Source organism: Aquitalea aquatilis (assembly GCF_005155025.1).
GTDB lineage: Bacteria > Pseudomonadota > Gammaproteobacteria > Burkholderiales > Chromobacteriaceae > Aquitalea > Aquitalea aquatilis.
On the sequence record NZ_CP039731.1, the window covers coordinates 2,745,779 to 2,802,589 of the forward strand.

The window sequence follows — 56,811 nt, forward strand, 5'->3', positions numbered from 1 at the left end:
AGCCCCAGTCCCAACGCAAGCAGCAACAGCAAGCCAAGTGTTTTCATCGCCATGGCAACTTTCTGGCGGCAGGGCCAGTGATGTGGGTTGGAACAGGGAAGGGTGGACGGCCGTGGCTACCCGGTCAGCTCAGGCTGATCTCCTGTCATTTTATACGGTAATCCGGTATTGACAGCTTTTATGTTGATCGCATTTGTGCCAGAGCAGACAGCCGGCAATGCAAAACCGCCCGGCAAGCGGGCGGTGTGCGGGCGGCGAAAAGCGCTGATTTACAGCCGTTCGAAAATCACCGCAATACCCTGGCCACCGCCGATACACATGGTGGCGATGGCATAGCGGCCCTTGATGCGCTGCAGTTCGTACAGCGCCTTGGTGGCGATCACGCCGCCGCTGGCACCCACCGGATGCCCCAGCGCAATGGCCCCGCCATTGGGGTTGGTCTTGTCGGCAGGCAGGCCCAGTGCCTTGCTCACCGCCAGCGACTGGGCGGCAAAGGCTTCGTTGGATTCGATCACGTCGATCTGGTCCAGGCTAAGCCCGGCACGCTGCAGTGCTGCCTGGGTGGCCGGAATCGGGCCTTCGCCCATGATGTGATTGGGCACGCCACACACGGCATAAGACACGATACGGGCCAGCGGCTGCTGGCCGGCGGCTGCGGCGGCATCGGCTGCAGCCAGCACCAGGAAGGCTGCGCCGTCATTGATGCCGGAAGCGTTGCCGGCGGTGACCGAGCCATCTTTCTTGAAGGCAGGTTTCATCTTGGCCAGCGCATCCAGCGTGGTGGCGCGCGGATGTTCATCGGTATCGAATACCACTTCGCCCTTGCGGGTCTGGGTGACGATGGGGACGATCTGCGAAACGAAACGGCCATCCGCGATGGCTGCGGCGGCACGCTGCTGCGAGGCAAGGGCGAAGGCATCCTGCTCTTCGCGCGTCAGCTGCCATTTGTCGACCAGGTTTTCCGCCGTGATGCCCATGTGGCCGACGCCGAAGGGGTCGGTCAGTGCGGCGGTCATCATGTCGATGGCGGTGGCATTGCCCATGCGCGCACCGCTGCGCAGTTGCGGCAGCAGATAGCCGCCGCGCGACATGACTTCCACCCCGCCGCCGATGGCGTAATCACAGTCGCCCAGCATGATGGCCTGGGCGCTGGATACCACGGCTTGCAGGCCGGAGCCGCACAGGCGGTTTACCGCCATGGCCACCGATTCCATCGGCAGACCGGCGGCGATGGAGGCCAGCCGTGCTACATAGGCGTAACGGGCTTCGGTGGGAATGCAATTGCCCACGGTGACATGGTGGATGTGTTCGGCAGCCACGCCGGAGCGGGCAATGGCTTCCTTCATGACCAGGCCGCCCAGTTCGGCCGGCTCCAGGTGGCTGAGTGCGCCGCCAAAGGTGCCAATGGCGGAGCGTACCGCGCTCAGTACCACGATCTCGCGTTGTTTCATCTTCTGTTTCTCCCGTTTTGTGCTGCTTGTGCAGTGCATCAAATGTGCCTGCCAACGATACCAGCGTCACCGGGGCTTTGCCAGCCATGCGGCGTGGCCGGCCCCAGCCAGCCTAGCCGTCCGTTGCCATGGCCAGGCGCTGGATTTCCTCACGTGGCGGCAGGCCGAACAGGCGCTTGAACTCGCGGCTGAACTGCGAAGGGCTGGCATAGCCCACGGCATAAGCGGCCTGGCTGATATTGTGGCCATCCTGCAGCAATAAATGGCGTGCCTGATGCAGGCGGGTGTTTTTCAGATACTGGATGGGGGCATAGCCGGTGACGGCCTTGAAGCTTTCATGAAAGGCGCTGCTGCTCATACCGGCCAGTTCGGCCAGCAGGGCCACGCTGAGCGGCAAGGCGTAATGGCGGTGGATGTGTTCGATGCTGCGTTGTATCTGGCGCAGCCGCCCATGGCGGGCAAACAAGGCCCGCAGGGTTTGTCCGGCATCGGCCAGCAGGATGCGGTAGAGGATTTCCCGCACGATGCCCGGCCCCAGCACCCGGCTTTCCTGCTCCTGCTGCAGGCTGTGCAACAAGCGCCGCGCTGCGTCCTGCAGCGCTGGCGTCATGGGACAAAGCAGCATGCCCTGTGGTTTGCCGCTGGTTTTGTGCTGGGGCGGGTCATCCATCAGCCGCAGTAGCTGGTCTACCAGGCTGGGGTCGATGCGGATGACCAGTGCCAGCAGGTGTTCGTCTTGCTGCAGGCTGGTATCGCATTCGAACTGCATGGGGGTGGCGACCACCAGGCAATGCCCGGGATCGACACTCAGCACCTGCTCACCCAGATAGCCGCGCTGGCAGCCCTGAGCCACGATCACCACGCTGGCTTCATGCAATACCGGAGTGGGGGGGCTGTTACTGTCCTGGCGCAGCAGGCTGACGCCATCCAGCCGGCTGGGGTGCCAGCCTGCTTGCGCTGCCTGTTGCAATATATGGGTGGCCAGATCGATTGCCTTGTTCGCAGTCATCATCATTCCCCTTATCTCGGCCAACACGATAGCGGCGCTGCCGGGCAGCCTGCTGCCTGCCCAACTGCCTGTTTTGGTGAGATGCTGTTTGCACGCGGTGCTAAGCGGCAAAATGCATAGGAATAGGCAAGGCTGGCGGAGTTTGCGCACTTGTCCAGCCTTGCGTGATCTCCTACTCTGCCTGAGTGCTACTTTTCATTTACTACAGTTTAAATTGTTTACTAAGTCAATAGCGGTGCGCAGGGCAGGTGGCAAGCCGGCAAAGGACGCAGTCATGAAAAAGATCTTGATGGTGGTAAGCAGTTTTGAAAAATACCCGCAAAGCGCCAGGGCCTGTGGGCTATGGCTGGGGGAGGCCGTCCATTTTGTCAGTCGGGTAGAGGCTGCGCGCTATACCGTGGACATCGTCAGTCCGCGTGGTGGTTACACGCCGATAGATCCGCTCAGCCTGGCATTGGCCGACGAGCTGGATTGGGAGTGGTATCAGAACAAGAGCTTCATGAACCGGCTGGGCAGCACGCTGCAGCCCGCCGCGGTGCGTCCGCAAGACTATGCCGCCATTTATTTCGCCGGCGGCCATGGTGCGGTGTGGGATTTTCCGGACAATGCCGCGCTGCAAGCCATAGCCCGCGAGATCTACCAGCAGGGTGGCGTGGTGTGTGCGGTTTGTCACGGCGTGGCCGGCTTGCTGAATATCCGGCTGGACGATGGCAGCCTGCTGGTTGAAGGCAAGCAGATGAGCTGTTTTTCCAATACCGAGGAACGGCTATCCGGGCTGGCCGGGCAGCTGCCTTTTCTGCCGGAAAACGAGCTGGTCAAACGGGGTGCCCGCTATCACAAGGCACCAGAACCATGGGACCCGTTCGCGCTGGTGGACCAGCGTGTGATCAGCGGTCAGAACCCGGCCTCCACCGCACGGGTGGCCGAATTACTGCTGGAGGCATTGCGCACACACTCATGGCCGTGACTGCACGGCCGGATCACAGCGTAAGATACGCCTGTTCCGGCCCGAGGCCGCAGTCAGCACAAGGAATCGTCATGAGTGTATTCATCTTTGCCACCTTGCAATGCAAGCCGGAGTGTACTGCCGCGGTGGGTGCCGCCATGCGCGACATGCAGCAAGCCAGCCGGCAGGAGGCTGGCTGCCAGCAATACCAGGTATTGCAGCCGGCGGATCAGCCCGATGTGCTGCATGTGTTCGAGGCTTATCAGGATATGGCGGCGGTCGAGGCGCATCGGGCCGCCGCGCATTATCTGGCTTACCGCGAGTGGGTGGCGGACAAGCTGGCCGCACCGGTTGAGGTAAAACTGCTGCAGCCCTTGGACTGATACCCCCTTTTATCGCGAAAGGCTTCTGTCGAAACAAGGCCCGCTGCTCGCGGGCCTTGTCATTGCTGTTGCGACTGCTTCCTCAGCGACTGGCGCGTGCTGCCGGCGGTTCTGCAATGGCTTCGATACGTCCCAGCAGGAAGACAAAGGCCAGCATGCCGATGATCAGCATCACCCCGGCGACCAGAAAGGCATTGGTAAAGGAGTGGGTGCTGCCCACGATATAGCCGGTGACGATGGGGGCTACCGCACCCATCATATTGTTGGCGAAGTTCATGATGCCGCCCACCGTGCCGGTGCCGCCATGCGGTGCAATCAGCGAGGGCAGCGACCAGCCCACCGGTGCGGCAGCCGCCAGCCCGCTGAGCGCGATGGTGATCCAGATGATGGCGATGACCGGGTCGCTGGTGGTGGTGGCACCGAAAACCGCCAGCCCCAGCAGCATGCCGCCCAGCAACACGCCTTTGCGCACGCGGGTTTCATCGTGGCCACGGGCAATCAGGTGGTCGATCAGCCAGCCGCCTACCAGCAGGTCCGACAGGGTGGCGAATATCCACGGAATGGCGGCATAGCTGGCCGATTTCAGAATGCTCATATGCATGGTCTGCACCAGATAGCCGGGCAGCCAGGTGAGAAACAGATAGAACACATAGCCATAGGCGGCAAAGCCGATGGACAGCCCCCATACCTTGCGTTGCCGCAACAGGTAAGCCAGCATGGCCAGCGATCCGCTCTGGCCCACTCCTTCCGCTGTGGCTCCCCCCTCCACGATATGGCGGTATTCGGCGGCCGACAGCTTGCTGTCCTGGCTAGGGTCGCGATAGATCAGGGTAAAGGCGATGAAGTAAGCCACGCTGAGTAGTGCGGTCAGGCCAAAACCCCAGCGCCAGCCCAGATGCACCACGGTCAGCGCCACCAGTGGCACGCCAATCACATTGGAAAACTTGGCCGCAGCATCGAAAACTGCCGTCGCCATGGCGCGCTCACGGCGCGGAAACCAGTAGCCGGTGGCCTTGGCGCTGACCGGAAAGCCTGGTGCCTCGGCCACACCCAGCAGGGCACGCGCCACGAAAATACCGCCAAAGCCGCCGGCACAGGCGGTCAGGGTGGAGGCCACCCCCCACAGCAATGCCCCCCAGCGGCCCACCCGGGTCACGCCAAACCGGTCCAGAATCATGCCGGTCGGAATCTGCAGTAGCGCATAGGTCCAGAAAAAGGCACTGAACAGCAGGCCCAGATCACTGTTGGACAGGTGAAATTCCTGTTGCAGCTGCGGTGCGGCCACCGACAGGCTGATGCGGTCGAAATAATTGACCAGTACGCCAATGCCCAGCAGGCCGCCTATGCGCCAGCGACGTTGCGGCATGGCCATGGTGTGTTGTGTTGTCACCTGAATTCTCCTTGGTAGGGATGTGTTGTTATTGGTCTTGCACCAGCTGTTGCAGCAGCTGCTGTAACAGGCTGTCCACTGGCTGGCTGACATCACAGCGGATAAAGCTTTCATCGCCAGCGGGTTCTTCCAGATCGCGGAACTGGCTGTCCAGCAGGGTGCCGGGCATGAAATGGGCGCTGCGGGCGGCCATGCGTTCGGCAATCAGTGCTTTGCTGCCAGCAAGATGCACAAACAGCAGCTCCGGATCGCCCCGGCGCAGCGTATCGCGGTAGCGACGCTTGAGTGCCGAGCAAGCCAGCACCATGGCTTCGCCCTGGGCCACCCCGCTGGCCAGCCGCTGTGCCAGCAGGTCCAGCCAGCTGGCCCGGTCGGCATCGGTCAGCGGGATGCCGGCCGACATGCGCGCAATATTCTGCGCCGGGTGATAGCTGTCGCCTTCGATGTAGCTGGCATGGAGCGCATTGGCCAGAGCCAGGCCCAGGCTGCTTTTGCCACAGCCGGCCACCCCCATGACCACGATATTGGGAATTTTCATGTTAGCGCTAACATATTGCGGTGAAAGAAAACCGCCGAAGCGGTGAGTGCGAAATGTTAGCGCTAACAAATTTGCGACGGCAATGTCTTTTCATGCTGCATGGCAGCAGAACATGGCCGCTTTGCCAGCGCATGCGTTGCCGGTCAGCGCACGGCTGGCGCGTCACGCAATTGGCTGTTGCTGAAAGCGTATGTGAATCAAGGGTTTGGTTTGCTGGCGTGGATGGTCTGGGGCGGTTTGCCAGCGGGGGCGCTACTGTGGGCAAGCCACCACAGCAGCTGTGCTCAGGTACTGCCGCGCTGTTGTAGCTGGAAGCCCAGATCCAGGCAGCGGCTGCCAGTATCGTCGTGCTGTCCCTGCAGCTGTTGCAGCAGCAGACGGGCAGCGGCTTCGCCGATGGCAAAGCGTGGGGTGGCGATGGTGCTCAGTGCCGGGGTGGTCCAGGCTGCGGCCTGCAAATCGTTGAAGCCGCCAATGGCCAGTTGTGCGGGAACAGCAATGCCGCGCTGCTGGCAACGGGCAATGGCACCGATGGCCAGGTCGTCATTGCAGCAGAATACGGCGTCGCAGTCGGGATGGGCGGCCAGCAGCTGATCGAGCATGTCCGCGCCCAACTGCATGCTGGACGGTGCCGGGTTCAGCCATTCCAGCGCCGGATCATGGCAGCCGGCAGCTGACAGTTCCAGCCGGTAGCCTTGCAGCCGCTTCAGCACCCGCTCGTCCAGCTGGGCAGCCAGATAGGCGATGCGCCGTCTGCCGCGTTGCAGCAGATGGCGGGTCATGGCGGCACCGGCTGCTTCCTGCGACAGCCCGACACAGGGCCTGCCATCGTCACTCAGATCCATCATGTACACCGCTGGTAACTGGCGTTCCTCGACAATGCGGCTGAATGCTTCGGCCTGCTGCAGCCCGGTGACCAGCAAACCGTCCGGGCTGTGTTGCAGATAGGCGCGCAGCAGCGCCAGCTCTTCGCTGTCGCTGTAATGGGTATTGCCGATCAGCATCTGGTAGCCGGCCGGCTGCAGCACCGATTCGATGCCGGCCAGCGCGTCGATGAATACGGTATTGCTCAGCGAGGGGATCAGCACCAGTACGGTGTGCGAGCGGGCTGATGCCAGCTGGCGGGCCGAGCGGTTGGGTACATAGCCCAGTTGTTCGACCACCTGCAGGATTTTTTCACGCAGGGCCGGTGTGACCCGCTCTGGCGAGTGCAAGGCGCGGGAAACGGTAATGGCGCTGACGCCGGCAGCCAGACCGACATCATGCATGGTGACGCCGGTGCCGGAACGAAGGCGCGGTTTTCTCGACATGCTCTACCTGCTGTGAAAGCCGGGCGACGCTGCCCGGTGGCGGAATTGTAACGCAGTCAGGCCCGCCCACGCTGTTTGCCGCTTGCTCTGCCCTGTTTGAAAATGCGGCGGCGGCGGTTATAGTGCCCCTCCCCAAAGTACAGGAGTCGACCCGGCGTGATCGCACGCGGTGGTGGCACGGTAGAAATGCAAAAACTGTTTTATGGCTTGTTGCTGCTGGCATTGTGCGGCTGCGACCGGGACGGTGGCGTCAAGCTGCCGCGTGAGGTGAAGGCGCTGGCCCAGTTGGGCGAAACCGTGATGCGGCAGCTGGAGGGTGCCAGTGGCCAGGCGGCAGGGCCGGTGGGTGGGCAACAGGGCAAGGTGGTGCTGTCTGCGCTGGTGCGGGGTGACAAGGCGGTGGGCCATCGCGATTTTAACGGGGCCAAGCGTGTGCTGCCCAAGGTGTTTGCCGGCATGCAGGAGGATTTTTATTGCGGCTGTGCTTACGAGGGCAAGGCGGTGGACTGGTTGTCCTGCGGTTATGTGCCGCGCAAGAACCCGGAACGCGCCCGTCGCATCGAGTGGGAACACGTGGTGCCGGCCTGGGTGCTGGGCCACCAGCGCCAGTGTTGGCAGCAGGGCGGCCGCAAGAATTGCTCGAGCAATGATGAGGTTTACCGGCTGGCGGAAGGTGACCTGAACAATCTGGTGCCGGCAGTGGGCGAGGTGAATGCCGATCGCAGCAATCTGTCCTATGGTGCCTGGGCCAAACAACCGACCCGCATCTACGGCCAGTGCGGCACCGTAGTCGATTTTGCCGGCAAGCGGGTTCAGCCGCGTGAAGAGGTGCGTGGGCGTGCGGCCCGCATCACCTTGTACATGCATCAGCGTTACGGGCTGAACATGAGCCGGCAGGACCGACAGCTGATGTGTGCCTGGGCCAGGCAATATCCGGTGGATGGCTGGGAGACACGGCGCAATGCCCGCATCGTCAGCCTGCAGGGCGAGGGTAACTTCCTGGTCAGCCAGCCGGCGCGGCTGGCTGATGTCTGCGGCTAAGACTCGCTAACGATAGCCGCCCTGCTGCTGGGGTGCGCCTCCTTGCCGTACGACTTGTCGTGTCGGCGTCGGCACGCCCTGGCCGGGGGCATCTGCGAGATTGTTTGCAGCTTTAGTCCTGTGCTACTCAGGCAGCGGGGCTGTTCTTGCGCCGGCTGCGCGCGGGTTTGGCGGCGACGGCTTCGCTGGCGGCCGGCTGTTCTGCCTCTGGTGCGGCGATCTCGGCGGCCGGTTTGTCTGTACTGGCTGCGGCCGGGGTGCTGCTGTCATCCACACGCAGGTCGGGGGCGATTTCGGTGAGCAGTTGTTCCAGCAGTTTGCTGCGGGCGGCAATATGGTGATCGAAGCGCCAGTCTTTCAGCAGATCCAATGCCACTTCGAAATAGCGCATATCGATCTGGTATAGCGTACCCAAGTCAAAGGGCCGGCCCATTTCCAGTGCGGCGGCCAGGTCCTTCAATACCTGGACTTGCTCATGATCCTTGTTTTCTTCGATAAAACGGCGGATTTTCTTGGCGGCGTTCATGATGGCATTCCTCGGTGTCACAGCGCTGACTTAATCATGTCAAGTAACAACAGCTGAACTTAAGTGTTGTAAAAACCGGGGTACAGTCTGCCACAGGCTTTGTTTGAAAATGATGACCAATTTATGACAGTGAGCGAAATTGTCATCTGCGCTCAGCGTAAAGAATGCCAGCGGGGTGTGCGCAGCCGCCCAGACCAGCCGGGCGGCTTGTGGACTGGCTACCGAGTGACTAGCCGCCGTGATTGGCGTCGAAGCGCATGTTCAGTACGCCTTCCTGCACATCCAGGCAGTACTGTGACCAGCGCATGTCTGGCCACAGCAGTTCGGCGGTCAGGGTTTGCGGATGGTAGGCCGCGGTGTAGAGCGTGCCATAACCACGGCCATAGGCGGTCTGGAACAGTGGCGGCCGCAGCAGGGTACGCAGTACGTCATCGGCGCTTTCCGCCTTGCGCACGCCCTGGCTCAGCATCCATTCCCGCTCTTCCGACAAGGTGGCACGGGCATGGGCCTGCCATTCCACCCCGTGTTGATGGTTGGCTACTGCGGTGCGGCTGACTACTTCGGTGGGCCGGTCCGGGGCGACGAATACCGTTGCCCAGTGGCTGTGCTTGTCCAGCAGGCTGATGTTGTAGGTCATGTGCACCGGCAGGCGCTGCAGGATGGCCACGGCTTCTGCGGTGGTGCTGGCGGTTTCCAGCAGATAGCGCATCACCAGCGGAATACCGAAGCCCTCGCCAACGGCGGTGCGGCCACCAAAGGACAGCGAGGCCGCCAGCCCGTCCTCGTTGATGCCATCCAGCGCACCCCACAGGCAGTCGCTCATTGCCAGCACCTGGCGGCCCAGCCAGCGTGTGGACAACCAGCTGCCTTCCAGCAGGGCCGGAGCGTAGTCGTAATTGCGTGCCAGCAAGGGGCCTGCTACGCCGTAGGGATCGATCCATACCGCTTGCGAGCAGCCGGAAATATACGATGGCGGACACCATTGCGACAGAAAACGCGCTTCCAGATCGCCGCCACCGGCCAGTTCGCATAGTTGTTGATACAGCCCGGCCAGCTCGGGCATGTGCTGGCGCAGCGCCCGCCGGCCAGCCAGATACGAGGGCCGGGCACGATGGCCATCGCGCAAAAACCATTGCTGATAAGCCGGCCAGCGCAGCTGAAACAGCCCTTGCCAGCGCGCTCCCGGCGTGTCTTCCCGGATTGCTTCGAATGTACAGCGCATGTGTCTCACTAGGTTGATGGCCGCCACCCTCTTGCCGACGGCGGCCAGGGTGGCGCTGAGCGGATTATAGGATCTTGAAGGCACCAGGGGCGGGGACTTGCTCTTCGTGCACGGCCATGATGGGCTTGGCGGCATAGTATTTCTTGATGCCGGTGATCCAGTTTCGTGCGCGCTCGTTGAGGGCGAAGTCGTCTGTCATGGAGCGGCCACGGGTGATCAGGATGCCCAGGTCGGCACCTTCATAACGGTAGTCACCCGGCCCGCTGATGCGCAGGAAGAAAGCCTCGTTTTCCGATTCGATGTCCTGACGCTTGTAGTCGAAGCGGTGGTAGGACACCGAGCCATCGTCTGCCATGCGATAGATGCCGGTGGCTGGAGCATGGGTGATGATGTCCACATTGTTGGCCGTATGCTTGATCACCAGCTGGCTCCAGCTGTCGATGAAGGCCGGATTGGCCCAGCGCGCGTTGAGTTCCTCCACGTCCAGTTCGAACTCGATGCCGGAAAATTCCAGCAGATGGAACAGGAAGAGCGGGACATCGGCATAGGCGAAGGCGGCGTGGTTGGTCATCGGGCTGGCACCGCAGATACGCGGATTCAGTTCGCCCAGATAGACCTCGTCGGTGTCCTTGTCGATGAGGAAGTCCAGGTCAAAGTAGCCGCGATAGCCCTCGGCCATCAGTTGGTTACCGAAGCGGTAAGCCATGTCGCGTGCCTTGGCACGGACTTCCTCGCTGAAGGCACCGGGGAAGATTTCATTGCCGCACCAGCCGCCGCGATAGGGGGTCAGTTCTGCCTCGCCGACGACCTCGGTCAGCAAGGGGCCGACCAGCGTGCCGCTGCGGGTGGCACAGGCTTCCAGCGTGGCGCCCCGGCAGTTGATGCGCTTCATGATCTTGACTTCCGGGTCCTGGATGATTTCCTCGGCATGCCGGTCGAAGTCGCTTTCGCTGGAGATGAAGAAGGTGGTATGGCCGGAATCGCCAAAGGCAGTCTGCACCACCAGCTGTTCGCCCAGACCATGTGCTGCGGCAATCTCACGCAGATGGGCATAGCTGTCCACCTTGCACAGGGCATTGGGGACCGATGGCACACCGGCCTTGTTGCCGATGCGCACGGTTTCCATCTTGTTGTCACAGCGTTCACGCAAGGCGGCGCTGGGGAACCACACTTCAATGCCCAGCTCCTCGCACAGCCGTTCGGTTTCGGCATCGAACATCAGAAACACCGCCACCGGGCGGCCGCCGGCGCGCTCGACGTAATCCACCACATCCTTGTGCTGCAGCAGATAGTTGTTGATGTCCTCGATGGACTGGAATTCTTCATGCGGGAGTTGCGGCGGCACGAAGACATTGGGATGGCGGCCGTCGAAGCAGTCGATGTAGTTGATGTATTTGAAGCGGTTGACCCACTGGTCTATGCCCAGCAGGTTGAAGTTGGTGGCGCTGATGAAGTAGATCGGCCGTTCATTGCGGTGAAACAGCAGACGCAGATCGGAAATATTGCTGACTTTTTGCATGGGGTGCTCTCCCTGAGCGGCTCGCGGTGGGGGTTTCGGTGTCTGCTGCTGAGCTGCTTGCAGCCAGGCCAGCAGCCATTGGCGGCAGTAGCGCAGCCAGCCTGATACCAGGGTGTGATCTTTCATTCCTGGCTCTGGCTGGCGGCCAGTGCGTCGCTGTCGGCCTTGATTTCCGCCATCGGGCCGCCCGGGCCGGACAATTCACCCTGATGGTGGTCTTCCGGTTTGGTCAGTGGGCCCAGCTGGTATAGATAGCTGTCCAGGCCGCTGTCGCGCTGGTACACCGGGAAGTCGCAGCGCCGGTCGCGGAAGCTCTTGAGCGGCTGGCCCAGGCCACGCAGGCCGCGTTCGCGTTCACGTCTGACCTTGTCGAAGTCGATTTCCACCGGGATGATTTCCGGGCCATTGCCCGCCTGATGCAGCACGTAGCCGGCAGGATCCACCAGGATGGAGCGGCCGACACCGCCATCACCCACCCCGTTGATGTCGAGGAAATACACCTGGTTGGTGACGGCGGAGGCACGGGCGATGGCCAGTTCCACCTCGCGGTCTATGGTGTCGGTCATGGTGGGGTGCAGGATCACCTCTGCGCCCATGGCGGCCAGCGTGCGGGTGGTTTCCGGGAACCACATGTCGTAGCAGATGGAGATGCCGATACGCCCGGCATCGGGCACGTCGAACACCACGAACTGGTCGCCGGCGGTAATGCCTTTTTCGTAGGGCAGGAAGGGAAACAGCTTGCTGAAGCGGGCGATGACCTCGCCTTGCGGATTGATCACCGGGCTGGTGTTGAAAACATGGCCATTGCGCAGTTCGAACAAGGAACCCGGAATCAGCCAGATGCCGTGCTGGGCCGCGATCTCGCACAGCCGCTGCTCGGCATCGCCCGGCATGGCCTCCGCTTTCAGCGGGCTGGGGCCGTAAGCGGCCAGCTCGGAAAACAGCACCATGTCGACCCAGGGAAAGCGGTGTTTGACATGGGCGACGTAATGCCCCATGCGCGTGATGTTTTCTTCGAAGGCGGAAACCGACATCTGGATGCCGGCAATGGCGAAGCGTTTCAAGGTCTCTCCCGTATGGATGCACGCGCTGCCGTGTGGCCAGGCGTGAAGCACAGGCCAGGCGTGCTGATGCAGCGCTTGGCGATGTTGGTGGGAGAGCAGTCTACAAATGTGGGAAGGCGGCCAGAAATAGCCGATTTCTGATTCACTAGCCGGGAAATGGACTATCCATTTGGCTGGAAATTTCCAGGCTATGCCGGATGGGAGAGTGGGGTCGTCGTAAAATGCATTTTGCGGCGCGCAGCCTTGGTTTTGGCGTGCTGTCTGCCGGTCATGTGCGGTGGCCGCAGCCGCCCGCAGGGCGGATCATCCGCCTGCGGCTTCAGCTTTCCAGCAGGCGGTAGCCGACGCCGGTTTCGGTCAGGATGTGCTGCGGCATGGCCGGATTGTCTTCCAGTTTTTGCCGTAGATGACCCATGTAGACGCGCAGGTACTGGTTGTGTTCGGAGAAGGATGGCCCCCATACCGCCAGCAGCAGCTCGCGGTGGGTGATGACCTTGCCGGCATTGCGGATCAGCGTGGTCAGCAGGCGATATTCGATGGGCGTGAGGTGCACCATGGCTTCGCCCTTGTGCACGGTGCGCGCCACCAGATCAACCTTGATATCGCCAAAGGCAAAAGTCTGGGCCGGGGCTGCGCTGCCATTGCCACGCCGCCGCAGCAATACGCGGATGCGCGCCATGCATTCGGCCACGCCAAAGGGCTTGGTCAGGTAGTCGTCGGCGCCGGCGTCCAGGGCCAGCACTTTTTCGGCTTCCTGGGTGCGGGCAGACAGCACCAGGATGGGCAGGTCGGTCCATTCGCGCAGTTGACGGATGACATCGATGCCGTTCATGTCCGGCAGGCCCAGGTCCAGTATCACCATGTCCGGTTTGCGGGTGGCCACTTCGATCAGGCCCTGCTTGCCGTTTTCCGCCTGGTGCACCACCCAGTTGTCGCCATCCAGCGCCGAGGCCAGAAAGCGGCGGATCGGTTTTTCGTCCTCGATGACCACCAGTTTGACTGGGTTGTCGCTCATGGTTTGATCTCCTCTTCGCCGGGCAGGGCCGGCATGGCGCGCACCGGCAGGGTGAAGCTGAAAGCTGCACCATGTGGCCGGAGATTGGCCGCCTGGATGGTGCCGCCGTGGGCTTCGACAATGCTGCGACAGATGGCCAGCCCCAGTCCCACGCCCGGCGTGGTGGATTCGCTGTTGCCACGGCTGAATTTGTCGAACAGTTTTTGTTCCTGGCCAGGTGGTAGGCCCGGCCCGTCGTCCTGCACGCAAACACGCATTGTAGCGCCCTCACAGCTGGCACTGAGCGTGATATGACTGCCGGGCAGAGTATATTTGGCGGCATTTTCCAGCAAGTTCACCAATACCCGTTCGATCAGCACCGCGTCGTATTCCAGTACCGGCAGCCCGCTGGGCAGTTCGATCTGTAGTTGGTGCTGCTGCAGGCTGCGCTGGCAGGCGCGCACCGCGCTGCCCACCACGTCGTCCAGCAGCTGCCATTCCCGGTTCAGCTGTACGCCGGACTGCAGCTTGGCCATGTCCAGCAGATTGGTGACCAGATGGTTCATGCGCAGCGATTCTTCCTGGATCGACTGGGCGATGTCGGCCTGCTTGGCGGCATCGACCTGGCCAGTGGCCAGGATGCTGGACAAGCCCACCAGGGTGGTGAGCGGGGTGCGCAGATCGTGCGAAATCACCGCCAGCACGCTATTGCGCAGGCGTTCGGACTCCATGGCGACGATGGCATCCTGGGCCACTTCGACATAATGCACGCGCTCCAGCGCCAGGGCGATCTGGGCGGCGCAGGTTTCCAGCAGGCGTTGCTGTTCGGGCAGGAAAACCTGATCGAGCTGCTCGGGCAGTACGGCCAGCACGCCGCGATTGCGCATGGGTGCTTTCAGCGGCAGATACAGCATGGTATTGGCCGGCAGGGTCTGGGTGCCGAGGCCGGCAGGCTGCTGCTTGTCATACACCCACTGCGCCACGCCCGGATCGGCCTGGGCATGGCTGTCGTTTTCAGCGCGCAGTTCTTCGTTGCTATTGGGGGTGAACAGCACGATGCTGGCATTGAATAGTGGCTGAAGGCGGCTGACTGCAGTATCGATGATCTGGTTGGCCGTCAGCGCACCGGCCAGCTCGCGCCCCAGATCATACAGGGCTCGGGTGCGGCGCTCGCGATAGGTGGCAATGGTGGCCTCGAAGCGCAGCCGTGCGGCCAGCTGGCTGATGATGAGGGCGACGGCAAACATCACGGCAAAGGTCAGCAGGTATTGGGTATCCGATACCGAAAACGACATGCGCGGCGGCACGAAAAAGAAATCGAAGGTGGCCACCGCCAGCAAGGACGCCAGTACCCCGGGGCCACGGCCAAAGCGCACGGCCACCAGCACCACCCCCAGCAGATACACCATCACCACATTGGATGGTTCGAAATACGGCGTGAGCAGGCTGGCGAGGCCGGTGGTCAGCAAGCAGGCCAGCAGGGCTGCCAGATAGCCGTGACGCTGTTGCTGGCGGCTGGCCTCGCCAAACAGCAGGCTGTTGAAGCCGTCGCGTGTCTGTGGCTGTTCATCTTCCAGTTCGTGGGCCACCACATAGACATCGACATCATTGGCCTGTAACGACAGCTGCTCCAGCAATGGCCGTCGCCACAGTCGTTGCAGCTTGCTGCCGGCGGATTTGCCCACCACCAGCTTGGACACATTGCGGCTGCGGGCATAGGCCAGCAGGGTGGCGGCCAGATCGCTGCCACCCAGCACAGTGGTTTCCGCGCCCAGCTCCTGCGCCAGCTTCAGGCCTTTCATGATGCGGCTGCGCTTGGTTTCCGACAGGCCTTGCAGTTCGGGTGTTTCCACGAAGACGGCAATCCAGTCGGCATCCAGGCTGGCGGCCAGCCGTTTGCCGCTGCGCACCAGCTTTTCGGTACCGGGACCATGCCCGACGCAGATCAGCAGCCGTTCGCGGGCATGCCACACCGGCTTGATCGACTGGTCGGCGCGGTAGGCGCGCATTTGCGCATCCACGCGGTCGGCGGTGCGGCGCAAGGCCAGTTCGCGCAAGGCCAGCAGATTGCCCTTGCGGAAGAAGTTTTTCACCGCACGCTCGGCCTGATGGGCCATATACACCTTGCCGGCAGCCAGGCGGGCCAGCAGCTCGTCCGGTGGCAGGTCGACCAGCGATACTTCTTCTGCCTGATCAAAGACGTGATCGGGCAGGGTTTCGCGCACCACGATGCCGGTGATCTGGCCCACCACATCATTGAGACTTTCCAGGTGCTGCACATTCAGCGTGGTATAGACATCGATGCCGGCGGCCAGCAGTTCTTCCACGTCCTGCCAGCGCTTGCTGTGGCGCGAACCGGGGACATTGGAGTGGGCGAATTCATCCATCAGGATCAGTTGCGGCTGGCGTGCCAGCGCGCTGTCCAGATCAAACTCGGCCAGGCTGCGGCCCTTGTATGCGATCTGGGTGGGTGGCAGTACTTTCAGCTCTTGCAGCTGGGCTTCGGTTTCCTTGCGGCCATGGGTTTCCACCACGCCCACCAGCACCTTGCAGCCTTCTTGCTGGCGCACGCGGGCGGCGCTGAGCATGGCATAGGTCTTGCCTACGCCGGCACAGGCACCAAAGAAAATTTTCAGGCGGCCGCGCTGTGCAGCCAGTTCTCCCTGCTTCAGTTCATCCAGCAGGGCATCGGGGTCCGGGCGGATATCCGTCATGTTCAGTCCGTCTATGGCGGTACAGCATCATGCCCTGCCGGTGAAGGGCAGGGCGTCAGGGCGTCATGGGGGGCGCATCCGGCCGGGGCCGGATGCGCAGATCAAACGGCTGGCGGGTTTACTTGACCGCATCCAGCGCCAGATTCAGTTCCAGCACATTGACCCGGGGTTCACCCAACAGGCCAAAGGTTTCGCCAATGATGTGATCATCCACCAGTTGGTGCAGGCGAGCCAGCGGCATGCTGCGTGCGCGGGCGACACGGTCCAGCTGGTAATAGGCGGCAGCGACCGATATGTCCGGGTCCAGGCCACTGGCCGAGGCAGTCACCAGATCAACCGGTACGGTGGCCGTTTGCGTGGGGTGAGCCTGGCGCAGGTGGTCGAGATTAGCCTTTACCGCATCCAGCTGGGCCTTGTTGGTGGGGCCGAGGTTGGAGCCGCCGGAGCTGCCGGCATTGTAGGCCATGGGGCTGGTGGCTGATGGCCGGCCCCAGAAATACTTGTCAGCGCTAAAGTTCTGACCGATCAGGCGGGAGCCGATGATCTGGCCATTTTTTTCGATCAGGCTGCCATTGGCCTGCTGCGGAAACAGCGCCTGGGCCAGGGCCGTGGTCAGCAGTGGATAGGCCAGGCCGGTCAGCAAGGACAGGGTGGCAAACAGCAGCAGTGCGGGTCGCAAAGTCTTGAGCATGATGAGTTCCTTGTTCGGGCGGGTCGGCTTACACCAGGCCCAGGCTGCCCAGCAGCATGTCGATCAGCTTGATGCCGGCAAAGGGCAGCAGCAGGCCGCCCAGGCCGTAGATCAGCAAATTGCCGCGCAGCAGTTCGGCTGCGCTTTTGGCGTGGTATTTCACCCCTTTGAGGGCCAGCGGAATCAGCACCACGATGATCAGCGCATTGAACACCACTGCCGACATGATGGCCGAGGCCGGGCTGTTCAGGCCCATCACGTTCAGCGCATTGAGCTGCGGATAGGTGCTGGCAAAGGCTGCCGGGATGATGGCGAAATACTTGGCCACATCGTTGGCGATGGAGAAGGTGGTGAGCGAGCCACGGGTCATCAGCATCTGTTTGCCGATTTCCACGATTTCGATCAGCTTGGTGGGGTTGGAGTCCAGATCCACCATATTGCCGGCCTCTTTTGCCGCCTGGGTGCCGGTGTTCATGGCCACGGCCACGTCGGCCTGGGCCAGCGCCGGTGCATCGTTGGTGCCGTCGCCGGTCATGGCGACCAGCTTGCCTTCGGCCTGATGGCTACGGATCAGCTTGAGTTTGGCTTCCGGCGTGGCTTCGGCCAGGAAGTCGTCCACGCCGGCTTCGGCGGCAATGGCGGCGGCGGTCAGCGGGTTGTCGCCGGTGATCATGATGGTCTTGATGCCCATCTGGCGCAGCTCGGCAAAGCGCTCCTTGATGCCGCCCTTGACGATGTCCTTCAGCTCGATCACCCCCAGTGCGCGATTGCCTTCGGCCACCAGCAGTGGAGTCGAGCCACGGCGGGCCACTTCATCGGCGCTCTTGCCCAGCGCGTCGGGGAAGACACCGCCTTGCTCGGCGATATGACGGCGAATGGCGTCGGTGGCGCCCTTGCGGATCTGCCGGCCATCGTAGTCGATGCCGCTCATGCGGGTTTGCGCGGTAAACGGGATGAAGGTGGCTTCGTGGCTGGCCAGTGCACGTTCGCGCAGGGCGAATTTCTGCTTGGCCAGTACCACGATGCTGCGGCCTTCCGGCGTTTCGTCGGCCAGCGAGGCCAGCTGTGCGGCATCGGCCAGTTGCTGTTCGCTGACGCCCGGAGCCGGGATGAACAGCGCAGCCTGACGGTTGCCCAGGGTGATGGTGCCGGTCTTGTCCAGCAGCAGCACGTCCACGTCGCCTGCCGCTTCCACGGCGCGGCCGGAAGTGGCGATGACATTGGCCCCCATCATGCGGCTCATGCCAGCCACGCCAATGGCGGACAGCAAGCCACCGATGGTGGTGGGAATCAGGCAGACCAGCAGTGCCACCAGGGTGGTGATGCTGATGGGCAAGCCAGCCTTGGCCGCATCCACGCTGAACAGCGAGTAGGGTAGCAGGGTGACGGTGACGATCAGGAACACGATGGTCAGTGCCACCAGCAAGATGGTCAGGGCGATTTCATTCGGGGTTTTCTGGCGTTTGGCGCCTTCCACCATGGCAATCATGCGGTCGAGGAAGGTTTCCCCCGGATTGGTGGTGATTTTCACCACGATCCAGTCCGACAGCACGCGGGTGCCGCCGGTGACCGAGGAAAAGTCACCGCCGGATTCGCGAATCACCGGGGCCGATTCGCCAGTGATGGCCGATTCGTCCACCGAGGCCACGCCATCGATGACTTCGCCGTCCACCGGGATGACATCGCCGGCTTCCACCAGCACGATGTCGCCCTTTTTCAGGCTGTGGCCATCCACGATGGTGATACCGGCTTCGCGGCGCGGGCCGGACAGCTTCTTGGCCACCACGTTTTTCTTGGCCGAGCGCAGGCTGGCGGCCTGGGCCTTGCTGCGGCCCTCGGCCAGTGCTTCGGCAAAGTTGGCAAACAGCACGGTAAACCATAGCCACAGCGCGATGGCCAGAATGAAGCCGGGTGCGGCCTCGCCCTTGCCGGCCAGCGCCTGCAGCCACAGCGCGGTGGTGAGGATGCTGCCTACATACACCACAAACATCACCGGATTGCGCCATTGGGTACGTGGCGACAGTTTCCTGAAAGAGTCGATGATGGCCGGTTTGATCAGGGCCGGGTCAAACATGCCCTTGCCCGGTTTGCTGTGCTGGCTGGCAGCGCTGTTGGCGGCAGCCGACACAGTGGAATGATTGCGATCGTTCATATTGTTTTCCTTGATCCTGTTGCGTATCCACGCTCAGGATTAATGTCCGCTCACCATTTGCAGATGCTCTACCACTGGTCCCAGCGCCAGCGCCGGGACGTAGTTGAGCGCTCCCACCAGCAACACCGTGCCGATCAGCAACACCACGAACAGTGGGCCGCGGGTGGGCAGGGTGCCGCTGTTGACAGCCAGGCGTTTCTTGGCAGACAGCGAACCGGCAATGGCCAGGATGGGCACAATCATCAGGAAGCGGCCAAAGAACATGGCGATGGCGGTCATGATGTTGTAGAAGGGGGTGTTGGCGGACAGGCCGGCAAAGGCGCTGCCGTTATTGTTGGCGGCCGAGGTAAAGGCGTAGAGGATTTCGCTGAAACCATGCGCACCGGGGTTGGCAATGCCAGCCTTGCCGGCATCCACACTCACCGCAATGGCGGTCAGCACCAGCACCAGGATCGGCGTCACCAGAATGGTGATGGCGGTCATTTTCATTTCGTAGGTTTCAATCTTCTTGCCCAGATACTCCGGTGTGCGCCCCACCATCAGGCCGGCAATAAACACCGCCAGAATGGCAAACACCAGCATGCCGTACAGGCCGGAGCCCACACCGCCGAATACCACTTCACCCAGCTGCATCAGGAAGGTTGGCACCATGCCGCCAATCGGGGTGAGCGAGTCATGCATGGCGTTCACCGCACCGCAGGAAGCCGAGGTGGTGACCACGGTAAACAGCGCAGTGTCGATGATGCCGAAGCGGCTTTCCTTGCCTTCCATATTGCCGCCGGCTTGCAGGCTGCTGGCCTGCTGGTCGACGCCCATGGCGCTCAGTTGCGGCACACCGGTTTGTTCGGCGCGGGTTTCCACCACCACGGCGGTGGCAAACATCACCAGCATGGCGGCCAGAATGGCCCAGCCCTGACGGCGATCGCCCACCATGCGGCCAAAGACAAAGCACAAGGCCGCCGGAATCAGGAAGATGGCCAGGTCTTGCAGGAAGTTGGCCAGTGGCGTGGGGTTTTCATAAGGGTGGGCCGAGTTGGCATTGAAGAAACCACCACCGTTGGTGCCCAGCATCTTGATGGCTTCCTGCGAGGCGACCGGGCCCATCGGCAGGGTCTGCTGCTGGGTTTGGCTATCAACCATGACGGGTTTGCCATCCTTGCCGTTGACCGGATTACCCTTGGCATCGACCTTGGCCTGCTGGAAGTGGCTGACTTCCACGGTATGGGCTGTCTGGTAAGGCAGCAGGTTCTGAATGACGCCCTGCTGGGTCAGACCCAGTGCCAGCAGCAGTGACAAGGGGGCGAGGACATACAGGGTGAAGCGGGTCACATCGACCCAGAAATTACCTATCCTAGCCGAGCTGTGACGGGCAAAGCTACGAATCAAGGCAATCACCACGGCTGCGCCAGTCGCCGCCGACAGGAAATTCTGTACCGTCAGGCCCAGCATCTGGGTCAGATAGCTCATGGTGGTTTCGCCGCCATAGCCTTGCCAGTTGGTATTGGTGACAAAGGAAATGGCGGTGTTGAAGGAGGAATCAGGCGTAACCGCCGCCATGGCTTGCGGATTGAAAGGCAGCGCGCCTTGCAGACGCTGTAGCCCATATACGGCGAGTACCCCCAGCAGATTGAAAACCAGCAGGGAAATGGCGTAGGACTTCCAGCCCATTTCCTCTTCCTGGCGAATGCCTGCCAGGCGGTAGAGCAGTTTTTCCAATGGCGCGACCAAGCGCAGCGGACCGGGGTTTTCACCCCGCATGATGCGGGTAATCCAGCTGGACAATGGCCAGGCCAGTGCCAGCAAAACCAGCAGGAACAAACCGAGTTGGAGAATGGCAGGTGTGCTCATGTCAGAAATTCTCCGGTTTGAACAGGGCGTACAGCAGGTAGGCCAGCAGCCCCAGGGCCAGCAGGGCGCTGATGAAGTAGAACAGGTTCATGGCTATTTGCCCTCCGCGTGCTGGCAGAGCCGCACGAAAGCAAGCGTCAGCGCAGTGAATCCCAGAGTCAGGCCCAGATAGACCAAATCCATTTTGCATTTCCTTTACGAGGCGATATGTGCCAGTGAAAGGTACGCAATCGGATGTCAAAAACCTGATAAAAAGCCAAGAGGGGGGGTAAAGAAACTATAAAGACGCTGCAAATGCTGCTGCAAAAGGGCAGCAGCCAGCAGAAAACGAGGAATTTTGACGACAGAAAAGGTAGTAAGCGCCAAGAGAGTGGCGCTTTGACAGAGGTCGGTGAGACTGCGTGGCCGCGCTAGAACAGATCGTCTTCGCTGCGCTCCGCCATGAAGCGGGCGTCGTCACGGTCATGGGCGCGCTGGCGGACTTTCTGTTGCCGGCAGCGTTCGGTGTCGCTCAACTGCGGCTTTGCCACCGCGTAAAGAAAACTTTCATGCTGGTCGCGTGCCTGCTTGCGGCGGACACTGAGAGGAATACGGGAAATCATCCTTGCACCTCCAGATTGGGTACATCACATGCGGTCGGTTGTGCCAACCATTAAAACTTGACTGTATTTCAAACATTTGTAAAGTCTGAAACGTCGCGCAATACGCAAAATGTTGTGTGTTTGCCGCGACAGTCTTCACTAGCTATGGTTATTTTTAGCAGATTTGCTGCTGAATTGCCGGCCAGTACTGGCTATGACACATCATAGATTTATATCGAATATTGATTAAATCAAACAATCTAGTTGGTTATATGTTGTGTGCAGTAGGATAGCGCCAGAACTTAGTCTGGAGCTGTCATGGAGTTGGGATACGCAGTAGCTGGTCTGGTGGTGGGCTTTATCGTCGGGCTGACCGGGGTAGGGGGTGGTTCCCTGATGACCCCAATCCTGCTGTGGTTTGGCATTTCGCCAGCAACAGCCGTCGGTACCGATCTGCTGTACGCCGCCCTGACCAAGGCCGGTGGCGTGTTCGTCCATCACAAGCAAAAGCATGTCGACTGGAAGCTGACAGCCTGGCTGGCTGCTGGCAGTGTGCCCGCTTCGCTGCTGACGCTGGGCCTGCTGTCCTGGCTGCACCTGTCCAGCCATGCGCTGGACTCGGTGTTCAAGCTGGTGCTGGGTGTGGCTCTGCTGCTGACGGCTGCTTCCATCCTGCTCAAGCCCCGCCTGATCAAGCTGATCAATCCGCAGGGACACCCGCCGGCCGAATTTGTACTGAAGCCGCTGCCTACCGTCCTGATCGGCGTTGGTCTGGGTGTGCTGGTTACCCTCAGCTCCATCGGTGCTGGCGCGCTGGGCACGCTGGCCTTGTTCCTGCTTTATCCGGCCCTGCCCACCACCCGCCTGGTCGGCACGGAAATCGCCCATGCGGTACCGCTGACCCTGGTCGCCGGCCTGGGTCATGCCAGCATGGGTAACCTGAACTACATGCTGCTGCTGAATCTGCTGATGGGCTCGCTGCCGGGTATCTGGCTGGGTAGCAAGCTCACCCGTCGCCTGACCGATGCCTGGCTGCGACCGGCGCTGGCGGTGATGCTGGCGGTAGTGGGTGCGAAACTGGTGATGTGATGCCCTGCTTGCTGCAATAAAAAAGAGCCGCTGCTGCGGCTCTTTTTTTATTATCTGTCAGCCCGACTCAGTCCGGCTTTGCTGGTGGCCGTGGTTTGCGCCCGCGTTTGCTGCTGGGGGGACTCTGGTGGGCGAGATACCAGGCTTCCAGCGCTTCTTCGGCATGCATGATGTGCTGCTTGAGAAAGGCGGCGGCGCTGATAGCGTCTTTCTGGCGGCACAATTCCAGCAGGTGGTTGTGCTCCAGATGCGCGCGGTCGTTGAAGCCGGTCAGCAGAATCTGCATGCGGGTGTAGCGGTCGGTGCGGTTATGCAATTGCGCGATCAATGCCAGTGTTTGAGGCCGCCCTGCTGCCTGATACAGCGCCAGGTGAAAGCTGGCATTCAACAGGCCCCAGGTGGCGACATCCTGATTTTTCAGCGCGACATCAAAGCGCGCCAGCAGCACTTCGGCCGCTGCGATGTCCGCTGTGGTTTGGCGCGGTATGGCTTCCAGCAGCATGTCGCATTCCAGCAGCACGCGCACGCGCAGCAGTTCGACGATTTCCGGCAGGGACAACTGGCTGACCACGGCTCCACGCCGTTCGATGATGCGCACCAGTCCTTCCGCTTCCAGCTGGCGCAAGGCTTCGCGTACCGGCACCCGGCTGACGCCCAGCTCGCGAGACAGCGCTTCCTGACGCAACTGGGTGCCATCCGGCCATTCGCCAGACAGAATGCGCTGGCGCAGTGTGTCAGTTGCGGTGGCGGTGAGGGTTTGTTGTGGGGATTCTGTTGTTCTGGCTGGCATGTTGTGGCTCCCGTCTGGCGCTACAGTAGCACAAGCGGCAAGCTCACCACAAAAACGCCGTGGGCGGGCTTTGCCCTATCGGGTTGGCGACATAAAAAATGAGCCCCGGCCTTGGGGGGCGGGGCTCCAGCTTGCACCTTCGCTCAGGTGACTGGCAGCCAGGCAGCGTCGGGGGTTATCCACCAGCGCGGGCTGACAGTCATGCTGCCCTTGTATCAGAACAATACGCAGGCAGCAGTGGCAGTATGTCGGCTTCTGCTGGCTCGCTTTGACGTGATTGCATGGTTTTTTTGTGACGGACTTTGACGGCAGCGTTATGATGCAATACAACATGACGTTAACGTAAGGAGCGCTGTCTTGGAAAAGTCCTATCCCATCATCGACCGCCAGACCATCACCATGCGCTGGGGCGATATGGATGCAGTCGGTCATCTCAACAATACCTATTACTTCCGCTATCTGGAGCAGATTCGCCTGAACTGGCTGGAAGCGCTGGGGCATGGTATCGATCCGCAAAGCACCGGCCCGGTACTGGCCAGTACTTCCTGCACTTTTCGCAAGCAGCTGACTTATCCGGCGGTGGTGGAAATCACCATCGAGCTGGAAAAACTGGGCCGCAGCAGCCTGCAGCTACGCCACCATTTCTATCGCCAGGGCGATCCGGACACCGTATATGCCTATGCCGACGTGACGCTGGTGTGGGTGGATTACCAGGCTGGCGTGCCGGTGGCCATTCCGGATGACATCCGTCAGGCCATCGCGCGCGCCATCGCGGCTTGAGCAGGGCTATCAGCCCTGCTTGCGGATCAGCTTGCGCAGCAGGAAACGGCTGGGATGCACCGCCTGCATCAGCGCCTGCGGCAGCGGTGCCGCTTCATTGTCCAGATAGGCCGCCAGGATTTCGCCAGATAGCGGGGCGGTAATCATGCCGCGCGAACCATGGGCGGTATTGACATACAGGCCGCTGATCCAGGGTGAGGCAGTATCCAGCTTGAGCGTGGCGTCGTTGGCCAGCTCGCGATAGCACTCGACAAACTGGCGGCGATCGGCCACCGGGCCGATCAGCGGCAGGTAATCCGGGCTGGTGCAGCGGTAGGCGGCGCGGCCGCCTATGGCTTGCAGCTTGAGCTCTGCCGCACCCACCGCCTGATGCATGGCCGGGGCCAGCCCTGCCAGCATGTCCAGGTTTTCCTGGTGCTCCGCTTCGTTGGGTAGCAGATTGTCTGCTTCGAACTTGAAGGTGGCACCCAGGCAGTGCTGTTGCTGTCGTGCTGGCGAAATATAGCCTTCACCACACAATACGGTTTGCAACAGGCTGCTGGCTGCGGTGGCTGCCACCGTGCTGACCTGGCCGCGAATTGCCTTCAGTGGCAGGTGGCTGGTGCTGTCGAAGCGTGCCGTGTCAGCCGCCGCCGCCAGGATGACGGCACTGCCCATGGCCAGTGGGCCGTCTTCATTGCTGGCCAGCCAGCATTGTTCCAGCGGGTTCCAGTCCAGTTCCAGCACCGTGCTGGAGGTTCGCAGCTGGATATTGGGATGGCTGCACTGCGCATGGACCAGGCTGGGCGGATTCAGCCAGCCGCCCTGCGGGAAGAACAGCCCGCCAGCTGGCAGTGGCAAGCCGGCAATGGCGCTGGCTTCCTGCTGGCTGACCTGACGCAGCAGGCCATCGGGTAATCCGGCCGTTGCCAGCTGTGCCTGCCGTGCGGCTTCCTTGTCATCCTGCGCCAGTTGCAGCACGCCACAGGCGCACCAGCTGTCGTCGCCCTGTTCCAGCAACTGATGCAGCAGGCGCAGCGAATAGGCATAGCCAGACAATACCAGCCGGGTCAGCGGGGTGAAGTGAGGGGAGAGCTTGGTATACAGCACGCCCTGTGGATTGCCCGAGGCGGCCTGCGCCAGTTGTGGCAGCCGTTCCACCAGTGTGACCTGCCAGCCGCGCTGGGCCAGGCTGTAGGCGGTGGAGGCACCGGCAATGCCGCCACCCACCACGATGGCTGAGCGCTCCTGTCCCGGCTGTGCTGCCGGGCGGGCATACCAGGGGGGCGACCATGGCTGGGCAGGTGCTGCGGCCAGCTGGCCGCAGCTCATCTCGCGCTTTTGGCCATGGCCTGCCACCTTGCGGACGCTGAAGCCCGCCTCTTTCAGGCCGCGCCGGACAAAACCGGCACAGGTGAAGGTGGCGAAGGTGGCCTCTGCTGCCGACAAGCTGGCCATGGTCTGAAACAGCTGCGGCTGCCACATGTCCGGGTTTTTCGAAGGGGCGAAGCCATCCAGAAACCAGGCATCGATGCGTGCATCCAGCTGTGGCAGCACTTCGAGCACATCGCCCACCAGCAGGGTGAGGATGATGCGCCCTCCCTCCAGTACAAAGCGGTGCCAGCCGCTGCTCAGCACATCGTATTGTCTTAGCAGCTGCTGCGCCTGGCTGGCCAGCTCCGGCCACAAGGCCAGCGCCTGGCCGAGATCTTGCGCGGTCAGCGGGTATTTTTCAGCGCTGATGAAGTGCAGCCGGGCCGTGGCAGGGGCATATTGCAGGAAGTGTTGCCAGGCACAGAGAAAGTTGAGGCCGGTGCCGAAACCGGTTTCACCAATGCTGAACTGACTATCGGGCGGCAGGGCGGCAAAACGCTCGGCCAGCTGATTGTGCCGGAGAAAGACATGGCGGGTTTCTTCCAGCCCGCTGCTGCGGGAGAAGTAGACATCGCCAAAGGCGACCGAGACGGGCTGGCCGTCCAGCCAATCGAGTTGTGCGTATGAGCTCATGCCAGCTGCGAGATGGATGCGGTAAGGAAGGCTGTCATTCTACTCTGTCTGCGGCGGTGCTAGCGCCGGATTGCATGGGAAAGATTGCAGCTGTTGCTGGTAAAACTTGTAAGGAGCGCTCCTGGAAGGTGCACGCTCTAGTGAACGAAGGGTCAGACAAGGCGCAAGGGCGTAAAAAAGCGCAATGGACATGAGGTCCATGAGCATTTTGAACGTCCTTTCAACGCTGGATCACCCGAGTATCGCAGAGCGTGAGCAGGCTCTTATTCGCGAATCACGCCGGCTACCGCATCCAGGAGAGCCGGGCTCAGGCCGGGCACCGTCAGTAACTGCGACTGTTGCAGATGGGTGTAATGGCGGTTCATCGAGCGGAAATACAAGGGGTCGTAATGCTGGGTCAGCAGTTGTTCCACCAGGCTGGCAAACTGGCCCTGCTCAATCATATCCTGCCATTGCTGTAGCTGTTCGCGCGAGTGTACCGCCTTGAGAAAGCCCAGCTGGGTGACCAGCCTGGCTGGTTGCTGCAGATAGAAATCATAGTCTTCCAGCAAGAAGCGTACGCGCTCGGCCAGCGCAACTTCCATGCTCAGGCATTCGCTGGCGTGCATGCGTGAAAACAGGCTGTCCGGCAAGCTGAGCGTGCCGATTTTCCGGCTTTCGGATTCGATGAATACCGGCCGCGCCGGATCCAGCTGTAGCATGGCCAGACGCAACATGCTGTCGAACCATTTTTGCGAGGGCTGCGGCTGGTCGGGCAGCCGCCCCAGCACCGAGCCGCGATGCACGGCCAGGGCTTCCAGATCCAGCACCTGCTTGCCATTGCGTTGCAGAGCATGCAGCAAGCGGCTTTTGCCCGAGCCGGTCGGGCCGCAGATGACCTTGAGCCGCAGCGTGGCCGGCAGGCTGGCCAGGTCGGCCAGTACCTGATGGCGATAGCTTTTGTAGCCGCCCTCCAGCTGGTGGGTGCTCCAGCCGATCTGGCTGAAAATGATGGCCATCGAGGCCGAGCGCTGGCCGCCGCGCCAGCAGTAGATCAGCGGTTTCCAGGATTTTGGTTTCGCATGGAACTGCTGCTGCAGGTGACTGGCGATATTTTGTGCCACCAGCGCGGCACCCAGCTTGCGTGCCTCGAAGGGGCTGACCTGCTTGTAGAGGGTGCCCACCCGGATGCGTTCTTCGTCATCCAGTACCGGGCAATTGATGGCGCCGGGCAGGTGATCTTCGGCGAATTCGGCTGGCGAGCGCACGTCGATGATCTCGTCAAACTCGGCCAGCTGTGATAGTTTCGCGACCTTGAAAAGCATGGTGGGAGTTGCCCTGAAATGGCTGAAATCAAACTGACGCAATTATCCCACGGCGGTGGCTGTGGCTGCAAAATTGCCCCTGCGGTACTGGAGTCCATCCTGTCGACAGCGCGGGAAAAAATGGTGTTCCCGCAACTGCTGGTCGGCACGGAAACCAGTGACGATGCGGCAGTGTACCGCCTCAACGATCAGCAGGCGATTGTTGCCACCACCGATTTCTTCATGCCCATTGTGGACGATGCCTTTGATTTTGGCCGCATCGCTGCCACCAATGCGCTGTCAGACATCTACGCCATGGGCGCGACGCCCATCATGGCACTGGCCATTGTCGGCATGCCGGTCAATGTGCTGCCGGTGGAAACCATCCGCGCCATTCTCGATGGTGGACAGGCAGTGTGTGCCGACGCCGGCATTCCCATCGCCGGTGGCCATTCCATTGATTCTCCCGAACCGATTTACGGCCTGGTGGCGCTGGGGGTGGTCCATCCCGACCAGCTCAAGCGCAATTGCGATGCCAGGGCTGACGATGTGCTGATCATGGGCAAGGCGTTGGGCGTGGGCATTCTGGCGCAGGCAATGAAAAAGGGAGTGCTGGATGAGGCCGGCTATCAGGCGCTGATCGCCACCACCACCCAGCTGAACAAGGTGGGTGCCACGCTGGCCGGCATGGAGGGTGTGCATGCGCTGACCGATGTCACCGGCTTTGGTTTGCTCGGTCATCTGCTGGAGATCTGCAAGGGCTCCGGCCTGCAGGCACAGGTGGAGATGGCCGCAGTACCGCTGATCCCGGCAGCCCGTCCGTTTGCCGAGCAAGGCTATGGTCCTGGTGCCATCGAGCGCAATCAGGCCAGCTTTGGCCAGCATGTCCGCTTTGCCGATGGCCTGCCCGACTGGCAGCAGCGCGTGCTGGCCGATCCGCAAACCAGTGGTGGCTTGCTGGTTGCCGTGGCGGCGGAGCAAGCCCCTGCCGTGCTGGCCGCTTTCCAGGCAGCAGGTTTTGACCACGCCTCGGTCATCGGCCAGTTGCAGGCTGGCGAGGCGCAGATAGTCGTCCGCTGAATGCGGCTGTGCGAAGCAAGTAATACTCTCAACCCGGCCCTGGCCGGGTTTTTTCATGGCCAGCGCTTGGACTGGGCGGCCTGGCGGCTCTTGCAGTAAAAGCGGTCTATGCTGTGAAAGCAGCCAGGGATTCTGCCACGCATAAAGCAGGGCTGATCTGGCGTTGTTCTTGCTTTGAATATGCTGAGCACGGGCTTGAGTGATTACATTGACAAGTGCATGTTTCTCACGCATTTTGCTGGTTTGCATCTATTAAGCCAGCATTTCAAAAAGACGCTAAATTATAAATAAACAATCCCGTACAGCGGGTGCGGCAGTGGAGAGGGTGAAGCGAATGAAGCGAGGCATGAGCATCGGGTCGCGGCTGGTATCGACCCAGGTAGTGTTGATGGTAGTGGTGGCGATGACCTTGGCGCTGCCGCTGTATGTCTTTACCGGGCGGGTGATGCAGGAGCGTACCGAAAAGGTCCAGTCGCAGTTGCTGACCCAGTCCATCAACATGATTGACGCGTTTAACGAGTCGCTGAAAATCACCACCCGCCAGTTTGAGAAAGTGCTGCTGGGCGAGATCGGCGGAGCATTCGCCCTCAATCCGGCCAGCAAGATAGACGTTTCCGGCACGCCAACCCCGGCCCTGCTGCTGGGCAGTGCGGCAGTCAACGGCAATAACGATATTGTCGACCGCTTCTCCTCCAAGACCGGTAACGTCGCCACGCTGTTCGTCAAGGATGGCGACGAGTTTGTCCGCATCGCCACTTCGGTGCTGAAGGAAGACGGCGGCCGTGCGCTGGGCACCAAGCTGGATCACGCCAGCCCGGCTTATGCGCAGCTGATGAATGGCGAAAACTATTCCGGCCGGGTCGACCTCTATGGCCGTGACTACATCACCAGCTATAGCCCGATCAAGGACGCCAGCCAGAATGTGATCGGTGCCACCTTTGTCGGCGTCGGCGCGACCGAAGGCATTGCCGGCCTGCTGGTACGCCTGTCCAAAGTGAAACTGGGCGAGGGCGGACATATCGATATCGTCGATATCAACAAGAATTCCAAATTATTTGGCCAATACGTGCAGCACCCGAAACTTTCCGGCCGCCCGGTCAGCAAGGACGTGGATGCAGCCGGCAAGGCCTATGTCAACGATCTGATGGCCGCAGGGCAGGGGGCGCTTACCGTCAAACTGCCGGGGGACAACGGCGCGGCCGAGCATATGCTGTCCTATGCCACGTACAAACCGTGGGGCTGGATGATTGTCAGCAACGAAACCCGCAGCGAACTGGAAAAAGAAAACCACCAGTTACTGCTGTGGCTGGCCGGCGGTGCCGGTTTGCTGTTGCTGATTCTGGCGCTGGCCCTGCTGCTGTTTACCAATCGCCTGGTAGCGCGCCCGGTGCGACAGCTGGTTGAGGAAGTGGGCGGCATTCGCGACAGCCGTGATCTGACGCGGCGGCTGGCGATCAACCGCAAGGATGAGGTAGGGCAGGTGGCCGATGCCATGAACAGCCTGCTGGACAGCTTTCAGCAGGCACTCAATCGCACCAGTTCGCATGCCATTGATCTGGACCATGCCGCACAGGAGCTGTCGGACAAGGCCAGCTCTGCCGCCGCCAGTTCGGGCGAGCAGCGTACCAGTGCCCAGGCCATGTCTGAGCACACCGGCATGCTGATCGCCGGGGTGCAACAGATTGAAAAAGTCGCCGGCGAAGCCAGCGATGCGGCACGTGCCTCCAGCGAAGCGGCCCAGGCCGGCAGTGAAAGCCTGGTGGCGGCAGTGGATGGCGTCAGCCATATTTCGGCGACACTCAGCCAGGCTGCCGACAGCCTGAAGGCACTGGAAAGCAGCGCACAGCAGATTACCGCCATCGTCAACGTGATTCACGATATCGCCGACCAGACCAATTTGCTGGCCCTTAACGCTGCCATCGAGGCTGCCCGGGCCGGCGAGATGGGTCGCGGCTTTGCCGTGGTGGCTGATGAAGTGCGCAAGCTGGCCGAGCGCACCAGCGTGTCCACCCAGGAAATCAGCGGCATGATCAGTACGATTCAGTCGGCCACGGATGCGGCCGTCAGATCGATGCGGCAGTCGGTGGTGCAGGCGTCGGAAGGGGCGGCCATCACCTCGTCGGCGCGCCAGGCCATTGGCTCCATCGTGGAAGACTCGCGTCGTGCCATGGAAGTGGTGCAGCGCATCAACCGCGAACTGTCACAGCAACGCGATATCGTGCAGCAAATGGCCGAGCGGGTGAATTCGGTGGCCAGTCAGGCAGAAAGCAGCAATCAGGCCGCCGAGCGCTCGGCCGAAACGGCCCGCCACATGGCGGGGCTGGCTGATTCGCTGAAGGAAGAAGTCCGCGCCTTCCGTACCTGATCCGGTGGCAGTGACATAAGCTAAGGGGACGCTAAGTGCGTCCCCTTTTTTATTGGTGTCAGTGATTCAGAAGCTCCAGCGCAGGCTGAAGGTGGTGACATTGACCCGCTTGTGCTGGCCGACGGTATTGGTCTTGGGGGCATAACCGATTTCCAGTGCCACGTCCTTGCTGCCCAAGCTGATCATGGGCAGCGCGGCCAAGCCCTTGATGCCAGAGCCATCCAGATAACCAGCTTGCACACCTGCTCCCAGGTAGACCGGGCCGATGATCCGCCATTCTTTGCGATAGCCGGCCGACACATACCAGGCCTGCTGCTCGAATGAGTCGCGGTACGTTGCTACCCGAGTAAACCAGCGGCCATTGTCCTCATTCCCGGCAAAGGCCCACTCCAGCCCTAGCCCCGGATTGTTGTTATTGAACTCACAACTTTTCGCCTTTTCTCCCTTGCCTTGCTGACAGCCACTGTGGATGGACGCACCGCTGAGCAGCAGGGAAAAACTGCTGTCGGCATATGCGCCGCTACTGCTTAGCAGCCCGGCTAGCATGATGATGAATTTATGCATTTCTCGCCCCTTGTCTGAATTTCAACCCATGGCTGGCATGGTGATGTTCCCTGGGAAGTTGCCTTGGCATGGTTGGAAAATGGCCAATAAATGCCAAGAAATTTCCATAAGACTAGGCGATAGCTATCGAGAATATTCTGATCGAAAGACGGGTTGCATTCCTTGCCGCACCGGCCAACCCGCCGGCATTGTTCAGCAGCAGCAAGCGGGTACTGACGGCGCTAATTGTTCCGACATTTATCTTGTAGTGTTCAAATCCGCCCACATATCGTGGTTAATACCGTTGCGTTTTCCTACAGGACAGCCCGGCGGACCATTATTGAAAATGCAAAAGAAATCAGAGTCATATTCTTGAAGGAGCTTCTCTATGCGATTTGAAAAGCTGACCACGAAATTCCAGCAGGCCCTGGGTGAAGCGCAGAGCCTGGCGCTGGCGCAGGACAATGCCTACATCGAGCCGCAGCATCTGCTGCTGGCCATGATGGACGATAACGACAGTGGCATTGGCGGCCTGCTGGCACGGGCTGGGGTCAATGCACCAGCCCTCAAGCTGGCACTGAAGGCGGCCATCCAGCGTCTGCCCAAGGTGCAGGGCGGCAATGGTGAAATCACCGTGTCGCGTGATCTGGGCAATCTGCTCAATGTCACCGACAAGATCGCCACCAAGCAGGGCGATGAATACATCTCCAGTGAATCCTTCCTGTCCGCTCTGTCGCAGGACAAGGGCGAGACCGGCCGCCTGCTGAAAGAGCATGGTGGCAATCACAATGCCATCCAGGCTGCCATCCAGGCGGTGCGCGGCGGGCAGAACGTGGGCAGCCAGGATGCGGAAAGCCAGCGCGAGGCGCTGAAGAAATACACCACTGATCTGACCGAATGCGCGCGTAACGGCAAACTGGACCCGGTAATTGGCCGCGACGATGAAATCCGCCGCGCCATTCAGGTGCTGCTGCGCCGTACCAAGAACAATCCGGTGCTGATTGGCGAACCTGGCGTGGGCAAGACCGCCATCGTGGAAGGCCTGGCGCAGCGCATCGTCAATGGAGAAGTGCCGGAAAGCCTGAAAAACAAGCGGCTGCTGGTGCTGGATCTGGCTGCGCTGATCGCTGGTGCCAAGTTCCGTGGCGAATTCGAAGAACGCCTGAAGGCCGTGCTGAATGATCTGGCCAAGGACGATGGCCAGACGCTGATCTTCATCGATGAAATCCATACCCTGGTGGGCGCGGGCAAGGCCGAAGGTGCCATGGATGCCGGCAATATGCTCAAGCCGGCACTGGCGCGTGGCGAGCTGCACTGCATCGGTGCCACCACGCTGGACGAGTACCGCAAGTACATCGAAAAGGACGCCGCACTGGAACGCCGCTTCCAGAAGGTGCTGGTCAATGAGCCGACGGTGGAAGACACCATTGCCATCCTGCGCGGCTTGCAGGAAAAGTACGAAATCCACCATGGCGTGGACATTACCGACCCGGCCATCGTGGCGGCGGCCGAGCTGTCCAACCGCTACATCACCGACCGTTTCCTGCCGGACAAAGCTATCGACCTGATCGACGAAGCGGCCAGCCGCATCAAGATGGAGCTGGACTCCAAGCCGGAGGCCATGGACAAGCTGGATCGCCGCCTGATCCAGCTGAAGATCGAGCGCGAAGCCGTCAACAAGGAAACCGACGAAGCCAGTCAGAAGCGTCTGCAACTGATTGAGGAAGAAATCCAGCGTCTGCAGCGTGAATACGCCGACATGGAGGAAATCTGGAAGGCGGAGAAAGCCGCAGCGCAGGGCAGCCAGACCATCAAGGAGGAAATCGACCGCCTCAAGGTGGACATGGAAGACCTCAAGCGCAAGGGCGACTGGCAAAAGCTGGCCGAACTGCAATACGGCAAGCTGCCACAGCTGGAGGCGCAACTGCGCGAGGCCGAGGCTGCCGATGCCGGTGCTGATAACAAGCCTAACCGCTTGTTGCGCACCCAGGTAGGTGCCGAGGAAATTGCCGAAGTCATCAGCCGTGCCACCGGTATTCCGGTGTCGAAAATGCTGACTGGTGAGCGGGAAAAGCTGCTGCGCATGGAAGACGTGCTGCACCAGCGCGTGGTGGGGCAGGACGAAGCGGTGCGTGCAGTGGCTGATGCCATCCGTCGCTCCCGCTCCGGCCTGGCCGACCCGAACAAGCCGTATGGTTCCTTCCTGTTCCTGGGGCCGACCGGCGTGGGCAAGACCGAACTGTGCAAGACCCTGGCCGGCTTCATGTTTGATAGCGAGGATCACCTGATCCGCATCGACATGTCCGAGTATATGGAGAAGCATTCGGTTGCCCGGCTGATCGGTGCGCCCCCGGGCTATGTGGGGTATGAGGAGGGTGGTTATCTGACCGAGCAGGTGCGCCGCAAGCCGTATAGCGTGATTCTGCTGGACGAAGTGGAAAAGGCCCATCCGGATGTGTTCAACATCCTGCTGCAAGTGCTGGATGATGGCCGCCTGACCGATGGCCAGGGCCGCACGGTGGACTTCAAGAACACGGTGGTGGTGATGACCTCGAACATGGGCAGTCAGCAGATTCAGGCCATGGCCACTGATGACTACCAGGTGATCAAGCTGGCGGTGATGGCCGAGGTCAAGTCACACTTCCGGCCGGAGTTCATCAACCGTATCGACGAAGTGGTGGTGTTCCATGGTCTGGACGAGAAGAACATCAAGGCCATCGCCCGTATCCAGCTCAAGGGTCTGGAAGGCCGGCTGGCCAAGCTGGAGCTGAATCTGCAAATCAGCGAAGAGGCTTTGTCCTTGTTATCCGAGGCAGGCTTCGATCCGGTGTATGGCGCGCGTCCACTCAAGCGTGCCATCCAGAACGAGCTGGAAAACCCGCTGGCCAAGAGTATTCTGGCCGGCAAATACCCACCCAAGGCCACCATTCTGGTGGAAGCGCGTAACGGGCAGCTGGTGTTTGATTGAGCCTGAAGCAAGCAGAGAAGCCGGCCCGTTGTGGTCGGCTTTTTTTTGCTAGGTAGTTTCAGGAATGGAGCTGCTGGTGGAAGCCGCAGGATAATCAGGTTTTCATCCTGGAGCGCCCACCATGCCGAACTCCCTGCCTCAAGCCGCAGATTACCCGTTTCGAGACCAGCACCAGGCCCGTTGCCTGAGCGCGGATGTCGACGCAGCCCAGCTGCTGACAGCGTTTGCCAGTGCCGCTCCAGGCTGGGCGGCCACGCTGATGGCCTGGCGCAACCGTCTGGCCGCACGCTGCGGCCTCAAGACCGGTCCGATGCAGCAAGCCGGCACGCTGTGCTTGCAGCCCGGCAGCTATATCGGCATGTTTCGCATCCTGCACCTTGGTCCGCAGCTGGCGGTACTGGGTGAGGATGACCGTCATCTGGATTTCCGCATCCTGCTATCGGCCTGTCCCGAGGCTGGTGCAAGCCGGCTGCAGGTTGAAACCTGGGTGCGGCCGCATCACTGGGGTGGCTGGCTGTATCTGGCACTGGTGCTGCCGGTGCACTGGCTGCTCAGCAAGCTGATGTTGCGCAGCATGGCGCAGCGACTGGGCGCGCCGCACTGAGTCTGGCCCCGCTACGCTGCAGCGGCGATAATGGCCGCTTTCTTCTGCCGGAAGTGAGCCGCCATGGCCGCCATCACCCATTTTTCCCAAAGCGTGACGCCGGTTGCCGACCAGCCCCGCCCTGATCGTCTGTTGACGGGTAAGCCGCAACGCCTGACCTGGACCCATTATGAAACGGCCGACGAGGCTCTGAGCTGCGGCATCTGGGCATGTGAGCCAGGGGCGTGGCGCATTCGTTTTGCCGATAACAAGCACGAATTTTTCTGTGTGATCGAAGGTGTGGTGCGCCTGCACGACGAGGCGGGCGTAGTGGTGCAAGTAAGCGCAGGTGAGGCCGCAGTGATACCCGCCGGCTTTGTCGGCGTGTTCGAAGTGGTGCAAGCGGTGCGCAAATACTTTGTGGTGTGCCAGACTCCTGCATAGCTGATGGGCGTGATGCTCGGGGGTGTGGCAATGAGAAAGGGCGACCAGAGTCGCCCTTTTGCTTGGTGGCTGCTTAGTTGCGCAGCGGGTCTTCCGCATCATCCATGGGCTGGACTGGTGGCGGTGTAAAGCCGTTGATGTCGCGGGAGGATTTTTCCAGTACCAGCACGATGGCGGTATTCAGTGCGCCAAAAGCCCAACTGATCAGGAAAAATACCGAATAGGCCGATAACTTGTCGGCAAACAGGGCATTGCCATGCAGCTTGAGTTCGGCAGGGTCGAAAATCGAGAAAAACACGCTGGTGGCCAGTACGGCGATGATAAAGGACGGCCAAAACAGCAAAATACCTTTTTTCATGAGCGCTCTCCGGGATATGCGTTTGTGCTTGAGGTAGGACTGGGCAAGCTGCCACATGGTTCAGCGCTTGGCACGGATGCCTGCCTGCCCTTGCAGAATATGCCAATTGTCCTGCGAGCGAGTAACAGGATGGCAGCATGTTGTTTTGTCGGGTTTGCAGCGCAGCAAGCCGGCAGATGGTGGTAAACTTTGTGCCGGACAAAGATTTTCATCAATCAGCCGCGGCCCGCTGCATGTGCCAGCGCCCCGGTTGCGGCTGTTCTGCAAAGCAAATGGAGCCCCTGCATGACCTCTTCGATCTTCGCCGCGGTAGAACTGGCCCCGCGCGACCCGATTCTTGGCCTGAACGAAGCTTTCAACGCCGATACCCGTCCCTTCAAGGTGAATCTGGGTGTGGGTGTATACAGCGACGATAATGGCAAGATTCCGCTGCTGGCTGCCGTCAAGGCTGCGGAAAAGGCCCGTGTTGATGCCATGCTGCCGCGTGGTTATCAGCCGATCGAAGGCCCGGCCGCTTACGACAGCGCCGTGCAAAACCTGCTGTTCGGTGCGGATAGCGAGCTGATCTCTGCCGGTCGCGTGGTGACTGCTCAGGCGCTGGGTGGTACTGGTGCACTGAAAATCGGTGCCGATTTCCTCAAGCGTCTGAACCCGGAATCCAAGGTTTACATCAGCAATCCGTCGTGGGAAAACCACCGCGCGCTGTTCGAATCCGCCGGTTTCGAAGTGGAAAACTATCCTTACTACGATGCCGCCACCCGTGGTGTCGACTTTGCCGGCATGAAGTCCTTCCTGCAAAGCCTGGCGGCTGGTTCCGTGATTGTGCTGCACGCTTGCTGCCACAACCCGACCGGTGCCGATCTGTCCGATGCGCAGTGGGCTGAAGTCGTGGAAGTCTGCCGCGCCCAGGGCCTGGTTCCCTTCCTGGATATGGCGTATCAGGGCTTTGCCGATGGTATCGATGCCGATGCCGTGGCCGTACGCCTGTTCTCCGCTTCCGGTCTGCAGTTCTTCGTGTCCAGCTCTTTCTCCAAGAGCTTCTCGCTGTACGGCGAGCGTGTTGGCGCGCTGTCCATCGTGACCGCCAGCAAGGAAGAAACCAGCCGCGTGCTGTCGCAACTGAAGCGTGTGATCCGTACCAACTACTCCAACCCGCCGATCCATGGTGCCGCCATGGTGGCTGCCGTACTGTCCAGCCCGGAGCTGCGCCAGCAGTGGGAAGATGAGCTGGCTGGCATGCGTGACCGCATCCGCGCCATGCGCACCGGTCTGGTCGATGCCATCAAGGCGCAGGGCGTGGAGCAGGATTTCTCCTTCGTGGCCCAGCAGCGCGGTATGTTCTCCTACACCGGCCTGACCGCCGCACAGGTTGAAGTCCTGCGCAGCGAATTCGGCATCTATGCTGTTTCCACCGGCCGCATCTGTCTGGCCGCGCTGAACAGCAAGAACCTGCCGTATGTGGCTGAAGCCATCGCCAAGGTCGTTAAGAGCTGATTTTTCAGCCTTGATGCGAAAAACCCCGCTGCGGCGGGGTTTTTTTATTGTGAGATGTGCAGGCCCAGGTGTGTTCAGTCTGCGGGTGGTGGCGTGCGGGTCAGCCGGATGCGTAATTGGCCGGGCAATGTCTCGATGGCCTTGATGGCCAGGTGCTCCCCCAGTGGCTTGCCCAGCAGGGAGTAGTCCAGCCATGGCTGCAGGGCAGGCAGGCGCTGCAGGTCGATGTAGGCGATGTCTTGTTCCAGCGTCAGCCAGTCCAGTGGTTTGGCCAGCTGCTGCAGGGCCTTGTGGCCAAAAGCCCCTTCCAGCACACCAAGCAATAGGCCGCCCAGCAAGCGACGGGTGGCCGAGGGAGAGATGGCTTCGCCCTGAACGTGATAGCGCAAGCGGATCTGCCTGCTGTTCCAGTCTATGGGCAGGAAGTCGAAATGCAGGGTCAGCCGAGCGGCCACAGGCTGATGCGCAGTCAGATGCAGGGTGCTGTCGCGGCTGAGCAGCGACAGGCCATCAATTTGCAGGCTGTCGCCATTCAGGGCTTGCTGCAGCTTGCGCAGCAGCCAGGCCTCCTGCAGGGACACGCCATCCCGGTGCAGGCTGGGGCGGTGCTGCCAGCTGCGTTGCAGTCGACTGGCCCAGGATGTACTCATGCTCAGGCAAACAGCGTGCGTGCGCCTTCAAAGTGGGCCGCGAAGTAGCTGTTGTCCAGCCGGTCGATACGGATGGCGCTATTGGTGCGCGGGGCGTGCACGAACTTGCTGTCCCCAATGTAAATGCCCATGTGCGAGAAGGAGCGGTTCATGGTGTTGAAAAACACCAGGTCGCCCACCTGCATCTGGCTATTGCTGATGGGGCGGGCCAGGCCGGCGATCTGGGCGGCATTGTGCGGCAGGCGGACGCCTACGGCATTCTGGTAGATGTAGCTGACCATGCCGCTGCAATCCAGCCCGGCTTCCGGGTTGGCGCCGCCGAATTTATAGTCCAGATCAAGCAGGCCCAGCGTGTACATGAGAATCTCCCGGCCCGCCCCGTCCGCCTTCAGCGCGGACAGCGTCTTGTCCTGTGAGGGACGAGGGCGCACCTGGCTGGTTTTTCTGGGTGGTGTGCCGCAGGCACTCAGCCACAGTGCCAGTGAACTCAGCATGGCACCGCCGAGAAAACGTCGACGTTCGGGCGAGGGCGGGGTGGGCCGGCTTGTACTCATTTTTGTTTTGCCTCCAGTTCTTCCCAGCGCGCCAGCTTGTCCAGCAGTAGCTCATCAATGGCCTCGATGCGTTGCTGCCAGGCAATGGCGTCCTTGGGGTGGTCGCGATAGCAATTAGGGTCCAGCAATTGCTGGTTCAGGCTAGCCTGCTCGGTTTCCAGTGCGGCGATTTCGTCCGGCAAGGCCGCCAGCTCACGACCTTCATTGTAGGAAAGCTTGCTGCGAGCGGGTTTGGCTTTGTCCTGACGAGCTGGCGCGGCGCTGGCGGCAGCGGCCGGCTTGCTGCTTTCTGCCGGTTTCATCGCAACCATGCGGGCGCGGGTGTCGATCCAGTCCTGATAGCCGCCTGGATATTCTTCCAGCTGGCCTGCGCCTTCAAAGGCAATGACCTGGGTGACGACATTATCGAGGAAGGCGCGGTCGTGGCTGACCAGGAACACGGTGCCGGAGTATTGGGCGATGACATCTTCCAGGAGTTCCAGCGTATCGATATCCAGATCGTTGGTGGGTTCGTCCAGCACCAGTACATTGGCCGGACGGGTAAACAGCCGGGCCAGCAGCAGACGGTTGCGTTCTCCACCCGACAGCGAGCGTACCGGACTGCGTGCGCGTTGCGGCGAGAACAGGAAGTCTTCCAGATAGCTCATCACATGCTTTTTGACGCCGCCGATTTCCACGAAGTCGTTACCCTGGCTGATGATGTCAGCCACGCTGGTGTCTTCGTCCAGCTGCTCGCGGAACTGGTCGAAGTAGGCGATATCCAGCTTGCTACCCTGCTTGATGCTGCCGCTGTCGGCCTCCAGCTGGCCGAGGATCAGCTTGAGCAAGGTGGTCTTGCCGGCACCATTAGGGCCGATCAGGCCGATCTTGTCGCCACGCAAGATGCGGGTGGTGAAATTTTTGATCAGTGTGCGCCCTTCGAAGCCCTTGCTCACACCTTCCAGTTCGGCCACCAGCTTGCCGGAGCGTTCGCCCGGGTCCAGCTGGAAATTGACCTGGCCTACGCGTTCACGCCGGGAGCTGCGCTCACGGCGGATGGCTTCCAGTCGGCGCACCCGGCCTTCATTGCGGGTGCGGCGCGCCTCAATGCCCTTGCGAATCCACACTTCTTCCTGGGCGTGGAATTTGTCGAAGATGCGGTTCTGTTCTTCTTCGATGGCAATCTCTTCGGTCTTGCGCACCTGATAGGCGGAAAAGCTGCCCGGGTAGCTGCGCAGAATGCCGCGGTCCAGCTCGATGATGCGGGTGGCCACATTGTCCAGAAAGCGCCGGTCGTGGGTAATCAGCAATACGCTGCCGGCAAAGTTCTTGATCAGGCCTTCCAGCCATTCGATGGCCGAGACGTCCAGATGGTTGGTCGGCTCGTCCAGCAGCAGCACTTCCGGCTTGGCTGCCAGCGCGCGTGCCAGCGCCACCCGTTTTTTCCAGCCGCCGGACAGCTCGTTGATCAGGGTGTCCGGGTTCAGGTTCAGGTGGGACAGCGTGGTGGCAATCAGGGCGTCGAACTGCCAGCCGTCGCGGGCTTCCAGCTCATGCTGCAGGATTTCCATACGTGCCAGCGCAGTCTCGTGATCGGCATCGGCCAGGGTCAGCTGCTGGGTAATATGATGATATTCGCTCAGTAGTGCCTGCAGATCGCCCAGCCCTTCGGCAACCGCTTCGAACACGGTTTGTTCCGGGTTGAATTCCGGTTCCTGCGCCACATAGGCCACGCGCACGTCGCCCTTGATGTTGATGCGCCCGTCGTCCAGGGTAATGGCACCGGCAATGCCCTTGAGCAGGGACGACTTGCCCGCGCCGTTGCGGCCGATAAGGCCGACCACTTCGCCAGGCTCCAGTGCGAAATCCACATTATCCAGCAGGGCGTGGTGGCCAAAAGCCAGGCAGGCCTTTTCAACAGAAATCAATGACATTGAGGCATCTTGTAATCGGGTGACAATGGCCGCAATTGTAGCATGCGGCGTGCTGGCCCTTGCCGACTTGGGTTACAATGCGCGCCAACTCGGAATTGAAAGGATTGCCATGTATTTTGTTGACCGCTCGGTGGCTGTGATCAAGCCCAAGCAAGCGTTTCTGGACTGGCTCAATGCCGTGCCCGGCAACGATATGGTGGATTTGACCCTGGACAGCCTGCGCAGCGACTGCACGGTGATCCTGTTGCCGGAATTCAACGAGCCGGAAGAGGCGGTTGCCCATATCGACGAGCAGTACGAGCAGCTGTTCAAGGTGGAAGTCGCTTCCTGGTATGACGATGAAGACCTGTGGCCCAAGGACATGTCGCTGAAGGCGTTCTGGGAGTGGTTTGACGTGGAGATCCACTCCACCGTGCTGGATACTGTCGACGCCGACATCAGCAATACGCCGACCAGCGAGCTGTAAGCGCGCCGGCCATGCGCGCGCGCCAGTTGCTGCCACCCTTTGCCCTGAGCCTCCGCCCGTCGCGCTACTGGCTGGGGCTGTTGTCCGGCTTGTGGCTGCTGTCTGCCCTGGCCGTGTTGATCTATGTGGATGACTTGTGGTGGCTGCTGCCCTTGCAGGGTGTGCTTGGCTCGCTGGCCTTGCGCGCCAATGGCTGGTGGCGGCGCAATCCATTGCAAGGTATCGCAGTGGATAGCCTGGGCCGGATGCACTGGCACTATGCCGAGCGCTCGCTTGTGGTATTACCCGGGGACGACTGTTTCATCTCGCCGTTTCTCATTATTGTCAATGTGATGGCCGCAGGCCGTCGTCACAGTTGCCTGTTGTTGCCGGATAGTGCTGAAGCCCAAGCATTGCGGCAGTTTCGGGTTTATCTGCTGTGGTTTCATGCAGGCGTGGAGACTGACCCGTCTGCTGTCGTAGAGCATCCATGACGCAAAAAACAACTCTGAACGAATGGCTGAACTGGCTCGAGGGCCTGCATGCCAGCACTATCGACATGGGGCTGGACCGGGTGCGCCAGGTCTGGGATGCCATGCAGCTCAAGCCGGCCTTTCCGGTCATCATGGTGGCAGGTACCAATGGCAAGGGTTCGGTCTGTGCCATGCTCTCCACCATGTACCAGCGTGCCGGTTTCAAGGTGGGTTGCTACACCTCGCCGCACATCCATCGCTACAACGAGCGCGTGGCCATCGACCTGCAGCCGGTCAGCGATGCGCGCATCATGCAGAGCTTTGCTGCCATCGATGCTGCCCGTGGTGACACCTCGCTGACCTATTTCGAATTCGGCACGCTGGGCGCCATGCACAGCTTTATCGAAGAAAAGGTCGATGTGGCCATCATGGAGGTCGGTCTGGGCGGGCGTCTGGATGCGGTCAATATCTTTGAACCGGATGTGTCGGTGGTGGTCAGTGTGGATATTGATCACGCGGCCATTCTGGGTGACAACCGCGAAGACATCGGCTTCGAAAAAGCGGGTATTTATCGCCCGGGCAAGCCGGCCATCTGTGCCGATCCAACGCCGCCGCAGCGCTTGCTGGCGCATGCCGCCGCCATTGGGGCTGATCTCAAGCTGCTAGGCCGCGATTACAGCTATCACCGCATGGAAAACCAGTGGTCTTTCCAGATGGGTGCGGCGCGGCGACATGCTTTGCCGATGCCTGCCTTGCGTGGTGGCTATCAGTTGGGCAATGCCGCAGCGGCACTGGCGGTGCTGGATTGTCTGCATGAGCGCCTGCCGGTGGGCATCGGCGCGCTGAAGCAGGGTTTGGTCGAGGTGGACTGGCCGGGGCGTTTCCAGGTATTGCCGGGCCGTCCGCTGGTGGTGCTGGATGTGGGCCATAATCCGCATGCGGTCAAGGCCATGGTGGCCAGCTTGCGCCAGTTGCCGTTTGCGGAAAACCGCTATGCGGTGTTTTCCATGCTGGCCGACAAGGATCTGTCTGCTGTGGCAGAACTGGCACGTGGCGAATTCGATGGCTGGTTTGTGGCCGGACTGGATATGCCGCGCGGGCAGAGCGGGGCGGATATTGCCACACGCCTGCAGGCATTGGGTATTGGCAAGGTACAGGCTTTCGTCGATGTGGCCTCTGCCTGGCAAGCTGCCTTATCGGCAGCGGGCGAGAATGATAGAATTACCGTTTTCGGCTCTTTCCACACCGTGGCCGAGGTGATGGAAGCCCGTCAGCAACGAATTTGAGGATTGCATGGCTCTGTCTGCTCACGATGAACTGATTCTGTTGCGCAAGCGCGCCAGGCGTCGCCTGGTGGGGGCGGTTGTGCTGGTCACGGTTTCCACCGGTGTTCTGTGGAATGTCGTTGGCCACCTGCCCGAGCAGCAAATGCGCCCTGAGTCGGTGGAGATCGCCAGCGAGGCCTCCGGCACGCCGGCGGATGCAGCCCTGCCGCCTGCAGAGACGGTAGCGGGTGCCAGCTCCGCTCCGCTTGCCAGCAAGGTGCAAGCCTCGGCCGCGCATCTGGCGGCAGCCTCTGCCCCGGCGGCCAAGCCTGCGGGTACGCAGTTGCCGGCCGACCTGGCTTCGGTGGAGCCGGACCGGCCGGCTGCAACGGCCAGCCATGCCGCACCGGCAGTTGCAGCGGTGGCTGCCGTCGGTGCAGTCGCTGCGGTGCAGGCCAGCAAGCCCAAGCCCGTCGCGGCAGCCAGCCAGCCAGCGGTGCATGAGCCGGTGAAGAAGAAAGCAGCCAGCAAACCGGCGGAAGCCAAGCCGGTGGTGGCGCACACGGAAAGCAAACCGCCCAAGACTGACACTAAACAGGCCAGCAAGCCGGAGCAGCCCAAACACAAGCAGGCTGATCCTGCGGCCATTCTGGCTGGGCATTTCGACGAAGAGCCGGCTGCCAAGGCCAGTCCGCCCAAGAGTAGTCCGACAAAGAAAAGTGAGTCCAAGCCGGAAAAAGTGGATAATGTCGCCAGCGGCAAGTCGAGCATTCAGTTGGCAGCCCTGTCCGACCCGGCCAAGGCCGATGCACTCAAGAGCAAGCTGGCCGGCTTGGGTATAGCAGCCCACTTCAGCAAGGTCGAAACCAGCAAGGGTGAAGTGACCCGGGTGCGAGTGGGGCCGTTTGCCTCGCGTGCCGAGGCCGAAGCGGCCTTGCACAAGCTGTCGCAGGCTGGCGTGTCCGGCATCATTGTCAACAAGTAAGCGCCGATGACAGTCTTCGACTACATTGTGATAGCCATCGTGCTGGGTTCGGTGCTGGTGGCGCTGGTGCGTGGCTTGGTGGCCGAAGTGCTGTCGCTGGGTTCCTGGTTGCTGGCCTTCTGGTGTGCCAAGGAGTTGTCGCCCTTGCTGGCAACCTTCATGCCGAATGAGCTGCCCAGCCAGGGCTTGCGCCTGGTGGCCTCGTTTGTGCTGCTGTTTTTCCTGTCGTGGCTGGCCACGGCTTTATTGCGTATCACCCTGACCAGTTTGCTGGATTCGACCGGGCTGGGTGGTCTGAACCGATTGATGGGTGCGGTGTTCGGTCTGGCTCGCGGGCTGGTGCTGGTCACGGTGCTGGTGCTGGTGGGCGGTCTGAGTGATCTGCCGCGCCAGCCTATGTGGAGGAATGCGGTATTGGCCGCTCCATTTGAATCATTGGCCTTGTCATTAAGGCCCTGGCTGCCGGCGATGCTGGCAGACAACCTGCATTACACGGGATAGTGTGATGAAACAGGCGGAATATCTTGATATCTTCACTTCAAGATTTCCGCCTTTTTCTTTGGCTGTATGTTTTGTTTGAAAATCCAGGTAGTTGGGAAGAGAGAGTAGAGCAATGTGTGGAATCCTAGGCGTGGTAGGGCAGTCTCCCGTCAACCAGTTGTTGTATGACGGACTGCAAGTGCTGCAGCACCGTGGACAGGATGCGGCGGGTATTGTCACTTCCAGTGGCAAGACCTTTCACATGCACAAGGGCAGCGGCATGGTGCGCGATGTGTTCCGCACCCGCAATATGCGTTCGCTGATGGGCAATGCCGGTATCGCCCATGTGCGTTACCCCACGGCAGGTTCTGCTTCCAGTCTGGCGGAAGCCCAGCCTTTCTATGTCAACTCGCCGTTTGGCATCGTGCTGGCGCACAACGGCAATCTGACCAATACCGAAGAGTTGAAGGCGGACATGTTCCGTCACGACCTGCGTCATATCAACACCAACTCCGACTCTGAAGTCCTGCTCAACGTGTTTGCCCATGAATTGGCCGAACGTGTAGTAGGTTTCGAACTGAGCGTGGATGCCATTTTTGGCGCGGTTGAGGCCGTGCATCGCCGTGTGCGTGGTGCCTATGCCGTGGTGGCCCTGATTGCAGGTTACGGCCTGGTGGCCTTCCGTGACCCCAATGGGATCCGCCCGCTGGTGATCGGCAGCACTCATGTGACGGGCAAAGCCGAATACATGTTTGCGTCGGAATCGGTGGCGCTGGATTGCTCCGGTTTCAGCATCTTGCGCGATGTTGAGCCGGGCGAAGGGGTGTTCGTCAGCTTCGATGGTGACTTCCATGCCCGCCCGTGTGCCAAGGAAGTGCGTCATGCACCCTGCTTGTTTGAGTATGTTTACTTTGCCCGGCCGGATTCGGTGATCGACGGTGCCTCGGTTTATCAGGCTCGTATCGTGATGGGTGAAAAGCTGGGTGAGAAAATCCGCCAGGTGCTGCCGCAGCTGGATATCGACGTGGTGATGCCGATTCCGGATACCAGCCGTCCGAGTGCGCTGGCGCTGGCCAATAGCCTGGGTCTGCCGTATCGCGAAGGTTTCATCAAGAACCGCTACATCGGCCGCACCTTCATCATGCCGGGCCAGGCAGTACGCAAAAAATCGGTACGTCAGAAGCTCAATCCGGTGGCTTGCGAATTCAAGGATCGCAATGTGCTGCTGGTGGATGACTCCATCGTGCGCGGCACCACTTCCAAGGAAATCGTACAGATGGCGCGCGATGCGGGTGCCCGCAAGGTGTACTTCGCCTCAGCCGCTCCGGCGGTGCGTTTCCCCAATGTCTATGGTATCGACATGCCGACCCGTGCCGAATTGCTGGCAACCGGGCGTACCGAGCAGGAGATTGCCGAAGAAATCGGTGCCGATGCCGTGATCTATCAGGATCTGGCTGCCCTGCAGGAGGCGGTACACTCGGTCAATCCCAAGCTGCACGAGTTTGAAACTTCCTGCTTCGACGGCCAGTACATTACCGGCGACATTACCGCAGCCTATCTGGATGCGATCGAATGCGCCCGTGGCGATAGCGGCAAGAAAGAGGAAAATCCGGTCAGCACCCAGATGATCGACTTGAACCTGAATGTGGCTGAACAAAACCTGATGTAAGTCAGGGCTTGCAAAAAACCGGCTGCGGCCGGTTTTTTCTTTGTAGCTGCCGCACATAGCGCTGGTAGCTGACATCCATATGCCGCAATTTCATTTAAATAATGCCGGGCGATCAGGCAATATAGGCAGCACAAGGCGGTGGCCGGTCATGGTGACCTGCAGCCGATAACAAGACCCGAGAATCATCATGTCAGTTGAAAATACCCCGGAGCAATACCACGCTGAGACGCTGGCGATCCGTGGTGGTCGTGAAAGCAGCGACTATCGCGAACATAGCCAGGCGCTGCATCTTACTTCCAGCTTTTGCTACGAATCTGCCGAACAGGCTGCTGCCATGTTCATGGGCGAGATCGAAGGCTATACCTATTCCCGCTTCACCAATCCCACGGTGAATGCATTTCAGCAGCGCCTGGCGCTGATGGAAGGTGGCGAGCGCGCCATTGCCACAGCCACCGGCATGGCGGCCATCCAGGCCATCATGATGAGCCTGCTGAAAGCAGGCGATCATATTGTTTCCTCGCAAAGCCTGTTTGGCTCGACCACCAATCTTTTTGCCGGTTTGCTGGCGAAGTTTGGCGTGGAAACCACCTTTGTCGATGCGACTGATTTGTCGGCTTGGGAGGCTGCAGCCAAGCCTAACAGCAAGCTGTTCTTTCTTGAGACACCGTCTAATCCCCTGACCGAGATTGCCGATATCGCTGCGGTGGCGGCCATTGCCCACCGGCATGATGCCTTGCTGGTGGTGGATAACAGTTTCTGTTCGCCGGCGCTGCAGCAGCCGCTCAAATTGGGCGCTGATCTGGTGATGCACTCGGCTACCAAGTATCTGGATGGCCATGGTCGGGTCATGGGTGGTGCCGTGGTGGGCAGCCATGCTCTGGTCGAGCAGGTTTATCTGCATGTGCGTACCGCAGGCCCCACCCTGGCGCCGTTCAATGCCTGGGTGCTGCTATCCGGCCTGGAAACGCTGTCGCTCCGTATGGAAAAGCACAGCGCCAATGCACTGCAACTGGCCCAGTGGCTGGAAGCGCACCCGGCGGTGGAGCGTGTCTACTATCCGGGACTGGCCAGTCATCCCCAGCACGCGCTGGCTGCGCGTCAGCAGCAGGGCGGTGGGGCGGTGGTGTCTTTCGTGGTAAAAGGAGGGCGTGCCGGTGCATGGAAGCTGGTGGACGGTGTGCAGCTGATCTCGCGTACTGCCAACCTGGGCGATGTAAAGAGTACAATTACCCACCCGGCATCGACCACCCATGCGCGCGTCGCCCCGGAAGTCAGGCTGAAGGCTGGCATCGAAGAGGGCTTGATCCGCGTTGCGGTGGGGCTGGAGAACGTTGCCGACCTGCAGGCCGATCTGGCACGTGGGCTTGACTAAACATTAAACCCTGCGTTTCATTCAAACGAACGGCAGTCTAAACTTAGACTGCCGTTTTCGCGATGGTAGCGAGGAAATCCGCAGTAGCAGCGCGGATGATTTTCTTGACACTGATCAAATTAAAACGTAAGTTTGAAACGCTTGTTCGAAAGCTGAGATGGACAAGACCAAATACCCTGCAAGTACAAAAAAGGCACAAGAGAACATGGAAGCCAGCCGCCCGGATACGGCAACGCGAATCCTTGACGTTTCCGAGCGTCTGTTCGTGGAGCACGGTTTCGAGGCTACCTCGCTTCGCATGATTACTCAGCAGGCCGAAGTCAACCTGGCCGCAGTGAATTATCACTTCGGCTCAAAGGATGCGCTGTTCGAATCCGTGTTCATGCGCAGGCTGGCGCCCTTGATAGCGTCCTGCCTGGCGGAGCTGGATGAGCTGGAGACAAGAGAAGAGAAGCTGTCGGTGGAGAGCCTGGTTACGACGTTCATTCGTCCGTGTCTGGCGCTGTCCAAGGACCCTGCGAGGGGCGGGGCCCTGTTTGTCAGACTTCTGTCGCGTACGCTGGTGGAAAACCACCGTCTGCTGCGCGAAACCATCTCCCAGCAATACAGTGTGTTCGTGCAACGCTACTCGCGCGCCTTTCATCATGCGCTGCCCGAGCTTGGTGTTGAGGAGTTGGCCTGGCGGATGCATTTTGCGTTCAGTGTCATGTTCAACGCCTTTGCCGGAAACGATGTGCTGAAGATATTCACGCGCAGCCAGATCGTTTCCGCGAGGGACCCTGACATGATCGTGAAATATCTTGTGCCGTTTGTGGTTGCCGGGTTGGTCTCGCCTGTCGAAGGTTAAGCAGGGTCAACACGAGGGTAAATCACAATGTTTGCTGCTGTTCTTCTCATCGCACTGATTGGTGCCTTGGCGTATTACCGCGCGCCGGTGCTGGCGTGGACTGTCGTGCTGGCGGCCTGGCTCGCTACGCTGCAATTTGCGTTTGGCTGCCCTGTCTCCGTCGCCGTCTGGAGTGTTGCCGCCATCGTGGCGGCTGTATTGAATATCGTCCCTTTGCGCCGTGCCGTGTTCACCGGCCCGGTGTTTGGCATTTTCAAGAAAATCACTCCGGCGATGTCCCAAACCGAGCAAGAGGCGATCAATGCCGGCACGGTGTGGTGGGATCGGGATCTGTTTTCCGGCAAGCCGGATTATCAGCGCCTGCTGTCCTTTCCTGATGCCAAGCTGAATGCAGAAGAGCAGGCCTTTCTGGATGGCCCGACCGAGCAGCTCTGCTCGATGATTGATGACTGGAAAATCACCCATGAGCTGAAGGATCTGCCGCCGGAAGTGTGGCAGTTCATCAAGGACAATGGCTTCCTGGGGATGATCGTCAAAAAGAAATATGGCGGTCTGGAGTTTTCCAACTATGCCCATGCCAAGGTGGTGACCAAGATTGCCACGCGTGGTGGTACGGCAGCGGTATCGGTGATGGTGCCCAATTCGCTCGGACCGGGTGAGCTGCTGCAGCATTACGGCACCGAAGCGCAAAAAGACTACTACCTGCCGCGTCTGGCCAAGGGTGTTGAGGTGCCTTGCTTTGCCCTGACCAGCCCCTACGCGGGTTCCGATGCCGGCAGCATTCCTGACTACGGCATTGTCTGTCGTGGTAGCTATACCGATCCGCGTACCGGTGAGCATCATGAAAATGTGCTGGGCCTGCGTGTCAGCTGGGAGAAGCGCTGGATTACCCTGGCGCCGGTTGCCACCATTCTGGGTCTGGCATTCAAGATGTACGACCCGGATCACTTGCTGGGTGACAAGGAAGAAATCGGCATCACCTGCGCGCTGGTGCCGACCGAACATGAAGGTGTATGCATTGGTCGTCGTCACTTCCCTGGCGGTGCGGCTTTCATGAATGGTCCGACCTGGGGCAAGGATGTGTTCATTCCGCTGGAGTGGATCATCGGTGGTCGCGAGTTTGCCGGCCAGGGCTGGCGCATGCTGGTGGAGTGCTTGTCGGTTGGTCGCTGCATTTCCCTGCCGGCCATGTCGGTGGCTTGCGGTAAGGTCACTACCTTCACGACCGGTGCTTATGCCCGCATCCGCGATCAGTTTGGTCTGCCCATTGGCAAGTTCGAAGGGGTGGATGAAGCCATGGCACGTATTGGTGGCTATACCTACCAGATGGAAGCCTCGCAAGATCTGGCACTGACCGGGCTGGATATGGGTGAAAAACCGTCTGTGCTGTCGGCGGTGCTCAAGTATCACAATACCGAGCGCATGCGCAAAACCATCAATGACGCGATGGACATTCATGGCGGCAAGGCTGTGGTGCTCGGTCCGCGCAATTATCTGGCGCGCGCCTATCAGTCCATCCCCATCGGCATTACGGTGGAAGGCGCCAATATCCTGACTCGTTCCATGATTATTTACGGGCAGGGTGCCATTCGTTGCCATCCTTTTGTGTTGCGCGAGATGAAGGCGGCGATGGCCAATGATGGTGCCGAGTTTGATCGCGCCATTACCGGTCATATCAATTTTGTTATCAGCAATATCTTCCGCTCCTTGTGGCTGGGGCTGACTGGTGCGCGCTTTGCCGGCTCGCCGCGTGCGGGTGAGACTGCGACGTACTATAAGCAGATCACGCGTTTCTCCTGTGCTTTTGCCTTGTTGTCTGACATGGCCATGTTCAGTCTGGGTGGCTCGCTGAAGTTCCGCGAAAAGCTGTCGGCCCGTCTGGGTGATATGTTGTCCAATCTGTATATCGCTACTGCCTGCCTCAAGCGTTTCGAGCGCGAAGGCGCGCAGAAGGAAGATCTGGCCGTGCTGCGCTGGGCGGTTGAGAATGCACTGTTTGATTTGCAGACTGCCATGGATGGCTTCCTTGCCAACTTGCCAAGTCGTGGTCTGGCCGTGGTGTTGCGCAAGATCATCTTCCCGTGGGGGCTGACACTGAAGCCGGCATCCGACCGTATCGGTACCAAGGTGGCGCGCGCCATGATGGAGCTGGGTGGTATGCGTGAGCGACTGACGCGCGGTATGTATGTGCCGCCTTCCGAAGAGGATGCGGTTGGCGTGCTGCAACATGCGCTGACGGCCATTCTGGCCACTGAGCCGGTTGAGCAGAAGCTGCGCAAGCTGGCACGCGATGGCAAGTTCCAGACAATTACCGCCAAGGAAAGACTGGAAGAGGCCTTGCGTGCAGGTCTGGTGACACAAGCCGAATTCGATGCGGTAGCGCGTGCGCGCAAGCTGAAGCGTGATGTCATCATGGTGGATGATTTCGACATGGCGCTTGAGCGTCATGATGAAGCGCTGCTGCAGCGACACATTTTCTGAATCAATTTTCTACACTGAATGAAGTGCCGGATGGAGCCATCCGGCCGTTCAGTCAAGAAGCTGCCTGGCGGCTTCTTTGCTGAGCGATCACCAGGAGCGCCACGATGGATTGCAATGCACAGCGTTTTCCCACTTTACGGGTACGTGCTCTACCGACCGCCACCAATGCTTATGGCAAGGTGCAGGCCGGTTGGTTGATGGGGCAGATCGATATGGCCGGCAGTCTGGATGCTGAGCGTCTGGCGCGTGGTCCGGTGGCGACGGTGGCAGTGAATGCTTTCCAGTTTACCCACCCCATTTTATTGGGAGACGTGGTCAATCTATACGTGGAAAGGCTGCGCGTGGGGCAGAAGTCCGTCACGCTGAAGATAGCAGTGGAGGCAGAAAGGCTGGATGGTGAGCTGGTGTTTGTGACTGAGGTCATTGCAACATTTGTGGCCGTGGATATGGATGGTAGATCGCGTAATTTGGCTGAAGTTTGCTGATTTTGTGCGCTGTTGTTGTCTTGATGCGAATTGAAACGGACGTTTGGAACAAACGCTCTTATTTTAGTGGACATGCTCTAATTCTCTGGTAGTATCCAAAATGATCCGTAGCAATACGGACATAAAAAGCGACTAGGACTACATACAGATATATTCGCAGAGAGGGATAACATGAAACTCAAGCACCTCAGCCAATCCGTGATGCTCATGGGAGTTGCCGTCGGGGCGTTCTCTTCCACAGCACTGGCTTCCGGTTACCACTTCGGCTCACAAAGCGTTTCCGCGCAAGGGACGGCATTTGCCAACGGCGCAGAAGCTGCCGATGCATCGACCATCTTCTACAACCCAGCTGGCATGTCGCGTCTGACTGGCACCAATTTCTCCGGTGGTCTGACGCTGGTAGTGCCGGATTCGGAATACACCGACAAGGGCTCCAAGAATGTAAATGGCACTGCTATCAGCGGTGGGAATGGTGGTAATTTCGCTCCTGATTATGTTGTCGCACCATCGTTCTACGCCACGCATCAGCTGAATGATAAGTGGACGGTTGGCTTGGGTATTTTCGTGCCGTTCGGTGCGCAGCTGGATTATGGCAATACCTGGGCAGGTCGTTATGCGCTGGAAAGCATCAAGCTGGAAACGCTGAACTTTAATCCTTCCGTTTCTTTCAAGCTTGATGAGCATCATTCCTTTGGTGCCGGCATTTCTGCTCAGTACATGAAAGCTACCTTGAGCAAGGCTGTGGATGTTGCTGGTGGTTTTAGTTCGCTACCGGCTGCACAGCAGTCGGCGATTATCAGCCAGATTATTACAGCTGGGGGCAACCCGGCTAAGCTCGGCAGCGTACAGCCAGGTCAAGCGTCTTTGGATGCGGATGGCTGGGGTTACGGTATGAACTTGGGCTACATGTTCCAGTTGAACGAAAACACTCGATTTGGCCTTGCATATCGTTCAAATATTCATCACAAACTTGATGGAAATGCGAACTGGAATTTCAATAATGTAAGTACCGATCCGGTAATTAATGCCACCATTCAGGGTTTGGCCAAAAAGCTTGGTCATGTTTCTTCTGGTGGTTCAGTTACTGTGGATACCCCGGAATCGATTTCAGCCAACGCTTTCCACAAACTGAATGACAAAGTTGATTTGATGGCCGACCTGACCTGGACGCGTCATTCGCGCATGGACAGCATCGATATCAAGTTCAGCCAACCGGGTGAGGGCGATCTGGTCATCAAACAGGGATGGCGCGATACCTATAAATTGTCCTTGGGTGGAAATTATCACTACAGTGATGCGCTGACCTTGCGTACGGGTGTCGCATATGATCAATCGCCAGTTAAAAATGACGATTTGCGCCACCCGGCACTGCCGGATAGTGACCGCTACTGGTTGTCTTTCGGTGCCAATTACAAGCTGAGCAAGCAGTCATCGGTTGACTTTGCATACTCCTACGTATTCTTCAAGAATGCCAATATCAACTACAAAGATGGTTGCAACCCGAATAGCACCACCTGCACGGGTAATGGTGAAAGCACGGTCGGTAGCTACAAGACCAATCTGCAATTCCTTGGTCTGCAGTACAACTACAGCTTCTAAACAGACAGTAATGGTTTAGGGGCGTGGCAGGTTCATGGCGGTGCAAGCCGCCATGAACCGAAAGCAAGGCAGGCATGAGGGGCCTGCCCCATGATTGATGAGTTTCAACATAACGAGGAAACCATGTCTCAAACCAAGTTCAACGTACGCAAAGTGGCGGTGCTGGGTGCTGGCGTGATGGGCGCGCAGATTGCCGCTCATCTGGTCAATGCCAAGGTGCCGACCATTCTGTTCGACCTGCCGGCCAAAGAAGGTAATAAAAACGGCATCGTGCTCAAGGCACTGGAAGGCCTGAAAAAGCTCAAGCCGTCACCGCTATCCAATAAGGATGCTGTTGGCTATATCGAGCCGGCCAATTACGAAGATCATCTGCATCTGCTGAAAGATTGCGATATCGTCATCGAAGCCATTGCCGAGCGCATGGACTGGAAGGCGGATCTGTATCACAAAGTGGCGCCTCATCTGGGCGAACACACCATCTTCGCTACCAACACCTCCGGCCTGTCGATCAACAAGCTGGCCGAGAGCTGCCCTGATGCGGTGCGCCCGCGTTTTTGCGGCGTGCACTTCTTCAACCCGCCGCGTTACATGCATCTGGTCGAGATCATCCCGTGCGTAACGTCGGATGCGGGCATTCTGGATAATCTGGAGCGTTTCCTGGTCACCACCCTGGGTAAGGGCGTGGTCCGTGCCAAGGATACCCCGAACTTTGTGGCAAACCGCATTGGTGTGTTCTCCATGCTGGCGACCATTGCCAATGCCGAAAAATTTGGCATCCGCTTTGATATTGTCGACGATCTGACCGGCCCGCGCCTCGGTCGTCCCAAGTCAGCCACCTTCCGTACGGCTGACGTAGTCGGCCTGGATACCTTCTCGCATGTGGTGAAAACCATGGATGACACCCTGCCGGGTGATCCGTGGCATGGCCTGTTCAAATCGCCGGAATGGCTGCAGAAGCTGATTGCCGCCGGTGCGCTGGGTGCCAAGGCCAAGGTTGGTATCTACAAGAAAGACGGCAAAAAGATGTTCGTCTTCGATGCTGCCAGTGGTGACTATGTTGCTGGCGGTCAGAAGGGTGACGACGCAGTCAAAGACATCCTGAAGATTGCCGACCCGGCGGAAAAATTCAAGCAGCTGCGCGCCAGCACGCACCCGCAGGCACAGTTCCTGTGGGCCTGCTTCCGCGATGTATTCCATTATATTTCCTACCATCTGGCCGATATCGCCAACTGTGCCCGTGATGTGGATTTTGCCATTCGCTGGGGTTTCGGCTGGTCGGCTGGTCCCTTCGAAACCTGGCAATCTGCCGGCTGGCAGCAGGTAGCGCAGTGGATCGACGAGGACGTCAAGGCGGGTAAGGCGCTGAGCACGGCCGAGCTGCCGGGCTGGGCACTGCAGGCTGATCGGGCTGGCGTGCACTTTGCCGCTGGTTCTTACAATGCGGCTGAGCAAAATCTGGTAGGCCGCTCGACACTGGATGTGTATCAGCGCCAGCTGGCGCCGGCCCGTGTACTGGGTGAAGCTGCTGCCCCGCTGGGTGAAACCGTATTTGAAAATGATGGCGTTCGCGCCTTTACCACGGGTGACGATATCCTGGTGGTGTCGTTCAAGTCCAAGGCGCACGCTATCGGTCCGGATGTGATTGATGGGCTGAACAAGTCGCTGGATATTGCCGAAGACCGTTTCAAGGGCCTGGTGATTTGGCAGACCGAAGAGCCGTTCTCGGTTGGTGCCGACCTGCAATCTATGCTGCCGGCCTTCATGACGGGAGACTGGGCAGCCATCGACACCACGGTGCGTCGTTTCCAGGATACCTCGATGCGCCTGCGCTATAGCCAGGTGCCGACTGTAGCCGCAACGCAAGGTTATGTATTCGGTGGTGGCTGCGAGTTTGCCATGCACTGCGACAAGACCGTGGCAGCGCTTGAGTCTTATGTTGGTCTGGTAGAAGTGGGTGTTGGCCTGCTGCCAGGTGGTGGTGGTTGCAAGGAGTTCGCTCTGCGCGCGGCGCAGGAAGCCAAGGGTGACGTGCTGGCTGCCCTGAAGGATTACTTCATGGCGATTGCCACGGCCAAAGTGGCGACCAGTGGTCAGGAAGCCCAGGAAATCGGCTTCTTCCGCAAGGGTGATCCGGTGGTATTCAATGCCTACGAGCTGCTGTATGTCGCCAAACAGCAAGCGCTGGCCATGGCCGAGTCTGGCTATCGTCCGCCGCTGAAGGTGAAGGGATTCCCGGTAGCGGGTCGTTCCGGCGCGGCTTCGATCAAGGGTTCTCTGGTGAATATGCTGGAAGGCCATTTTATCTCCCAGCATGATTTCTTCATTGCTTCGCAAATCGCCGATGTCATGACCGGCGGTGATGTTGAGGCCGGTACGCTGGTCAACGAGCAGTGGATTCTGGATCTGGAACGCAAGGCCTTCATGACCTTGCTGCAAAACGCCAAGACCCAGGATCGCATTGCCAATATGCTGACCACCGGCAAACCGCTGCGCAACTAAACGAAACAATGCATCAGTCCGACGGCCGCGAGGGGCGGAGCCGTCGGCTGCAAGGAGATTGAAAAAATGGTTAAGCAAGTACAGGAAGCCTATATCGTCGCTGCCACCCGTACTCCGGTGGGCAAAGCACCGCGTGGCATGATGCGCCATGTGCGCCCGGATGACATGCTGGCGCATGTGATTACCGGAGCACTGGCACAGGTGCCGACACTGGACCCGAAGCTGATTTCCGACTGCGTGGTGGGTTGCGCCTTCCCGGAAGCGGAGCAGGGCCTGAACATGGCGCGTATCGGTGTATTGTTGGCTGGCCTGCCCAATACCGTGGGCGGCATCACCATCAACCGTTACTGCTCGTCCGGCATCAACGCGGTGCAGATGGCTGCCGACCGCATCCGTCTGGGTGAGGCCGATGTAGTGATTGCCGCCGGTGCTGAATCGATGTCGCTGGTACCGATGATGGGCAACAAAGTGTCGCTGAATCCGGAAATCTTTGCCAAGGATGAAAACTATGCCATCGCTTATGGTATGGGTCTGACGGCTGAGAAAGTGGCGCAGCAGTGGGGTGTGTCGCGTGAAGACCAGGATGCCTTTGCGGTGGAGTCGCACCGTCGTGCACTGGCCGCCATTGATTCCGGTGCCTTCAAGAGCGAAATCACCCCTTTGGAAGTGACCTATCGCACACCGAATCTGGAAACCGGCGAAGTGATCAGCAAGACCCGCGTGCTGGATACCGATGAAGGTCCGCGTCGCGAAACCACGCTGGAAGGCCTGGCCAAGCTGAAGACCGTATTCGATGCCAAGGGCTCGGTGACTGCCGGTAACTCTTCGCAAATGTCCGATGGTGCCGGCGCAGTGATTCTGGTATCCGAGCGTGTGCTCAAGGAGTTCAACCTGGTGCCGCTGGCACGCTACGTGACCTTTGCGGTCAAGGGTGTACCGCCGGAAATCATGGGTATCGGTCCCAAAGAAGCCATCCCGGCAGCCTGCCAGCAAGCGGGCATCACCCAGGATGAGCTGAAGTGGATCGAGCTGAATGAAGCCTTTGCTGCACAGGCGCTGGCCGTGACCCGTGATCTGGAGCTGGATGCCAGCAAGATCAACCCGCATGGCGGGGCGATTGCGCTGGGCCATCCGCTGGGTGCTACCGGTGCCATCCGTACCGCCACGCTGGTACATGGCATGCGCAATGCCGGCCAGCAAGGCTATGGCATGGTGACCATGTGTATCGGTACTGGTATGGGTGCAGCCGGCATTATCGAAGTGCTGTAAGGCTGCGTAGCCTGCTCGCCAAAACGCCCGCAATCGCGGGCGTTTTTGTTTGCTTTACCTTGTTTCTCTTCAGTGACCGTGGAGTGCTGACTGGATAGCTCGGCGGTCAGTCTACCTTGGATAAGGTGTCGAAATCGCTATTGCTGCAATCCTCAAACTCTTGTTGCGGGCTTTTCAGGCGAATCAGATAGGACTTGCCCTGTGCGGTGAGAATCTGCTCGCGACCCGGCTCTGCCAGTTGCTTGGGCATCAGGAACCAGCGCTGGCTCTTGCGTGAATTGGGTTGGGTAATGTAAATCGCAGTGACCGGCTGGTCGCGATTGCCTGCCGGGTCGCTCAGCGATACCCCGACTGGACTCTGTCCCAGTATTTCTATACCGACCTTGGTACCATTCTGCTGGCGCAGGATGCGGCGGATGGCACCCAGCAGCAAAGGATGGCTTTCGGTCTTGACCAGCACCAGGCGGCCGATGGCCAGTTGTTCTACACTCTTGCCGATGAAGGTCAAGCCCATGCCGCTGCTGCTGATGTCGTTGACTTTCCAGTCCTGAGACGGCGTATTCTGGCTGTTTTCGATGTCCTGAATCTTGATGGTAAATGCAGCCCGCTCGAAGCCGATGGTGACTTGGGCGTTGGAGCTGTGCAGCGAGCGCTCGGATTTGCGTAGCGACTTGCCACCATCA

Annotated in this window: 51 protein-coding genes (2 of these 51 only partly in view); 25 read left to right on the top strand and 26 right to left on the bottom strand. The window is 60.0% G+C overall.

Going from position 1 to position 56,811, the window contains the following annotated elements; genetic code table 11:
* The 3 genes from FAZ30_RS12845 to FAZ30_RS12855 all read right to left on the bottom strand — a co-directional run.
* A protein-coding gene (locus FAZ30_RS12845) for a substrate-binding domain-containing protein (RefSeq protein ID WP_199731033.1) crosses the window boundary here: on the bottom strand, positions 1-53 show its 5' portion. The gene continues 991 nt to the left of window position 1, outside the view; 53 of the gene's 1,044 nt are visible here — the first part of the coding sequence; its start codon is at positions 51-53; the stop codon falls past the left edge of the window.
* A gap of 216 nt (positions 54-269) precedes the next feature.
* Entirely contained in the window at positions 270-1,451 is a 1,182-nt protein-coding gene (locus FAZ30_RS12850; protein ID WP_124644264.1) for an acetyl-CoA C-acyltransferase family protein, read from the bottom strand.
* Positions 1,452-1,563: 112 nt separating this feature from the next.
* Entirely contained in the window at positions 1,564-2,466 is a 903-nt protein-coding gene (locus FAZ30_RS12855; RefSeq protein ID WP_124644263.1) for an AraC family transcriptional regulator, read from the bottom strand.
* 268 nt (positions 2,467-2,734) lie between these two features.
* Here FAZ30_RS12855 and FAZ30_RS12860 point away from each other — a divergent pair, with 268 nt between their 5' ends.
* Both FAZ30_RS12860 and FAZ30_RS20415 read left to right on the top strand, forming a co-directional pair.
* Positions 2,735-3,427 (top strand): type 1 glutamine amidotransferase domain-containing protein, encoded by a 693-nt coding sequence (locus FAZ30_RS12860; RefSeq protein WP_137009550.1) that lies wholly within the window; start codon positions 2,735-2,737, stop codon positions 3,425-3,427.
* 71 nt (positions 3,428-3,498) lie between these two features.
* Positions 3,499-3,789: a putative quinol monooxygenase gene (locus FAZ30_RS20415; protein WP_168190840.1), complete on the top strand. Its 291-nt coding sequence runs from the start codon at positions 3,499-3,501 to the stop codon at positions 3,787-3,789.
* 82 nt (positions 3,790-3,871) lie between these two features.
* Here FAZ30_RS20415 and FAZ30_RS12870 read toward each other — a convergent pair whose 3' ends face one another.
* The 3 genes from FAZ30_RS12870 to gntR all read right to left on the bottom strand — a co-directional run bounded on the left by FAZ30_RS12870 (position 3,872) and on the right by gntR (position 7,027).
* Positions 3,872-5,179, bottom strand: a complete 1,308-nt coding sequence (locus tag FAZ30_RS12870) for an MFS transporter (RefSeq protein ID WP_205676597.1) — start codon at positions 5,177-5,179, stop codon at positions 3,872-3,874.
* Positions 5,180-5,207: 28 nt separating this feature from the next.
* A complete protein-coding gene (locus FAZ30_RS12875) occupies positions 5,208-5,717 on the bottom strand; it encodes a gluconokinase (protein WP_137009552.1) in 510 nt (169 codons plus the stop codon).
* 284 nt (positions 5,718-6,001) lie between these two features.
* Positions 6,002-7,027, bottom strand: coding sequence for an HTH-type transcriptional regulator GntR (gene gntR, locus FAZ30_RS12880; protein ID WP_137009553.1), 1,026 nt, complete (start codon positions 7,025-7,027; stop codon positions 6,002-6,004).
* A 156-nt stretch (positions 7,028-7,183) separates the two neighbouring features.
* Here gntR and FAZ30_RS12885 point away from each other — a divergent pair, with 156 nt between their 5' ends.
* A complete protein-coding gene (locus FAZ30_RS12885) occupies positions 7,184-8,068 on the top strand; it encodes an endonuclease (RefSeq protein WP_246043356.1) in 885 nt (294 codons plus the stop codon).
* 127 nt (positions 8,069-8,195) lie between these two features.
* Here the strand turns inward: FAZ30_RS12885 and FAZ30_RS12890 are convergent, their stop codons facing one another.
* From FAZ30_RS12890 to FAZ30_RS12940, 11 genes are all read right to left on the bottom strand, one after another.
* Positions 8,196-8,594 (bottom strand): hypothetical protein, encoded by a 399-nt coding sequence (locus FAZ30_RS12890; RefSeq protein WP_137009554.1) that lies wholly within the window; start codon positions 8,592-8,594, stop codon positions 8,196-8,198.
* 229 nt (positions 8,595-8,823) lie between these two features.
* The gene (locus FAZ30_RS12895; protein WP_124644257.1) at positions 8,824-9,816 is read right to left on the bottom strand and encodes a C45 family autoproteolytic acyltransferase/hydrolase; all 993 of its coding nucleotides are present in this window, start codon (positions 9,814-9,816) and stop codon (positions 8,824-8,826) included.
* Between the two features lie 64 nt (positions 9,817-9,880).
* A complete protein-coding gene (locus FAZ30_RS12900; RefSeq protein ID WP_205676598.1) occupies positions 9,881-11,461 on the bottom strand; it encodes a biotin carboxylase in 1,581 nt (526 codons plus the stop codon).
* Complete coding sequence (locus FAZ30_RS12905) at positions 11,458-12,399, bottom strand: carbon-nitrogen hydrolase family protein (RefSeq protein WP_205676599.1); 942 nt, start codon at positions 12,397-12,399, stop codon at positions 11,458-11,460. The genes FAZ30_RS12900 and FAZ30_RS12905 overlap by 4 nt, the downstream gene beginning before the upstream one ends.
* Positions 12,400-12,718: 319 nt before the next feature.
* Entirely contained in the window at positions 12,719-13,414 is a 696-nt protein-coding gene (locus FAZ30_RS12910; protein WP_137009555.1) for a response regulator, read from the bottom strand.
* Positions 13,411-16,107 carry a DUF4118 domain-containing protein gene (locus FAZ30_RS12915; RefSeq protein ID WP_137009556.1) on the bottom strand — a complete coding sequence of 899 codons (2,697 nt, stop codon included), beginning with the start codon at positions 16,105-16,107 and terminating at the stop codon, positions 13,411-13,413. The genes FAZ30_RS12910 and FAZ30_RS12915 overlap by 4 nt, the downstream gene beginning before the upstream one ends.
* Positions 16,108-16,225: 118 nt before the next feature.
* Positions 16,226-16,798 carry a potassium-transporting ATPase subunit KdpC gene (gene kdpC / locus FAZ30_RS12920; RefSeq protein WP_137009557.1) on the bottom strand — a complete coding sequence of 191 codons (573 nt, stop codon included), beginning with the start codon at positions 16,796-16,798 and terminating at the stop codon, positions 16,226-16,228.
* A 28-nt stretch (positions 16,799-16,826) separates the two neighbouring features.
* Positions 16,827-18,950: a potassium-transporting ATPase subunit KdpB gene (kdpB, locus tag FAZ30_RS12925; RefSeq protein WP_137009558.1), complete on the bottom strand. Its 2,124-nt coding sequence runs from the start codon at positions 18,948-18,950 to the stop codon at positions 16,827-16,829.
* A 39-nt stretch (positions 18,951-18,989) separates the two neighbouring features.
* On the bottom strand, positions 18,990-20,798 hold the full coding sequence (kdpA, locus tag FAZ30_RS12930) for a potassium-transporting ATPase subunit KdpA (RefSeq protein ID WP_137009559.1): 1,809 nt from the start codon (positions 20,796-20,798) through the stop codon (positions 18,990-18,992).
* A gap of 1 nt (position 20,799) precedes the next feature.
* The gene (gene kdpF, locus FAZ30_RS12935; protein ID WP_110312961.1) at positions 20,800-20,889 is read right to left on the bottom strand and encodes a K(+)-transporting ATPase subunit F; all 90 of its coding nucleotides are present in this window, start codon (positions 20,887-20,889) and stop codon (positions 20,800-20,802) included.
* A 319-nt stretch (positions 20,890-21,208) separates the two neighbouring features.
* On the bottom strand, positions 21,209-21,400 hold the full coding sequence (locus tag FAZ30_RS12940) for a hypothetical protein (protein WP_059285177.1): 192 nt from the start codon (positions 21,398-21,400) through the stop codon (positions 21,209-21,211).
* Positions 21,401-21,697: 297 nt separating this feature from the next.
* Between FAZ30_RS12940 and FAZ30_RS12945 the strand changes: the two genes are divergently transcribed.
* The gene (locus FAZ30_RS12945) at positions 21,698-22,468 is read left to right on the top strand and encodes a sulfite exporter TauE/SafE family protein (RefSeq protein ID WP_124644251.1); all 771 of its coding nucleotides are present in this window, start codon (positions 21,698-21,700) and stop codon (positions 22,466-22,468) included.
* Positions 22,469-22,535: 67 nt separating this feature from the next.
* Here FAZ30_RS12945 and FAZ30_RS12950 read toward each other — a convergent pair whose 3' ends face one another.
* Complete coding sequence (locus FAZ30_RS12950; RefSeq protein WP_124644250.1) at positions 22,536-23,258, bottom strand: GntR family transcriptional regulator; 723 nt, start codon at positions 23,256-23,258, stop codon at positions 22,536-22,538.
* A 357-nt stretch (positions 23,259-23,615) separates the two neighbouring features.
* Between FAZ30_RS12950 and FAZ30_RS12955 the strand changes: the two genes are divergently transcribed.
* The gene (locus FAZ30_RS12955; protein ID WP_124644249.1) at positions 23,616-24,038 is read left to right on the top strand and encodes an acyl-CoA thioesterase; all 423 of its coding nucleotides are present in this window, start codon (positions 23,616-23,618) and stop codon (positions 24,036-24,038) included.
* A 9-nt stretch (positions 24,039-24,047) separates the two neighbouring features.
* Here FAZ30_RS12955 and mnmC read toward each other — a convergent pair whose 3' ends face one another.
* Positions 24,048-26,024, bottom strand: a complete 1,977-nt coding sequence (mnmC, locus tag FAZ30_RS12960) for a bifunctional tRNA (5-methylaminomethyl-2-thiouridine)(34)-methyltransferase MnmC2/FAD-dependent 5-carboxymethylaminomethyl-2-thiouridine(34) oxidoreductase MnmC1 (protein WP_137009560.1) — start codon at positions 26,022-26,024, stop codon at positions 24,048-24,050.
* Between the two features lie 263 nt (positions 26,025-26,287).
* On the bottom strand, positions 26,288-27,328 hold the full coding sequence (gene mnmH / locus FAZ30_RS12965) for a tRNA 2-selenouridine(34) synthase MnmH (protein WP_124644247.1): 1,041 nt from the start codon (positions 27,326-27,328) through the stop codon (positions 26,288-26,290).
* An 18-nt stretch (positions 27,329-27,346) separates the two neighbouring features.
* On the opposite strand from mnmH, the gene selD reads away from it, so the two are divergent.
* Together selD and FAZ30_RS12975 are read left to right on the top strand one after the other, a co-directional pair.
* Positions 27,347-28,387 (top strand): selenide, water dikinase SelD, encoded by a 1,041-nt coding sequence (selD, locus tag FAZ30_RS12970; RefSeq protein WP_137009561.1) that lies wholly within the window; start codon positions 27,347-27,349, stop codon positions 28,385-28,387.
* A 346-nt stretch (positions 28,388-28,733) separates the two neighbouring features.
* On the top strand, positions 28,734-30,752 hold the full coding sequence (locus FAZ30_RS12975) for a methyl-accepting chemotaxis protein (RefSeq protein ID WP_158613604.1): 2,019 nt from the start codon (positions 28,734-28,736) through the stop codon (positions 30,750-30,752).
* A gap of 66 nt (positions 30,753-30,818) precedes the next feature.
* Here FAZ30_RS12975 and FAZ30_RS12980 read toward each other — a convergent pair whose 3' ends face one another.
* The gene (locus FAZ30_RS12980) at positions 30,819-31,316 is read right to left on the bottom strand and encodes a hypothetical protein (RefSeq protein WP_124644244.1); all 498 of its coding nucleotides are present in this window, start codon (positions 31,314-31,316) and stop codon (positions 30,819-30,821) included.
* Between FAZ30_RS12980 and FAZ30_RS20580 the strand changes: the two genes are divergently transcribed.
* The 4 genes from FAZ30_RS20580 (at position 31,297) to FAZ30_RS13000 (ending at position 35,290) form a co-directional block, all read left to right on the top strand.
* Entirely contained in the window at positions 31,297-31,671 is a 375-nt protein-coding gene (locus FAZ30_RS20580; RefSeq protein WP_137009562.1) for a hypothetical protein, read from the top strand. The two genes, FAZ30_RS12980 and FAZ30_RS20580, sit on opposite strands and share 20 nt — an antisense overlap.
* 12 nt (positions 31,672-31,683) lie before the next feature.
* On the top strand, positions 31,684-34,263 hold the full coding sequence (gene clpB, locus FAZ30_RS12990; protein ID WP_137009563.1) for an ATP-dependent chaperone ClpB: 2,580 nt from the start codon (positions 31,684-31,686) through the stop codon (positions 34,261-34,263).
* 121 nt (positions 34,264-34,384) lie between these two features.
* Positions 34,385-34,867, top strand: coding sequence for a DUF2867 domain-containing protein (locus FAZ30_RS12995; protein ID WP_124644242.1), 483 nt, complete (start codon positions 34,385-34,387; stop codon positions 34,865-34,867).
* 63 nt (positions 34,868-34,930) lie between these two features.
* Positions 34,931-35,290, top strand: a complete 360-nt coding sequence (locus FAZ30_RS13000) for a cupin domain-containing protein (RefSeq protein WP_124644241.1) — start codon at positions 34,931-34,933, stop codon at positions 35,288-35,290.
* 73 nt (positions 35,291-35,363) lie between these two features.
* Here the strand turns inward: FAZ30_RS13000 and FAZ30_RS13005 are convergent, their stop codons facing one another.
* Positions 35,364-35,648, bottom strand: coding sequence for a hypothetical protein (locus FAZ30_RS13005; RefSeq protein ID WP_124644240.1), 285 nt, complete (start codon positions 35,646-35,648; stop codon positions 35,364-35,366).
* Positions 35,649-35,945: 297 nt separating this feature from the next.
* On the opposite strand from FAZ30_RS13005, the gene FAZ30_RS13010 reads away from it, so the two are divergent.
* Positions 35,946-37,142 carry an amino acid aminotransferase gene (locus tag FAZ30_RS13010; protein WP_425456400.1) on the top strand — a complete coding sequence of 399 codons (1,197 nt, stop codon included), beginning with the start codon at positions 35,946-35,948 and terminating at the stop codon, positions 37,140-37,142.
* Positions 37,143-37,216: 74 nt separating this feature from the next.
* Here the strand turns inward: FAZ30_RS13010 and FAZ30_RS13015 are convergent, their stop codons facing one another.
* The 3 genes from FAZ30_RS13015 to FAZ30_RS13025 are packed head-to-tail and all read right to left on the bottom strand — an operon-like array spanning position 37,217 to position 40,259.
* A complete protein-coding gene (locus tag FAZ30_RS13015; RefSeq protein WP_124644238.1) occupies positions 37,217-37,792 on the bottom strand; it encodes a hypothetical protein in 576 nt (191 codons plus the stop codon).
* A 2-nt stretch (positions 37,793-37,794) separates the two neighbouring features.
* Positions 37,795-38,346, bottom strand: coding sequence for a C40 family peptidase (locus FAZ30_RS13020; RefSeq protein ID WP_233578517.1), 552 nt, complete (start codon positions 38,344-38,346; stop codon positions 37,795-37,797).
* Entirely contained in the window at positions 38,343-40,259 is a 1,917-nt protein-coding gene (locus FAZ30_RS13025) for an ATP-binding cassette domain-containing protein (protein WP_124644237.1), read from the bottom strand. The genes FAZ30_RS13020 and FAZ30_RS13025 overlap by 4 nt, the downstream gene beginning before the upstream one ends.
* Before the next feature lie 109 nt (positions 40,260-40,368).
* Between FAZ30_RS13025 and FAZ30_RS13030 the strand changes: the two genes are divergently transcribed.
* From FAZ30_RS13030 to FAZ30_RS13090, 13 genes are all read left to right on the top strand, one after another.
* Complete coding sequence (locus FAZ30_RS13030; RefSeq protein ID WP_124644236.1) at positions 40,369-40,725, top strand: hypothetical protein; 357 nt, start codon at positions 40,369-40,371, stop codon at positions 40,723-40,725.
* An 11-nt stretch (positions 40,726-40,736) separates the two neighbouring features.
* Entirely contained in the window at positions 40,737-41,198 is a 462-nt protein-coding gene (locus FAZ30_RS13035; RefSeq protein WP_124644235.1) for a protein YgfX, read from the top strand.
* A complete protein-coding gene (folC, locus tag FAZ30_RS13040) occupies positions 41,195-42,463 on the top strand; it encodes a bifunctional tetrahydrofolate synthase/dihydrofolate synthase (protein ID WP_124644234.1) in 1,269 nt (422 codons plus the stop codon). Before FAZ30_RS13035 ends, folC begins: the two co-directional genes overlap by 4 nt.
* A gap of 7 nt (positions 42,464-42,470) precedes the next feature.
* Complete coding sequence (locus FAZ30_RS13045) at positions 42,471-43,427, top strand: SPOR domain-containing protein (RefSeq protein WP_124644233.1); 957 nt, start codon at positions 42,471-42,473, stop codon at positions 43,425-43,427.
* Positions 43,428-43,433: 6 nt separating this feature from the next.
* Positions 43,434-43,928: a CvpA family protein gene (locus tag FAZ30_RS13050; protein ID WP_059286098.1), complete on the top strand. Its 495-nt coding sequence runs from the start codon at positions 43,434-43,436 to the stop codon at positions 43,926-43,928.
* 112 nt (positions 43,929-44,040) lie between these two features.
* Positions 44,041-45,576, top strand: a complete 1,536-nt coding sequence (purF, locus tag FAZ30_RS13055) for an amidophosphoribosyltransferase (protein ID WP_124644232.1) — start codon at positions 44,041-44,043, stop codon at positions 45,574-45,576.
* 187 nt (positions 45,577-45,763) lie between these two features.
* Positions 45,764-46,948, top strand: a complete 1,185-nt coding sequence (locus FAZ30_RS13060) for an O-succinylhomoserine sulfhydrylase (RefSeq protein WP_124644231.1) — start codon at positions 45,764-45,766, stop codon at positions 46,946-46,948.
* 205 nt (positions 46,949-47,153) lie between these two features.
* Positions 47,154-47,795, top strand: a complete 642-nt coding sequence (locus tag FAZ30_RS13065; RefSeq protein WP_124644365.1) for a TetR/AcrR family transcriptional regulator — start codon at positions 47,154-47,156, stop codon at positions 47,793-47,795.
* 27 nt (positions 47,796-47,822) lie between these two features.
* Positions 47,823-50,276 (top strand): acyl-CoA dehydrogenase, encoded by a 2,454-nt coding sequence (locus FAZ30_RS13070; protein ID WP_124644230.1) that lies wholly within the window; start codon positions 47,823-47,825, stop codon positions 50,274-50,276.
* Between the two features lie 104 nt (positions 50,277-50,380).
* Entirely contained in the window at positions 50,381-50,761 is a 381-nt protein-coding gene (locus tag FAZ30_RS13075) for an acyl-CoA thioesterase (RefSeq protein ID WP_124644229.1), read from the top strand.
* A gap of 171 nt (positions 50,762-50,932) precedes the next feature.
* Complete coding sequence (locus FAZ30_RS13080; RefSeq protein WP_124644228.1) at positions 50,933-52,360, top strand: OmpP1/FadL family transporter; 1,428 nt, start codon at positions 50,933-50,935, stop codon at positions 52,358-52,360.
* Between the two features lie 123 nt (positions 52,361-52,483).
* Positions 52,484-54,859 carry a 3-hydroxyacyl-CoA dehydrogenase/enoyl-CoA hydratase family protein gene (locus FAZ30_RS13085; RefSeq protein ID WP_137009564.1) on the top strand — a complete coding sequence of 792 codons (2,376 nt, stop codon included), beginning with the start codon at positions 52,484-52,486 and terminating at the stop codon, positions 54,857-54,859.
* Positions 54,860-54,925: 66 nt separating this feature from the next.
* Positions 54,926-56,128 (top strand): acetyl-CoA C-acyltransferase, encoded by a 1,203-nt coding sequence (locus FAZ30_RS13090; protein WP_124644226.1) that lies wholly within the window; start codon positions 54,926-54,928, stop codon positions 56,126-56,128.
* A gap of 106 nt (positions 56,129-56,234) precedes the next feature.
* On the opposite strand, the gene FAZ30_RS13095 is transcribed toward FAZ30_RS13090, so the two are convergent.
* A protein-coding gene (locus FAZ30_RS13095) for a PilZ domain-containing protein (RefSeq protein WP_233578515.1) crosses the window boundary here: on the bottom strand, positions 56,235-56,811 show its 3' end. The gene runs 863 nt beyond the window's last position; 577 of the gene's 1,440 nt are visible here — the last part of the coding sequence; the start codon falls outside the window, past its right edge; the stop codon is at positions 56,235-56,237.

Coding starts and splice junctions, on each gene's coding strand:
- FAZ30_RS12850 (WP_124644264.1), bottom strand. CDS start 1,451: ATGAAACAACGCGAGATCGTGGTACTGAGCGCGGTACGCTCCGCCATT.
- FAZ30_RS12855 (WP_124644263.1), bottom strand. CDS start 2,466: ATGATGATGACTGCGAACAAGGCAATCGATCTGGCCACCCATATATTG.
- FAZ30_RS12860 (WP_137009550.1), top strand. CDS start 2,735: ATGAAAAAGATCTTGATGGTGGTAAGCAGTTTTGAAAAATACCCGCAA.
- FAZ30_RS20415 (WP_168190840.1), top strand. CDS start 3,499: ATGAGTGTATTCATCTTTGCCACCTTGCAATGCAAGCCGGAGTGTACT.
- FAZ30_RS12875 (WP_137009552.1), bottom strand. CDS start 5,717: ATGAAAATTCCCAATATCGTGGTCATGGGGGTGGCCGGCTGTGGCAAA.
- gntR (WP_137009553.1), bottom strand. CDS start 7,027: ATGTCGAGAAAACCGCGCCTTCGTTCCGGCACCGGCGTCACCATGCAT.
- FAZ30_RS12890 (WP_137009554.1), bottom strand. CDS start 8,594: ATGAACGCCGCCAAGAAAATCCGCCGTTTTATCGAAGAAAACAAGGAT.
- FAZ30_RS12895 (WP_124644257.1), bottom strand. CDS start 9,816: ATGCGCTGTACATTCGAAGCAATCCGGGAAGACACGCCGGGAGCGCGC.
- FAZ30_RS12900 (WP_205676598.1), bottom strand. CDS start 11,461: ATGAAAGATCACACCCTGGTATCAGGCTGGCTGCGCTACTGCCGCCAA.
- FAZ30_RS12910 (WP_137009555.1), bottom strand. CDS start 13,414: ATGAGCGACAACCCAGTCAAACTGGTGGTCATCGAGGACGAAAAACCG.
- FAZ30_RS12915 (WP_137009556.1), bottom strand. CDS start 16,107: ATGACGGATATCCGCCCGGACCCCGATGCCCTGCTGGATGAACTGAAG.
- kdpC (WP_137009557.1), bottom strand. CDS start 16,798: ATGCTCAAGACTTTGCGACCCGCACTGCTGCTGTTTGCCACCCTGTCC.
- kdpB (WP_137009558.1), bottom strand. CDS start 18,950: ATGAACGATCGCAATCATTCCACTGTGTCGGCTGCCGCCAACAGCGCT.
- kdpA (WP_137009559.1), bottom strand. CDS start 20,798: ATGAGCACACCTGCCATTCTCCAACTCGGTTTGTTCCTGCTGGTTTTG.
- kdpF (WP_110312961.1), bottom strand. CDS start 20,889: ATGAACCTGTTCTACTTCATCAGCGCCCTGCTGGCCCTGGGGCTGCTG.
- FAZ30_RS12940 (WP_059285177.1), bottom strand. CDS start 21,400: ATGATTTCCCGTATTCCTCTCAGTGTCCGCCGCAAGCAGGCACGCGAC.
- FAZ30_RS12945 (WP_124644251.1), top strand. CDS start 21,698: ATGGAGTTGGGATACGCAGTAGCTGGTCTGGTGGTGGGCTTTATCGTC.
- FAZ30_RS12950 (WP_124644250.1), bottom strand. CDS start 23,258: ATGCCAGCCAGAACAACAGAATCCCCACAACAAACCCTCACCGCCACC.
- mnmC (WP_137009560.1), bottom strand. CDS start 26,024: ATGAGCTCATACGCACAACTCGATTGGCTGGACGGCCAGCCCGTCTCG.
- mnmH (WP_124644247.1), bottom strand. CDS start 27,328: ATGCTTTTCAAGGTCGCGAAACTATCACAGCTGGCCGAGTTTGACGAG.
- selD (WP_137009561.1), top strand. CDS start 27,347: ATGGCTGAAATCAAACTGACGCAATTATCCCACGGCGGTGGCTGTGGC.
- FAZ30_RS12975 (WP_158613604.1), top strand. CDS start 28,734: ATGAGCATCGGGTCGCGGCTGGTATCGACCCAGGTAGTGTTGATGGTA.
- FAZ30_RS20580 (WP_137009562.1), top strand. CDS start 31,297: ATGATGATGAATTTATGCATTTCTCGCCCCTTGTCTGAATTTCAACCC.
- FAZ30_RS12980 (WP_124644244.1), bottom strand. CDS start 31,316: ATGCATAAATTCATCATCATGCTAGCCGGGCTGCTAAGCAGTAGCGGC.
- clpB (WP_137009563.1), top strand. CDS start 31,684: ATGCGATTTGAAAAGCTGACCACGAAATTCCAGCAGGCCCTGGGTGAA.
- FAZ30_RS12995 (WP_124644242.1), top strand. CDS start 34,385: ATGCCGAACTCCCTGCCTCAAGCCGCAGATTACCCGTTTCGAGACCAG.
- FAZ30_RS13000 (WP_124644241.1), top strand. CDS start 34,931: ATGGCCGCCATCACCCATTTTTCCCAAAGCGTGACGCCGGTTGCCGAC.
- FAZ30_RS13005 (WP_124644240.1), bottom strand. CDS start 35,648: ATGAAAAAAGGTATTTTGCTGTTTTGGCCGTCCTTTATCATCGCCGTA.
- FAZ30_RS13015 (WP_124644238.1), bottom strand. CDS start 37,792: ATGAGTACATCCTGGGCCAGTCGACTGCAACGCAGCTGGCAGCACCGC.
- FAZ30_RS13020 (WP_233578517.1), bottom strand. CDS start 38,346: ATGAGTACAAGCCGGCCCACCCCGCCCTCGCCCGAACGTCGACGTTTT.
- FAZ30_RS13025 (WP_124644237.1), bottom strand. CDS start 40,259: ATGTCATTGATTTCTGTTGAAAAGGCCTGCCTGGCTTTTGGCCACCAC.
- FAZ30_RS13030 (WP_124644236.1), top strand. CDS start 40,369: ATGTATTTTGTTGACCGCTCGGTGGCTGTGATCAAGCCCAAGCAAGCG.
- FAZ30_RS13035 (WP_124644235.1), top strand. CDS start 40,737: ATGCGCGCGCGCCAGTTGCTGCCACCCTTTGCCCTGAGCCTCCGCCCG.
- folC (WP_124644234.1), top strand. CDS start 41,195: ATGACGCAAAAAACAACTCTGAACGAATGGCTGAACTGGCTCGAGGGC.
- FAZ30_RS13045 (WP_124644233.1), top strand. CDS start 42,471: ATGGCTCTGTCTGCTCACGATGAACTGATTCTGTTGCGCAAGCGCGCC.
- FAZ30_RS13050 (WP_059286098.1), top strand. CDS start 43,434: ATGACAGTCTTCGACTACATTGTGATAGCCATCGTGCTGGGTTCGGTG.
- purF (WP_124644232.1), top strand. CDS start 44,041: ATGTGTGGAATCCTAGGCGTGGTAGGGCAGTCTCCCGTCAACCAGTTG.
- FAZ30_RS13060 (WP_124644231.1), top strand. CDS start 45,764: ATGTCAGTTGAAAATACCCCGGAGCAATACCACGCTGAGACGCTGGCG.
- FAZ30_RS13065 (WP_124644365.1), top strand. CDS start 47,154: ATGGAAGCCAGCCGCCCGGATACGGCAACGCGAATCCTTGACGTTTCC.
- FAZ30_RS13070 (WP_124644230.1), top strand. CDS start 47,823: ATGTTTGCTGCTGTTCTTCTCATCGCACTGATTGGTGCCTTGGCGTAT.
- FAZ30_RS13075 (WP_124644229.1), top strand. CDS start 50,381: ATGGATTGCAATGCACAGCGTTTTCCCACTTTACGGGTACGTGCTCTA.
- FAZ30_RS13080 (WP_124644228.1), top strand. CDS start 50,933: ATGAAACTCAAGCACCTCAGCCAATCCGTGATGCTCATGGGAGTTGCC.
- FAZ30_RS13085 (WP_137009564.1), top strand. CDS start 52,484: ATGTCTCAAACCAAGTTCAACGTACGCAAAGTGGCGGTGCTGGGTGCT.
- FAZ30_RS13090 (WP_124644226.1), top strand. CDS start 54,926: ATGGTTAAGCAAGTACAGGAAGCCTATATCGTCGCTGCCACCCGTACT.